The organism is Variovorax raffinosi, assembly GCF_051216615.1.
Classification (GTDB): Bacteria; Pseudomonadota; Gammaproteobacteria; order Burkholderiales; family Burkholderiaceae_C; genus Variovorax.
The window spans coordinates 395,832-445,473 of the sequence record NZ_JBPJZR010000006.1 but is presented as its reverse complement, the minus strand read 5'-3'; the positions used below and the strand labels follow the sequence as shown (position 1 = coordinate 445,473).

The 49,642-nt window shown below is 66.6% G+C and carries 44 protein-coding genes and 1 tRNA gene (1 of these 45 running past the window's edge); 27 read left to right on the top strand and 18 right to left on the bottom strand.

Going from position 1 to position 49,642, the window contains the following annotated elements; all coding sequences use genetic code 11:
• Positions 1 to 284: 284 nt before the first annotated feature.
• Positions 285 to 761 carry a glutaredoxin domain-containing protein gene (locus ACSFB7_RS20560; RefSeq protein ID WP_435473393.1) on the bottom strand — a complete coding sequence of 159 codons (477 nt, stop codon included), beginning with the start codon at positions 759 to 761 and terminating at the stop codon, positions 285 to 287.
• Positions 762 to 996: 235 nt separating this feature from the next.
• Complete coding sequence (locus tag ACSFB7_RS20555) at positions 997 to 1,518, bottom strand: hypothetical protein (RefSeq protein WP_435473391.1); 522 nt, start codon at positions 1,516 to 1,518, stop codon at positions 997 to 999.
• A gap of 190 nt (positions 1,519 to 1,708) precedes the next feature.
• On the opposite strand from ACSFB7_RS20555, the gene ACSFB7_RS20550 reads away from it, so the two are divergent.
• Positions 1,709 to 2,650: an AlbA family DNA-binding domain-containing protein gene (locus ACSFB7_RS20550; RefSeq protein WP_435473389.1), complete on the top strand. Its 942-nt coding sequence runs from the start codon at positions 1,709 to 1,711 to the stop codon at positions 2,648 to 2,650.
• A 664-nt stretch (positions 2,651 to 3,314) separates the two neighbouring features.
• On the opposite strand, the gene ACSFB7_RS20545 is transcribed toward ACSFB7_RS20550, so the two are convergent.
• Both ACSFB7_RS20545 and ACSFB7_RS20540 read right to left on the bottom strand, forming a co-directional pair.
• A complete protein-coding gene (locus ACSFB7_RS20545; RefSeq protein ID WP_435473387.1) occupies positions 3,315 to 4,535 on the bottom strand; it encodes a tyrosine-type recombinase/integrase in 1,221 nt (406 codons plus the stop codon).
• Between the two features lie 181 nt (positions 4,536 to 4,716).
• Positions 4,717 to 4,801 (bottom strand) — tRNA-Leu (locus ACSFB7_RS20540).
• Between the two features lie 41 nt (positions 4,802 to 4,842).
• Between ACSFB7_RS20540 and cysM the strand changes: the two genes are divergently transcribed.
• From cysM to ACSFB7_RS20525, 3 genes are all read left to right on the top strand, one after another.
• Positions 4,843 to 5,745: a cysteine synthase CysM gene (gene cysM / locus ACSFB7_RS20535; RefSeq protein WP_435473385.1), complete on the top strand. Its 903-nt coding sequence runs from the start codon at positions 4,843 to 4,845 to the stop codon at positions 5,743 to 5,745.
• 68 nt (positions 5,746 to 5,813) lie between these two features.
• Positions 5,814 to 6,392, top strand: a complete 579-nt coding sequence (locus ACSFB7_RS20530; protein ID WP_435473383.1) for an NUDIX domain-containing protein — start codon at positions 5,814 to 5,816, stop codon at positions 6,390 to 6,392.
• A complete protein-coding gene (locus ACSFB7_RS20525) occupies positions 6,382 to 6,609 on the top strand; it encodes a sulfurtransferase TusA family protein (RefSeq protein ID WP_119555274.1) in 228 nt (75 codons plus the stop codon). Before ACSFB7_RS20530 ends, ACSFB7_RS20525 begins: the two co-directional genes overlap by 11 nt.
• An 84-nt stretch (positions 6,610 to 6,693) precedes the next feature.
• Here the strand turns inward: ACSFB7_RS20525 and galU are convergent, their stop codons facing one another.
• A complete protein-coding gene (gene galU, locus ACSFB7_RS20520) occupies positions 6,694 to 7,587 on the bottom strand; it encodes a UTP--glucose-1-phosphate uridylyltransferase GalU (protein ID WP_435473381.1) in 894 nt (297 codons plus the stop codon).
• 112 nt (positions 7,588 to 7,699) lie between these two features.
• The gene (locus ACSFB7_RS20515; protein ID WP_435473379.1) at positions 7,700 to 10,579 is read right to left on the bottom strand and encodes a valine--tRNA ligase; all 2,880 of its coding nucleotides are present in this window, start codon (positions 10,577 to 10,579) and stop codon (positions 7,700 to 7,702) included.
• A gap of 106 nt (positions 10,580 to 10,685) precedes the next feature.
• Between ACSFB7_RS20515 and yaaA the strand changes: the two genes are divergently transcribed.
• Genes yaaA through queF form a run of 4 tightly spaced genes read left to right on the top strand, consistent with a single transcriptional unit; the run spans position 10,686 to position 14,107 of the window.
• On the top strand, positions 10,686 to 11,468 hold the full coding sequence (gene yaaA / locus ACSFB7_RS20510) for a peroxide stress protein YaaA (protein WP_435473377.1): 783 nt from the start codon (positions 10,686 to 10,688) through the stop codon (positions 11,466 to 11,468).
• Positions 11,468 to 12,310 carry a 2OG-Fe(II) oxygenase gene (locus ACSFB7_RS20505; protein WP_435473375.1) on the top strand — a complete coding sequence of 281 codons (843 nt, stop codon included), beginning with the start codon at positions 11,468 to 11,470 and terminating at the stop codon, positions 12,308 to 12,310. Before yaaA ends, ACSFB7_RS20505 begins: the two co-directional genes overlap by 1 nt.
• 16 nt (positions 12,311 to 12,326) lie before the next feature.
• Complete coding sequence (locus ACSFB7_RS20500; protein ID WP_435473373.1) at positions 12,327 to 13,235, top strand: alpha/beta fold hydrolase; 909 nt, start codon at positions 12,327 to 12,329, stop codon at positions 13,233 to 13,235.
• Positions 13,232 to 14,107, top strand: coding sequence for an NADPH-dependent 7-cyano-7-deazaguanine reductase QueF (gene queF, locus ACSFB7_RS20495; protein WP_435473371.1), 876 nt, complete (start codon positions 13,232 to 13,234; stop codon positions 14,105 to 14,107). The genes ACSFB7_RS20500 and queF overlap by 4 nt, the downstream gene beginning before the upstream one ends.
• Before the next feature lie 21 nt (positions 14,108 to 14,128).
• Here queF and ACSFB7_RS20490 read toward each other — a convergent pair whose 3' ends face one another.
• Positions 14,129 to 14,872 carry a hypothetical protein gene (locus ACSFB7_RS20490; protein ID WP_435473369.1) on the bottom strand — a complete coding sequence of 248 codons (744 nt, stop codon included), beginning with the start codon at positions 14,870 to 14,872 and terminating at the stop codon, positions 14,129 to 14,131.
• Positions 14,873 to 15,014: 142 nt separating this feature from the next.
• Between ACSFB7_RS20490 and ACSFB7_RS20485 the strand changes: the two genes are divergently transcribed.
• From ACSFB7_RS20485 to ACSFB7_RS20460, 6 genes are all read left to right on the top strand, one after another.
• Entirely contained in the window at positions 15,015 to 15,920 is a 906-nt protein-coding gene (locus tag ACSFB7_RS20485; protein WP_435473368.1) for an SDR family NAD(P)-dependent oxidoreductase, read from the top strand.
• A 91-nt stretch (positions 15,921 to 16,011) separates the two neighbouring features.
• Entirely contained in the window at positions 16,012 to 16,902 is an 891-nt protein-coding gene (locus ACSFB7_RS20480; RefSeq protein ID WP_435473366.1) for a LysR family transcriptional regulator, read from the top strand.
• Positions 16,903 to 16,915: 13 nt separating this feature from the next.
• A complete protein-coding gene (locus ACSFB7_RS20475; protein WP_435473364.1) occupies positions 16,916 to 17,803 on the top strand; it encodes a LysR family transcriptional regulator in 888 nt (295 codons plus the stop codon).
• 130 nt (positions 17,804 to 17,933) lie between these two features.
• Positions 17,934 to 19,088 carry a mandelate racemase/muconate lactonizing enzyme family protein gene (locus tag ACSFB7_RS20470; protein ID WP_093245799.1) on the top strand — a complete coding sequence of 385 codons (1,155 nt, stop codon included), beginning with the start codon at positions 17,934 to 17,936 and terminating at the stop codon, positions 19,086 to 19,088.
• Positions 19,089 to 19,168: 80 nt separating this feature from the next.
• Entirely contained in the window at positions 19,169 to 20,182 is a 1,014-nt protein-coding gene (locus tag ACSFB7_RS20465) for a Bug family tripartite tricarboxylate transporter substrate binding protein (protein WP_435473361.1), read from the top strand.
• Between the two features lie 333 nt (positions 20,183 to 20,515).
• Positions 20,516 to 21,223 (top strand): arylmalonate decarboxylase, encoded by a 708-nt coding sequence (locus ACSFB7_RS20460; RefSeq protein WP_435473359.1) that lies wholly within the window; start codon positions 20,516 to 20,518, stop codon positions 21,221 to 21,223.
• A 6-nt stretch (positions 21,224 to 21,229) separates the two neighbouring features.
• Here ACSFB7_RS20460 and ACSFB7_RS20455 read toward each other — a convergent pair whose 3' ends face one another.
• From ACSFB7_RS20455 to ACSFB7_RS20445, 3 genes are read right to left on the bottom strand one after another with little or no spacing between them, the layout of a single operon-like run.
• Positions 21,230 to 22,591: an MmgE/PrpD family protein gene (locus tag ACSFB7_RS20455; RefSeq protein ID WP_435473357.1), complete on the bottom strand. Its 1,362-nt coding sequence runs from the start codon at positions 22,589 to 22,591 to the stop codon at positions 21,230 to 21,232.
• Positions 22,592 to 22,604: 13 nt separating this feature from the next.
• Positions 22,605 to 23,768, bottom strand: coding sequence for an acyl-CoA dehydrogenase family protein (locus tag ACSFB7_RS20450; RefSeq protein ID WP_435473355.1), 1,164 nt, complete (start codon positions 23,766 to 23,768; stop codon positions 22,605 to 22,607).
• 29 nt (positions 23,769 to 23,797) lie between these two features.
• Positions 23,798 to 24,580 carry a citryl-CoA lyase gene (locus ACSFB7_RS20445; RefSeq protein ID WP_435473353.1) on the bottom strand — a complete coding sequence of 261 codons (783 nt, stop codon included), beginning with the start codon at positions 24,578 to 24,580 and terminating at the stop codon, positions 23,798 to 23,800.
• Positions 24,581 to 24,718: 138 nt separating this feature from the next.
• On the opposite strand from ACSFB7_RS20445, the gene ACSFB7_RS20440 reads away from it, so the two are divergent.
• From ACSFB7_RS20440 to ACSFB7_RS20410, 7 genes are all read left to right on the top strand, one after another.
• A complete protein-coding gene (locus ACSFB7_RS20440) occupies positions 24,719 to 27,049 on the top strand; it encodes an acyl-CoA dehydrogenase family protein (RefSeq protein WP_435473351.1) in 2,331 nt (776 codons plus the stop codon).
• Positions 27,050 to 27,093: 44 nt separating this feature from the next.
• Positions 27,094 to 28,080, top strand: a complete 987-nt coding sequence (locus tag ACSFB7_RS20435; RefSeq protein WP_435473349.1) for a Bug family tripartite tricarboxylate transporter substrate binding protein — start codon at positions 27,094 to 27,096, stop codon at positions 28,078 to 28,080.
• 3 nt (positions 28,081 to 28,083) lie between these two features.
• Positions 28,084 to 29,580 (top strand): class I adenylate-forming enzyme family protein, encoded by a 1,497-nt coding sequence (locus tag ACSFB7_RS20430; RefSeq protein WP_435473348.1) that lies wholly within the window; start codon positions 28,084 to 28,086, stop codon positions 29,578 to 29,580.
• A 111-nt stretch (positions 29,581 to 29,691) separates the two neighbouring features.
• Complete coding sequence (locus ACSFB7_RS20425) at positions 29,692 to 29,871, top strand: DUF3606 domain-containing protein (protein ID WP_435473346.1); 180 nt, start codon at positions 29,692 to 29,694, stop codon at positions 29,869 to 29,871.
• A gap of 201 nt (positions 29,872 to 30,072) precedes the next feature.
• A complete protein-coding gene (locus ACSFB7_RS20420; protein WP_435473344.1) occupies positions 30,073 to 30,753 on the top strand; it encodes a hypothetical protein in 681 nt (226 codons plus the stop codon).
• A gap of 104 nt (positions 30,754 to 30,857) precedes the next feature.
• Entirely contained in the window at positions 30,858 to 31,916 is a 1,059-nt protein-coding gene (locus ACSFB7_RS20415) for a purine-nucleoside phosphorylase (protein ID WP_435473342.1), read from the top strand.
• Positions 31,917 to 32,376: 460 nt separating this feature from the next.
• Positions 32,377 to 33,657 carry an aspartate carbamoyltransferase gene (locus ACSFB7_RS20410; protein ID WP_435473340.1) on the top strand — a complete coding sequence of 427 codons (1,281 nt, stop codon included), beginning with the start codon at positions 32,377 to 32,379 and terminating at the stop codon, positions 33,655 to 33,657.
• A gap of 19 nt (positions 33,658 to 33,676) precedes the next feature.
• On the opposite strand, the gene ACSFB7_RS20405 is transcribed toward ACSFB7_RS20410, so the two are convergent.
• The 5 genes from ACSFB7_RS20405 to ACSFB7_RS20385 all read right to left on the bottom strand — a co-directional run bounded on the left by ACSFB7_RS20405 (position 33,677) and on the right by ACSFB7_RS20385 (position 38,670).
• On the bottom strand, positions 33,677 to 34,378 hold the full coding sequence (locus ACSFB7_RS20405; RefSeq protein ID WP_435473338.1) for a TIGR02117 family protein: 702 nt from the start codon (positions 34,376 to 34,378) through the stop codon (positions 33,677 to 33,679).
• A gap of 11 nt (positions 34,379 to 34,389) precedes the next feature.
• A complete protein-coding gene (locus tag ACSFB7_RS20400; RefSeq protein WP_435473336.1) occupies positions 34,390 to 35,637 on the bottom strand; it encodes a Y-family DNA polymerase in 1,248 nt (415 codons plus the stop codon).
• A 361-nt stretch (positions 35,638 to 35,998) separates the two neighbouring features.
• Positions 35,999 to 36,613 carry a YiiX family permuted papain-like enzyme gene (locus tag ACSFB7_RS20395; RefSeq protein WP_435473334.1) on the bottom strand — a complete coding sequence of 205 codons (615 nt, stop codon included), beginning with the start codon at positions 36,611 to 36,613 and terminating at the stop codon, positions 35,999 to 36,001.
• Between the two features lie 32 nt (positions 36,614 to 36,645).
• Positions 36,646 to 38,139 (bottom strand): TRAP transporter large permease subunit, encoded by a 1,494-nt coding sequence (locus ACSFB7_RS20390; protein WP_435473332.1) that lies wholly within the window; start codon positions 38,137 to 38,139, stop codon positions 36,646 to 36,648.
• A 6-nt stretch (positions 38,140 to 38,145) separates the two neighbouring features.
• Entirely contained in the window at positions 38,146 to 38,670 is a 525-nt protein-coding gene (locus ACSFB7_RS20385) for a C4-dicarboxylate ABC transporter substrate-binding protein (RefSeq protein WP_435473330.1), read from the bottom strand.
• 95 nt (positions 38,671 to 38,765) lie between these two features.
• Between ACSFB7_RS20385 and ACSFB7_RS20380 the strand changes: the two genes are divergently transcribed.
• A complete protein-coding gene (locus ACSFB7_RS20380; RefSeq protein WP_435473328.1) occupies positions 38,766 to 39,329 on the top strand; it encodes a putative glycolipid-binding domain-containing protein in 564 nt (187 codons plus the stop codon).
• 12 nt (positions 39,330 to 39,341) lie between these two features.
• On the opposite strand, the gene ACSFB7_RS20375 is transcribed toward ACSFB7_RS20380, so the two are convergent.
• The gene (locus ACSFB7_RS20375) at positions 39,342 to 40,343 is read right to left on the bottom strand and encodes a Bug family tripartite tricarboxylate transporter substrate binding protein (RefSeq protein ID WP_435473326.1); all 1,002 of its coding nucleotides are present in this window, start codon (positions 40,341 to 40,343) and stop codon (positions 39,342 to 39,344) included.
• Entirely contained in the window at positions 40,340 to 41,263 is a 924-nt protein-coding gene (locus tag ACSFB7_RS20370; protein ID WP_435473324.1) for a LysR family transcriptional regulator, read from the bottom strand. The genes ACSFB7_RS20375 and ACSFB7_RS20370 overlap by 4 nt, the downstream gene beginning before the upstream one ends.
• 119 nt (positions 41,264 to 41,382) lie before the next feature.
• Between ACSFB7_RS20370 and ACSFB7_RS20365 the strand changes: the two genes are divergently transcribed.
• The 3 genes from ACSFB7_RS20365 to ACSFB7_RS20355 are packed head-to-tail and all read left to right on the top strand — an operon-like array spanning position 41,383 to position 46,472.
• Complete coding sequence (locus ACSFB7_RS20365; RefSeq protein ID WP_435473322.1) at positions 41,383 to 44,109, top strand: tannase/feruloyl esterase family alpha/beta hydrolase; 2,727 nt, start codon at positions 41,383 to 41,385, stop codon at positions 44,107 to 44,109.
• The gene (locus tag ACSFB7_RS20360; RefSeq protein ID WP_435473320.1) at positions 44,106 to 45,467 is read left to right on the top strand and encodes an alpha/beta hydrolase family protein; all 1,362 of its coding nucleotides are present in this window, start codon (positions 44,106 to 44,108) and stop codon (positions 45,465 to 45,467) included. The genes ACSFB7_RS20365 and ACSFB7_RS20360 overlap by 4 nt, the downstream gene beginning before the upstream one ends.
• A 30-nt stretch (positions 45,468 to 45,497) precedes the next feature.
• Positions 45,498 to 46,472, top strand: a complete 975-nt coding sequence (locus ACSFB7_RS20355; RefSeq protein ID WP_435473318.1) for a tripartite tricarboxylate transporter substrate-binding protein — start codon at positions 45,498 to 45,500, stop codon at positions 46,470 to 46,472.
• 306 nt (positions 46,473 to 46,778) lie between these two features.
• Here the strand turns inward: ACSFB7_RS20355 and ACSFB7_RS20350 are convergent, their stop codons facing one another.
• Entirely contained in the window at positions 46,779 to 47,588 is an 810-nt protein-coding gene (locus tag ACSFB7_RS20350) for an IclR family transcriptional regulator (protein ID WP_435473316.1), read from the bottom strand.
• A 161-nt stretch (positions 47,589 to 47,749) separates the two neighbouring features.
• Here ACSFB7_RS20350 and ACSFB7_RS20345 point away from each other — a divergent pair, with 161 nt between their 5' ends.
• Positions 47,750 to 48,625 carry an amidohydrolase family protein gene (locus ACSFB7_RS20345; protein ID WP_435473314.1) on the top strand — a complete coding sequence of 292 codons (876 nt, stop codon included), beginning with the start codon at positions 47,750 to 47,752 and terminating at the stop codon, positions 48,623 to 48,625.
• A 7-nt stretch (positions 48,626 to 48,632) separates the two neighbouring features.
• Positions 48,633 to 49,642: the 5' portion of a sugar ABC transporter ATP-binding protein gene (locus ACSFB7_RS20340; protein WP_435473312.1), read on the top strand. Its footprint extends 508 nt past the window's final position; only the first 1,010 of its 1,518 coding nucleotides appear in the window; its start codon is at positions 48,633 to 48,635; its stop codon lies beyond the right edge, outside the window.

The following is a 49,642-nucleotide window of genomic DNA, read 5'->3' as shown; positions in this document are numbered from 1 at the left end:
GCACCTGAACAGCCGAATTGACGATCTCCTGCCACATCGCTGGCAACCGCTCACCTGACTCTGCAGCAGGGGCAACCGCTGATCGGGACCGTCAAGATGGAGCGCCCATCCGCTTACCACTGGAATCCTCGACGGTCTGTGCAACGTTGTCGATGCTGTCGATCAACTGCCGGTGACGGTGGTTTCGCGCTCCATCTGCAGCGTCTGGAGCTTGGCGGTCGCATCGATGCTCTGCCTGATCGACCACTCGATTTCCATCTCGACTTTAATCACTTCACCAGTTCCTACTTGCGTGCCTGGAAGAAGGCGTCGTATGCGGCGGCAGTGAAGCCGGTGACGCCTTGGCCGTTGAAAAATAGCTGCGGCACGCCGCTGTTGCCTCCCAACTGTGCGTAGGCCATCTTTCCTTCTGCGGTGTCGATGTCTATCTCCCGATAGCCGATCTGTTTGGCCGCAAGGTAGGACTTCGCCTGGCGACAGTAGCCGCACCACTTGGCAGAGAAAAGCACCGTATCGCGAGGAGGTGGAGCGGACGCTCTGCTGTCCGCCGACTTGCGCAGCTGCTCGACATACGCGATGGTCTCTGCCGCCAAGGCGCTGGCCGGCAGGTTCTTGAATGTCAGGGTCTTGGAGTCGCGCGCCTGAGGTGGCGGGATGTCACTGTAGATCGTTCTTCCGTCAGGGCCGATGGACTTGTAGAGCGTCGTTGTCGTCGCGGTTTGCCCTTCAGCGGCGGACACGGCACCTGCGAGAATCAGCATGAGTAGAGGGTGAAGCCGCATCTCGATTGCCTTAGGTTTGGTGGGGCAAAGATTACCACCGGCGCATTGACCGATCGCCTCTGGGAGACAGCGGCCCGCAGTATGCCCCGCAGGCGTGCCGCTGTCGCCCTGCCGTTGTTGAAACATGTTGAGGTTTCGGCGACTTGGTAACCTTCCCATTTCTGATTCAGATCGAAGGATAGCGGCCTTCGACATGCCGGCATGTGTGGCTTCTTCACCCGAGGCGCCGGTACATTTCGGCGACGGTCACCTCCTCAAGCATTCCGGGATCAACCACGTACTCCTCTTCTCCCAGCCACCGGCTGTGCGCATTGGGGGCAGCGATGATGGCGGCGCCCGGCACCTCGCAGCTTAGAAGGCAGCCGCCACCAGGATAGAAGGCATTCAAGCCACGCCCGAACTTCTCCGCCTGCTCGCGGATAGGCGTCCAGCACAGGCCCAGTCGGCCGCGCTGGTGCCGCTCGACGCTCTCGCCCCGGAAAAGCTTCATGCCAGGGTCGGCGTACTTCGGCAGCCAGGCCCGCAGCGCACGGGCGAGGAGGGCATCATCGGCAGTGTGGGTACGGATTCGGCCGCCGTACTCGATCCACCGGCTATGTAGCAGCTCTGATAGTTTGCCTGCGGGCGCCTCGGCGCACATCTGAGCGCAGATCGTCGGCCAGTGGGCTTCGCGCAAGGTATCGAACAGGGTGCGATCATTCCCGAGCAGCGCGCGCTTGAGAGTCTGGAGTGGCATGCACGGACGATACCGGAAGCCCCGGGTGCACGATTCGTTCACCCCCTTGCAATCGGAACAGTTCCGGTCGCAAATCCCGGCGTAGGGTGCCCCAGGTTTTTCCATTTCGAGTGGAACAGCCTCTGAGGTGCGCGAGCCTTGTTCGCGCGGCTGTGCCGCGGGTATCCTGCGGACAACTGGTGGAGGCTCCATGGAATACGCGGACATCTTGAGGTTGATCGAGTCGGTGCAGAGCGAGACGGACCTCTTGGACTACAAGCGGGGCGAGGCTTTGGGTCGACAAAACGACCAGCGAGATGGGTTGATGAAGGAGGTACTGGGCTTTGCTAATTCAGGCGGTGGGACGTTGATTTACGGGGTGGCGACCTTCGCGGACCGGGCAAGGAAGCATTTGCCGGAGAGGCTTGCTCCTGTGACGGATCCGGCGGTGACCGTCGAGTGGATTCAGCAGATGATCAACAGTAATTCAGCACCGCGGTTCAGCGATGTCCAGATTCAACAACTCGACTGTCCCGATCAAGACGGGCGTATCTTCGTGCTCGAGATCGGGCAGGCGCAAACCGCTCATCAAGCGCCAGATGGCCTGTACTACCAGCGCGCGGGCCTCGAGACCCTCAAGATGTCCGATTCGCAAATTCGCGACGTGATGAATCGCCGCACTGGCCTGCGCATCGAAACAACGCTCCGACGGTCGAACCTGAATCGGAGCGCGGGCATTCATCGGTACGATCTGATCGCGACCCTCAACAACATTGGCCACCTTACTGCTGAGCGGTGGCGATTCAGGATCGATGTGCCGAATGCGGCAGTTGCCCAGGAGTCAATGGCGACGCGAGCAGGTCTCTATGCGCAAGCTGCGATTCAACGGGTGTCGGTCAGAGTCGACGGGGTGGACTATCTACGCATGATCTACCCCGCGAAGGCATTCGCCCGTATAGCGATGGAGGACCTGCACCCGGGCGATGAACTGGTGCTATCTGAAAACACCGGTATGGTGTTTCCGGTCTCGGTCCTAATCGATGAAGCGGTTTTCAATCGGGTCGGCCGACTGCCGCTTTATTGGAGGTTTTCCGCGGCTGATTCCTCGCCAATAGATGGAACCGTAGCGGCCGAAGACTGGTGCGACTTCTAGTTTTACGTGCGCGCACAGGCCCTCATTTGGGGAAAGGGGGTATGGCTCCATCGCGCGATAGCAAACAACGGCCGCTCCACTAACAAGGAACCCAGTGCTTTCCGACCTCACCCCCGACCAGTGCGCCTGATACGACCTCATGGCGGTGCACCACTACCAACCCAGCGCCTTCGCTGTTGCAGGGCAGCTCGGTAGCACCTTCTGGGAGACGAGCACGCCGCCGCATCCTGGCCTCGTGTTCCACGAGTATCCGATGCCGGACGGCTGGAAGCCCGACGTTCGGGGGTAGCCGGCTGGCTTGAAATGCGAGCCTGGGAAGACCAACGGGCCGGCCGGCCGGCTCCGCCGTGAGGTACGCTGCGCCGATGCGACTCCCCCTCATCGGCCTATCCCTACTGTGTGCGTCCGCCGCGGTACCGGGCGCGTCACGTGAGGACATCATGCGGTCCAGGTACTTGCGGACCCAGTTCTGTATTGAGCGCGCCGTGGGCCAGCGCTGGCACGAGCGCTATGGTGTTCGGCTGGTAATCAATCGCTGGGGAGCGAGCGAGCCGACGCTTCGGGGACTGGTGGCGGCGCCTGAAGAGTTGAGACGGGCCGATAGGCGCTGTCGCGCCGAGAACGAACTGGCGGACGAGCCGCGGCCGGCAGGCTGAGTGGTGCGTTATGCGGCCTTGAATTGCAGGATCTCGGCACCCGCTGCGAGCTTGTCCAGGTAGTCGGCCCAGCGCTGCATCATCTCGCGGCGCGCTGGCAGGTGTGCGGTCCGGTTGTAGGCCCGGCCGTTCGGATCCTTCACGGTGTGCGCCAGTTGGTGCTCGATCAGGTCGGGTCGCTCGCCCAGCACCTCATCCATGATCGTGCGCGCCGTCGCCCGGAAGCCGTGGCCAGTCATCACGTCCGAGCCATAGCCCATGCCGCGCAACGCTGCGTTGATCGTGTTTTCGCTCATCGGCCGTTCGCCCGTGCGGATGCTGGGGAACACGTAGCGGCCGTGCCCAGTTAGTGGCCGCATCTCCTTTAGGATCTCGACCGCCTGGTGAGAGAGCGGCACCAGGTGCTCCACCTTCATCTTCATCTTGGGGCCCGGGATGCGCCATTCCGCGGCCTCCAGGTCAATCTCTGACCACTCGGCCGAGCGCAGCTCTCCAGGGCGCAGGAACACCAGCGGAGCCATCTTCAGTGCCGCGATGGTCGCCGGATGGCCGGCGTAGCTGCGGATCGCCCGCATGAGCTGGCCCACGTCCTTGGGCTCGGTGATCGCTGCGTAGTGCGCCTTCTCGACCGAAGCGAGCGCGCCTCGCAGATCAGCCGTCACATCGCGGTCGACGAGTCCCGTCGCCACGGCGAAGCGCAGAACCTGAGAGCAGACCTGGACGACACGGTGGGCGCTCTCGTGGATGCCACGAGCCTCCATACGCCGGGCCACCTTGTCCAGCACGTCCTTCGCCTTGAGATCTGCCACCGGGTCACGGCCGATAAAGGGAAAAACGTCCTTGGTGAGCCAGGTTTCGATCTTCTCGTGGGTGCTGGGGCCGCGTTTGCTTGCGGTCTTCGCCAGCCAGTCTCGGGCGACCACTTCGAACGTGTTTCCACTTGCGGCAACCTTGGCCGCTTTTTCCTCGCGCTTCGCCACACTCGGGTTGATGCCGTCGGCGAGTTGTTCGCGCGCCTTCTCGCGCCGCTGACGGGCCTTGGCCAAGGAAACTTCGGGGTAGACGCCGAGCGCCAAGGTTTGGGGCCTGCCGTCGATCCGGAAATCCAAGCGCCAGTACTTGCCCGACGCTTTCACTCGGAGATACATCCCCCCGCCGTCGGCATACCGCTCGCCGACCGCCGAACCCTTGTGCTTCACCTGCTTCACGAACGTGTCTGTCAGCGCCATTTCGGCCCCCTTGCTGTGTCGGTACCTCGATCCCGGCATTTTTGTCGGTACCTACAGAAGTACCGACAAAGTGCCGACATGGGATGCTATGGGCTGAGACGGCTTGAAGCAAAGAAAAACCCGCTGCGCCTATGAAGCGAGCGGGTTTTGATGTTGGGTGAGACGGTGTGATGTTGTCTCATGGTGCCCGGGGCCGGAATCGAACCGGCACACCTTTCGGTGGGGGATTTTGAGTCCCCTGCGTCTACCAATTTCACCACCCGGGCACATCCGGAAGGAAGCCCAAAATTATGGCACAGTGGCTGGCATGAATTATCCGACGATCGAAGATGCCATCGGCAAAACTCCCCTGGTGGCCCTTCAGCGCATCGATGCGGCAGAGAACACCAAGCGTGGAAACGTGATTCTCGGCAAGCTGGAGGGCAACAATCCCGCAGGCTCGGTGAAAGACCGGCCGGCGCTTTCGATGATCAAGCGGGCCGAAGAACGCGGCGAGATCAAGCCCGGCGACACGCTGATCGAAGCCACGTCCGGCAATACCGGCATTGCGCTGGCGATGGCCGCGGCCATCAAGGGCTACCGCATGGTCCTGATCATGCCGGAGGACCTTTCCGTCGAACGCGCCCAGACCATGAAGGCCTTCGGCGCCGAGCTGGTGCTCACGCCCAAGAGCGGCGGCATGGAATACGCACGCGACCTTGCCGAGCAGATGGTCAAGCAGGGCAAGGGCCGGGTGCTCGACCAGTTCGCCAACCCCGACAACCCGCGCATCCACTACGAGACGACCGGCCCCGAGATCTGGGCCGACACCAAGGGCAAGGTCACGCATTTCGTGAGCGCCATGGGCACCACGGGCACCATCACCGGCGTTTCGCGCTTCCTGAAAGAGAAAAATCCGGCGGTGCGCATCGTCGGCGCGCAGCCGGCCGAGGGCTCGCGCATTCCCGGCATCCGCAAATGGCCGGCTGAATACCTGCCCAAGATCTACGACCCGAGCCGGGTCGATGAAGAAATCAGCGTGAGCCAGGACGACGCCGAGGAAATGTGCCGTCGCCTGGCGCGCGAAGAAGGCATCTTCGGCGGCATCTCGGCAGCCGGCGCCCTCTGGGCCGCGCTCGAGGTGGCGAAAAAGGTCGAGAACGCGACCATCGTCTTCGTGGTCTGCGATCGGGGCGACCGCTACCTGTCCACCGGCGTCTTCCCCGCATAAGCAACGAACCGCTGCAGCGCCCGTCCACAGGGCGCTGCAAGCCCCAGAAAAAGAACAGAGACCCCACCATGCCCCATCCCAAGTTTTGCCAGGTCTGTGCCACGCCGCTGGAGTGGATCGCGTTGATGGAAGACGGCGGCCCCAAGGAGCGCCTGCGCTGCCCGAACTGCGGCCACACCCACTGGAACAACCCCACGCCGGTGCTGGCCGGCATCGTCGAGTACCGCGGCCAGGTGCTGCTGGCCCGCAATGCGGCTTGGCCCGGCAAGATGTACGCGCTGATCACCGGTTTCATGGAGGCCGGCGAGACACCCGAAGAGGGCATTGCACGCGAGGTGAAGGAAGAAACGAACCTCGACGTCAGCGCCACGAAGCTCGTGGGCGCTTACGACTTCCAGCGCATGAACCAGATCATCATCGCGTACCACGTGGTGGCCGATGGCGATGTGAAGCTCTCGCCCGAGCTGGTCGACTACCGCCTCTACGACCTGCCGGACCTGCGCTGCTGGCCCGCGGGCACCGGCTACGCGCTGGCCGACTGGCTGCGCACGCGCGGCCACGAACCCGTGTTCTTCACCGCTGCCGAAAACGAAGAGCGCCGCCGCGGGCTCAACCTGCCGCCCGAGGAGCCGAAGCGTGGAAGTTGACCGCGAAATCGACACGCGAGGGCTGAACTGCCCGTTGCCCATCCTCAAGGCGAAGAAGTCGCTCAACGACATGGCGAGCGGGCAACTGCTGAAGGTGGTGTCGACCGATCCGGGGTCTGTGCGGGACTTTCAGGCTTTTGCGCGGCAGACGGGCAATGAGCTGATGGCGCAGGAGACGGTGGGGAGCGACTTCATTCATGTGTTGAAGAGGCGCTGAATTCCCGGGGTGGATGGTGAGGCCGCTTGCCCCCATCCCTGCCTTCCCCCGGAGGGGGAAGGAGAAAGACCAAGGCCGAAGGCGTTACAGCTTCAGGCTCTTGAGATATTCGCGGAATTCGCTGCCCACTTCGGGGTGTGCCAGCGCCAGTTCCACGGTGGCCTGCAGAAAGCCTTCCTTGCTGCCGCAGTCGTAGCGGATGCCTTTGTAGGCATAGGCGTAGACCGATTCCTTCTTCATCAGCGCCGCGATGCCGTCGGTCAGCTGGATCTCGCCGCCCGCGCCCTTGGGCTGGTTGCGGATCTCGTCGAACACGCCCGGCGTGAGGATGTAGCGGCCGGCCACGCCCAGGCGCGATGGCGCGTCTTCGGGCTTGGGCTTCTCGACCATGCGGTTGACCTTCACGAGGCCCTCCTCGATCGTGTCGCCGGCCACGATGCCGTAACGCTTGACGTGCGCGAGCGGCACTTCCTGCACGGCCAGCAGCGAGCCGCCCAGGCGCGCGAAAGCGGCCGTCATCTGTGCAAGCACCGGCTCGCCGCCATCGGGGCCGACCATCAGGTCGTCCGCCAGCAGAACGGCAAAGGGCTCGTTGCCCACCAGGTGCTCGGCGCACAGCACCGCATGGCCCAGGCCCAGCATGCGCGGCTGGCGCACGTACGAGCAGGTCATGTCATCGGGCATCACCGAGCGCGCGATGTTCAGCAGCGCGGTCTTGCCGCTGGCCTCGAGCTGGCTTTCCAGCTCGTAGGCGGTGTCGTAGTGGTCTTCGATGGCACGCTTGTTGCGGCCGGTCACGAAGATCATGTCGCGAATGCCCGCGGCATACGCCTCTTCCACCGCGTACTGGATCAGCGGCTTGTCGACCACGGGCAGCATTTCCTTGGGCTGCGCTTTGGTGGCGGGCAGAAAGCGGGTGCCAAAGCCTGCAACGGGAAATACAGCCTTGCGGATACGTGTCGATGGTGTGGTGGGCATGGGCAGTTCGGCGTCGGTTCGTTGGAAGGAAGATGGGAAGTCGAATCAGGAAACCGGGGCGGCAAGCAAGTGCCGATCCAGCATCCTAAACGTCCGGTACTTCCCGCGTCTGTCAGCCGAGGCGCACAAGCTGGTCGCGCAGGCGCTCCAGCGTGGCGGTGAAATCGGCCAGGCGCTTGCGCTCCAGGTCGATCACGGCGGGCGGCGCCTTGGCCACGAAGGCTTCGTTGCCGAGCTTGCCGTGCACCTTGGCGATCTCGCCCTCGATGCGGGCGATTTCCTTGCCGATGCGGGCGCGCTCGGCCACCTTGTCGATCTCCATGTGCAGGCACAGGCGCGCCGCGCCGACCACCGCCACCGGCGCCGCTTCGGCCGCAGCCTGCCAGGAAGCCTCGTCGTCGAAGACCTTCACTTCCTTCAGCTTGGCCAGCGCCTGCAGCACAGGCGCGGATTCGCGCAGGAAGGCCGCGCCTTCGGCATCGTCGGCCACGGCATAGAGTGGCAGGCGCACGGCGGGCGACACGTTCATCTCGCCGCGCAGCGTGCGGCATGCATCGACCAGCGCCTTGAGCCGCGCCACATGCGCTTCGGCCGCTTCGTCGATCTTCTCGGGCTGGCTCTTCGGATAGGCCGCGACCATGATCGACTCGCCTTCACGCCCTGCAACCTTCGACACCTTCTGCCACAGCTCTTCCGTGATGAACGGAATCACCGGGTGCGCCAGGCGCAGCAGCGTTTCGAGCACGCGGATCAGCGTGCGGCGCGTGGCGCGTTTTTGCGCATCGTCGCCGGTCTGGATCTGCACCTTGGCAATTTCCAGGTACCAGTCGCAGAACTCGTCCCAGGCGAACTGATAGATCGTGTTCGCGACGTTGTCGAGGCGGTATTCCTCGAAGCCCTTGGCCACTTCGGCTTCCACGCGCTGCAGTTGCGACACGATCCAGTAGTCGGCGCGGCTGAATTTCAGGTAGCCATGCGCCGGGCCGCCGACCTTGCATTCTTCCTTCGTGTGCTCCAGCAGGCCGCAGTCCTGGCCTTCGCAGTTCATCAGCACGAAGCGCGTGGCGTTCCACAGCTTGTTGCAGAAGTTGCGATAGCCCTCGCAGCGCTTGGAGTCGAAGTTGATGCTGCGGCCGAGCGAAGCCAGCGAGGCGAAGGTGAAGCGCAGCGCATCGGCGCCGAAGGCCGGAATGCCCTCCGGAAACTCCTTCTGCGTGTTCTTGCGAACGGCGGGCGCCGTCTCGGGCTTGCGCAGGCCCTGGCTGCGCTTGTCCAGCAGCTCGGGCAGCGCGATGCCGTCGATCAGGTCGACGGGGTCGAGCACGTTGCCTTCGGACTTGCTCATCTTCTTGCCCTGCGCGTCGCGCACCAGGCCGTGGATGTAGACGTCCTTGAACGGCACCTTGCCGGTGAAGTGCTTGGTCATCATGATCATCCGGGCGACCCAGAAGAAGATGATGTCGTAGCCCGTCACCAGCACGGTCGATGGCAGGTACAGCTCGAGGTCCTGTGTCTTCGCGGGCCAGCCCAGCGAAGAGAAGGGCACCAGCGCCGCCGAGTACCAGGTGTCGAGCACGTCCTCGTCGCGACGCAGCGTCTTGCCCGGCGCCTTGGCTTGTGCGTCGGCCTCGCTCTCGGCCACGTACACGTTGCCTTCCTCGTCGTACCAGGCCGGAATCTGATGGCCCCACCAGAGCTGGCGCGAAATCGTCCAGTCCTGGATGTTCTCCATCCAGTGGTTGTAGGTGTTGACCCAGTTCTCGGGCACGAATCGCACTTCGCCCGACTTCACCACGTCGATGGCCTTCTGTGCGATCGACTGGCCGTCGGCACCGGGGCGCGTCATGGCCACGTACCACTGGTCGGTGAGCATCGGCTCGACGATGGCGCCCGAGCGCGCGCAGCGCGGCACCATCAGCTTGTGCTTCTTCACCTCGATCAACAGGCCCAGTGCGTCGAGGTCGGCCACGATGGCCTTGCGCGCCACGAAGCGGTCCAGGCCGCGGTACTTCTCGGGCGCGTTGTCGTTGATGGTCGCGTCCAGCGTCAGGATGCCGATCACGTCGAGCTTGTGGCGCTGGCCGACCGCATAGTCGTTGTAGTCGTGCGCCGGCGTCACCTTGACGACGCCCGTGCCGAATTCCTTGTCGACGTAGTCGTCCGCAATGATCGGAATCAGCTTGTCCACCAGCGGCAGCTTCACGTGCTTGCCGATCAGGTGCTTGTAGCGTTCGTCTTCGGGGTGAACCATCACGGCCGTGTCGCCGAGCATGGTTTCGGGCCGCGTGGTGGCCACGGTCAGCGTGCCGCTGCCGTCTTCCAGCGGGTAGGCGATGTGCCAGAGCGAGCCGTCTTCTTCCTCGCTCTCGACTTCGAGGTCGCTCACTGAGGTCTTGAGCACCGGGTCCCAGTTGCCCAGGCGCTTGCCGCGGTAGATCAGGCCTTCTTCATACAGCGCCACGAAGGTCTGCGTGACAACGGCCGACAGGTCGTCGTCCATCGTGAAGTACTCGCGGCTCCAGTCCACCGTGTCGCCCATGCGGCGCATCTGCTGGGTGATGGTGTTGCCCGACTTTTCTTTCCATTCCCACACGCGCGCCACGAAGTTCTTGCGGCCCAGGTCGTGGCGGCTGACCTTCTGCTCCTGCAGTTGGCGCTCCACCACGATCTGCGTGGCGATGCCCGCGTGGTCGGTGCCCGGCACCCACAGCGTGTTGTCGCCCTTCATGCGGTGGTAGCGCGCCAGGCTGTCCATGATCGTCTGGTTGAACGCATGGCCCATGTGCAGCGTGCCCGTCACGTTCGGGGGCGGAAGCTGGATCGCGAACGAATCGGCGCCTTCCTTGGGTTGCTGCGTGCCGCGGAAACCGGCCTTGGCATAGCCGCGCTTTTCCCATTCCGGGCCCCAGTGCGCCTCGATGGCGGCGGGTTCGAACGATTTCGACAGGCTGTCGAGACCAGGTTGTGCGGAAGGGGTAGTGGGTTCGCTCATGGGGAATGCAAAACGGCACCCTCGGGTGCCGTTGGTGACAGAGGTGGGATTGCCGGGGATTTTACCGGCGCGGCTTTGGGTCATGGCAGCCACTCATAATTCCGGGATGCTCTTCCTGCTTTCCCCTGCAAAGTCGCTCGACTACGACACCCCGGTCCCCTCCGAAACCCCAGCCACCCAACCCCATTTCGAAGCCCCGCGCGGCCCCTCGACCGAGCTGATCAAGCTGCTGCGCGAGAAGTCGCCCCAGCAGATTTCCGAACTGATGCACCTGTCGGACAAGCTGTCCGCCCTCAATGTGGCGCGCTACGAAGCCTGGTCCAGCAAGAGCACCGAGAAAAACGCCCGCCAGGCCGCCTTCGCCTTCGACGGCGATGTCTACGGCGGCCTCGATGCCCGCACGCTCACCAAGGCGCAGCTCGACTGGGCGCAAGACCACGTCTGCATCCTCAGCGGCCTGTACGGCATCCTGCGTCCGCTCGACCGCCTGCAGCCCTACCGGCTCGAAATGGGCACCGCGCTGACCAACCGCCACGGCAAGGACCTGTACGCCTTCTGGGGCTCGCGCATCGCCGAGCACCTGAACGAGCGCCTGGCGGCCGACCGCACGCCGGTTGTCATCAACGTCGCCTCTCAGGAATACTTCAAGTCGGTCGACCAGAAGGTGCTCAAGGCCCGCGTGGTCGAATGCGTGTTCCAGGAGTGGAAGGGCGACAAGTACAAGATCGTGAGCTTCTTCGCCAAGCGCGCCCGCGGCCTGCTGGCCCGCTGGGCCGTGCAGCACAAGGCGGCCACGCCCAAGGCGCTGGAAAAGTTCGATCTCGAGGGTTATGGTTTCGACGCAAGCGTGTCGACAGCCGAAAGGCTGGTGTTCAGGAGAAAAATCTGATGTCTCAACCGATCAGTCCGGAGTTGCGCGAATGGCTGGTGGCCCAGTTGGCCGCCGGTCATTCGGTGCCCGCACTGCGCGTGTCGATGCGCGCGGCCGGCTGGCACGACTCGGCCACCGACATCGCGCTGGCCCAGCTCGAAGCCGGCTTTCCCGATGTCGAGGCGGCCCTGGCTCCCGCGCGCACCGAGATGCCCGGCCCCGACCTCGACGGCGCGCCGCTCTACCTCGATGCCGGCGACCGCCGCGTGCAGGTGCTGCACACGATGCGGCATCCGCGCGTCATCGTCTTCGGCAACCTGCTGTCGACCGAGGAATGCGAAGGACTGATCGCCGCGGCGCGGGTGCGCCTGGCGCGCTCGCTCACCGTGGAAACGCGCACCGGCGGCGAGGTGCTCAACGTCGACCGCACCAGCGACGGCATGTTCTTCGAGCGCGGCGAGAACGAGATCGTCGCCCGCCTCGAACAGCGCTTGGCCATGCTGCTGCGCTGGCCGCTCGAATACGGCGAAGGCCTGCAGATCCTGCGCTACGCCCCCGGCGCGCAGTACCGCCCGCACTACGACTACTTCGACCCGCACGAGCCCGGCACGCCTACCATCCTCAAGCGCGGCGGCCAGCGCGTGGCCACGCTCGTGATGTACCTGCAGGAGCCCGAGCAGGGCGGTGCCACCACCTTCCCCGACGTCGGCCTCGAAGTGGCGCCCGTGCGCGGCACTGGCGTGTTCTTCAGCTACGACCGGCCCGACCCCGCCACCCGCACCCTGCACGGCGGCGCGCCGGTGCTGGCCGGCGAGAAGTGGGTCGCCACCAAGTGGCTGCGCGAGCGCGAATTCAAGTAGTAATCACAAGGACGAGATGAAAGTCAACGCCAACGGGCTGCAGATCGAAGTCGACGATACCGGTGGCGACAGCGGAGACGGGCGCCCCGTCATCCTGCTCATCATGGGCCTGGGCATGCAACTGGTCGCATGGCCCACCGCCTTCGTGCGGCAACTGGTCGATGCGGGCTTTCGCGTGGTGCGCCACGACAACCGCGACATCGGCCTGAGCCAGGGCTTCGACCATGCCGGCACCGGCAACATCGTGTGGGAAACCATCCGCCACCGCCTCGGCCTGAAGGTGCGCTCGGCCTACAGCCTGCAGGACATGGCGCGCGATTCGCTCGGCGTGCTCGACGCGCTGGGCATTGCCCGCGCGCACATCGTCGGCGCCTCGATGGGCGGCATGATCGCGCAGCGCATCGCGGCCACCGCGCCGCAGCGCACGGCCAGCCTCGTGAGCATCATGAGTTCGAGCGGTGCGCGCGGCCTGCCCGGCCCGCGCCGCGAAGTCGCGTCCATGCTCATGCGCCGCCCGCTGGGCAAGGGCGAGGCCGAGCTCGTGGCGCACAGCATCAGGCTGCTGCGGCTCATCCAGAGCCCGGCCTATCCGCAGACCGACGAAGAACTGGCCGAGCGCCTCACCTTCAGCATGCGCCGCGCGTACCACCCGGCCGGCATGCTGCGGCAGATGCTCGCCATCGGCGCGGACGACGAACGCCCGAAGTTGCTGCCGCAGATCCAGCGTCCGACGCTGGTGCTGCACGGCGACGCCGATGCCCTCGTGCCCATCGCTTGCGGCAAGGATTCGGCCGAGCGCATTCCGGGGTCGACCTTCATTTCAGTTCCCGGCATGGGCCACGACCTGCCGCCGCAGGTCTGCACCATCCTCGCCAACCACATCGCCCCGTTCGCCCATGCGGCGCACGCCAAGGACAAGCCATGAGCCTCGACAACCACCCCGACAACGCCAACACCCCCGAACAATCGCAACTGGGCCGCGCCTCGGCCTATGCCGACAAGTACGACCCCTCGCTGCTGTTCCCCATCGCCCGCGCCACGCAGCGCGAAGCCATGGGCATTCGCACCGGCGCATTGCCCTTCTTCGGCGCCGACCTCTGGACCGCCTTCGAAGTGAGCTGGCTCAACCCGCGCGGCAAGCCGCAGCTGGCCATTGCGCACTTCACCATTCCGTGCGAAACGCCGAACATCATCGAGAGCAAGTCCTTCAAGCTCTACCTGAACAGCTTTAACAACAGCACCTTCGCGAGCATCGACGCCGTGCGCGAGCACCTGCGCACCGACCTCGCCGAGGCCGCATGGCGCGGCAGCGACCAGACCGGCGGCATCGGCGTGAAGCTGCTCACGCCCGAGCTGTTCGACCGCGAACCGGTGCATGAAATCGACGGCCTCGACCTCGACCGGCTCGACATCGAGTGCACCCACTACCAGCCCGCGCCCGAACTGCTGAGCAGCGACGCGGCGGAGGTGCACGTGAACGAAACCCTCACCAGCCGGCTGCTCAAGAGCAATTGCCTCGTCACCGGCCAGCCCGACTGGGGCAGCGTGCAGATCCGCTACAGCGGCCCGCCCATCGACCAGGCCGGGCTGCTCGCGTACATCGTGAGCTTTCGCAACCACAACGAATTCCACGAGCCGTGCGCCGAGCGCATGTTCACGGACATCTGGAGCCGCTGCAAGCCGACCAAGCTCGCGGTGTATGCGCGCTACACGCGGCGCGGCGGGCTGGACATCAACCCGTTCCGCACGAGCTGGCCGCAGGCGCTGCCGGCGAACATTCGCACGGCGCGGCAGTAAAGCAACCGCCGCAGACGGCGGTCACGTCCAGTCGAAGGTGAGCAGCGCCAGTCCTTCGACGGGCTCGTAGAAAAGCAGGATCGTGTCGGCGCCGACGGTCCTGTAGTTCCAGCCGGCCACCGAAGCCACGTGATGAAAACGGTGGCCCGCCGGACTCATCGGCCAGACTTCGCAAACGTCGCGTGACGCGTCCTCGCGCTCCTCGACGGGAAACTCAACGGTACTGACCCAGTTGCCATATTCGGCCGCGCCACCGAGCGCGTCGACCAAGGGGCTGGGGTCTTCGTTGCCATACTGCGGCTGGCCTTCGTCGTCGAGACGCACGAGCTTCCCGGTGCGCAGAAAATAGTCGCGCGAGGCGTTGTACGAACGCTCTTGCTCGGCATAGTGCTGCTCCAGCTCCTTGCGCGCACCTTTGTAGGGTTCCGGCATGTCGCCATCGGCGTTTTCCAGCAGGAAGTAGCGCGGATCGCCCATGAGCCGATAGCGGCCATCGACAACCTTGAATCCGATCCAGTTGGCAAGCAGCAGTTCGGAGTGAAAGGCCTCGGTCGCCTGGCCGACAAGACCGTCTGCCGGTTCCAGCGGGCTCAGCAGGTGCAGCCAGCCCGACCACGCCGGATTGACCGCAGCCAGGTCGACGGAAACAAGCGGATGCAGGTGGCGTGCCAGAAAAGCCTGATCGGGCACGAACACATCGCCTGCCGCAGGAAAAGGCCTGAGGCTGTTCCCGGCCTCGGTGAATTCAGTGGATTCTTCCGTCATGAAAGGTCTCTGTGTGGGGGCCGTCGCAGTGTAGGGGCGCCGAAGCCCCTCTTCGTAAATCCGAAACCCGCAGCCCGCCCCCTGTGGCATTCTGGAATCGACCCCGCGAACCCGCGGTCGAATATCCGGAGCAGAGACAAAAATGGTTGAAGGAAAAGTGGTCGTCGTCACCGGCGCGGGCGGCGGCATCGGGCGCGACATTGCACTGGCCATGGCCAGCAACGGCGCCAAGGTCATCGTCAACGACATCGGCGCCGCGCTCGACGGCGCAGGCGGCAGTGCCGGTCCGGCGCAGCAGGTGGTCGATGAAATCCGCGCCGCCGGCGGCCAGGCCGTGCCCAACACCGACAGCGTGGCCGACGCCGCCAGCGCTGCGCGCATCGTCGAATGCGCCGTCGAGAGCTTCGGCCGCATCGACGCGGTGATCAACAACGCCGGCATCCTGCGCGACCGCTTCTTCCACAAGATGTCGGTCGACGAATGGGATGCTGTGCTCAAGGTGCACCTGTACGGCGCCTACTACGTGAGCCGCGCGGCGGCCACGCATTTCAAGGAACAGAACTCCGGCGCGATGGTGCACATGACCTCGACCTCGGGCCTCATCGGCAACTTCGGCCAGGCCAACTACGCAGCCGCCAAGCTCGGCATCGTGGCGCTGTCGAAGTCGATCGCGCTCGACATGCTCAAGTTCAACGTGCGCTCCAACTGCATCGCGCCCTTTGCCTGGAGCCGCATGATCGGCGCCATTCCCACCGACACCGACGAGCAGCGCGCCCGCGTCGACAAGATCAAGCAGATGACGCCCGCCAAGGTGGCGCCGCTCGCCGTGTACCTTGCGAGCGATGCGGCAAGCGCGGTCAACGGGCAGATTTTTTCGGTGCGCAACAACGAGATCTCGCTCATCAGCCAGCCGCGCCCGGTGCGCTCCGTGCACCGCTCCGAAGGCTGGACGCCGCAGAGCATTGCCGAGCACGCCATGCCCGCGATGCGCGCCAGCTTCTACCCGCTGGACCGCTCGGCCGACGTGTTCAGCTGGGACCCGGTCTGAGGTCAAACCCGCACAAGGGCGCACACCGGGGCGCGCAGCGCGCCATTCGCCGGACAATGCGCGTTCCTTTTCTCCTTGCTGCGGCCGCCCGGTGAACCTGCATTTCGACCTGTTCGACCTGAAACTGTTCGTCTACGTGGCGGACGCGCGCAGCCTCACGCGCGGCGCTGAAAAAGCCTGCATCTCGCTGGCCGCCGCCTCCACCCGCATCAAGCAGATGGAAGAGGCCGTGGGCGGCAAGCTGCTGCATCGCAGCGCGCAGGGCGTGACGCTCACCGCCGCCGGGCAGGCCGTGCTGTACCACGCCAAGCGCGTGATGCAGCAGATGGAGCACCTGCGCTGCGACATGCAGGACTTCGGCAAGGGCATCAAGGGCCATGTGCGGGTGTTCGCCAACACCACCTCCATCACCGAATACCTGCCGCAGAAGCTCGCGGGTTTTCTCACGCAGCATCCGGCCGTGCAGGTGGACCTGCGCGAATACCTGAGCGAAGAAATCGTGCGCGCGGTAGCCGATGGCGAGGCCGACATCGGCATCCTCGCGGGCGACGTGCACACCGGCGATTTCGATGCGCGCGCCTTCGGCAGCAACCAGCTCGTGCTGGTGGTGCCGCTCACGCACCATCTGGCGGGCGCGCCCTCGGTGGCGTTCGCCGACACGCTCGACGAGCAGCACGTGGGCCTGCATCACGGCAGCGCCATCCATCGCTTCCTGCAGCGCCGCGCGGAGCTGGCGGGCCGGGGCTTCAACCCGCGCATCCAGGTCAGCAGCTTCGAGGCCATCTGCCTGATGATCGAAGCAGGCGTGGGCGTCGGCGTGCTGCCGGTGTCTTCGGCGCAGCGCTTGTCGATGGCCATGCGGATTGCGATGGTTCCACTGAGCGACGCATGGGCCGAGCGCGAACTCAAGCTCATCGCGCGCGACCGCGAGCAACTGCCGGCCTCGGCACGCGAACTGTTCGACCATCTCGTCGCGCCCTGAAGGCGCGCGCCGCATGTCCGCCGACCTGAAATCGCTGCGCCTCTTCGTGGCCGTGGCCGACCACGGCAGCATCAGCGAGGGCGCCAAGCGCTGCCACATCGCGCTGGCTGCCGCGAGCAAGCGCATCTCCGACCTCGAAGCCCGCGCGCGGCTGCCGCTGCTGGTGCGCCATGCGCGCGGCGTCACGCTCACGTCGGCGGGCCACGGCCTGCTGCTGCATGCGCGCTCCGTGCTGTCGGCCATGGACCGGTTGGGCGCCGAACTCGACGATTTCCAGAACGGCGTGGCGGGCGTGGTCAGCATCACGGCCAATGCGTCGACCATCGCGCAGTTTCTGCCGGCGCAGATCGGCTCCTTCCTGCGGCTGCATCCGGTGCTCAAGATCGACCTGCAGGAGCGCGCCAGCACCGAGGTGGTGAAGGCGGTGCAGGCCGGCCTGGCCGACATCGGCGTGATCGAGGGCAACACGCCCGCCGAGAACCTCGAATGCCTGCCGTACCGCACCGACGAGCTGGCCGTGATCGTCGCGCGCGACCATCCGCTGGCCCGCCGCAAGCGTATCGGCGTGGACGAGGTGCTGCGGCACGACCATATCGTGGTGCGCGAAGGCACTGCGCTGCACCGCGTGCTGTTGAGCGCGGCGCTGGAGGCGCAGGTGCCGCTGAAGGTGCGCATGCAGGTCGGCAGCTTCGACATGGTGTGCCGCATGGTGGAGCAGAACGTCGGCATCGGCGTGCTGCCCTATGCGGCGGTGCTGTCGCAGCTGCAGATATTGCGGCTGCGCTGCCTGAAGCTCGATGCGCCCTGGGCGATGCGCCGGCATCTGCTGTGCGTGCGCCGGCAGCAAGACCTGACCGTGGCCGCGCGCTCGGTGCTCGAACACCTCGGCCGGCCCGATTAGGGCGCGAGCCTTCGCGGAGCACGAAGCCTCGCGCCCGCCAAAAACGAATTGTTCTCCCGCGGCCGGCGCGCAAAGATGGCCCTGCCAGATCGCAAGATCAACAGGCGGCCACCAAGCAAAGGAGACATTCTTGAAGATCATCCGCGTCAGCGCCACGCCGCTGAACATCCCGGTCACCATCGACGTGGTGGGCCTGAACAAGCAGACATCGCTGTCCCTGTGCCTGACCGAGATCGAGACCGACACCGGCCTCGTCGGCCACGGCATGACCGCCATCACCGAGGAAGAAATCATCGCCGCCGCCGTGCGCGAAGTGGCCGGCCCCGCGCTGATCGGCGAAGACCCGATGGCCACCGAGCGCCTGTGGGACAAGCTCTACTGGCTGCTGTCGCCGCGCGGCCAGACCGGCTACGCCAGCCACACCATCGCCGCGCTCGACATCGCGCTGTGGGACATCAAGGCCAAGGCGCTCGGCCAGCCGCTGTGGCGCCTGCTCGGCGGCGCGCGCGCCAAGGTGCCGGTGTACGCCACCTTCGGCTTCGGCTTTTTCGAGCGCGACCAGCTCGCGGCCGCCGCAAAGCTCTGGGTGTCGCAGGGCTTCCAGCGCCTGAAGATGACCGTCGGCAACCACGCGCTGGCGCGCCGCGACGAGCCGCGACCGCTCGACGAAGTGATCGCCGAAGACGTGCGCCGCGTCGCCGCCGTGCGCGAAGCCGTCGGCCCCGACGTCAAGCTGTATGTCGATGCCAACTGCGGCCTCGACCTGTTCCATGCGACCGAGCTGGCGCAACGCATCGAGCCCTACGGCATCAGCTTCTTCGAAGAGCCGCTCACGCAGAACGACGTGCGCCAGATGGCCCAGTTGCGCGCACGCACCCGCATCCCGCTGGCCTGCGGCCAGAACGAAGGCCTGGCCTTCCGTTTCCGTGATCTGCTGGTGAACCAGGCGGCCGACGTGCTGCAGCCCAACGTGACCATCTCGGGCGGCTATTCGCAGTGCCTGAAGATCGCCGGCATGGCGCAGGCCTTCAACGTGCCCATCGACAACGGCGGCGCCTGGCCGTTCCACAACATGCACCTGCATGCGGGCGTGTCGAACGGCGGGCTGGTGGAGTACCACTACGTCGCGGTGCAGATGCTCAAGCAGATCTTCGACGGCCTGCCGGTGCCCGACCAGGGTTGGCTCACGCTGCCCGAGACGCCGGGCCTCGGCTTCGCGCCCAACGCCGAGCGCGTGCGCGAGCTGGCGAAACTGCCGACCTCGCACGGCAAGGGCAAGGCTTGAGCCGAACCGCGAGCGACGATTTCCGAACACGACCAGGCCGCAGAGACGGCCGGCGACGACCCCAGAACAACGGAGACACGATGAACGCCAGCAGACAAGCGAATCGACGACCGGCACGCCGGCATGCATTGCGGGCCGCGGTGGCCCTGGGCCTGATGGGTGCGCTCGCCGTGCCCGCAGCGTGGGCCCAGCAGAAGTACCCCGACAAGCCCATCCGCCTCGTGGTGGGCTACTCGGCTGGTGGTGGGGTCGATGCGGTGGCGCGCCTGCTCGGTGTGCGGTTGTCGACCGTGCTGGGCCAGCAGGTGCTGGTGGAAAACCGCACCGGCGCCACTGGACTCATTGCAGCCGACCTCGTGGCGAAGGCGCCGCCCGATGGCTACACGTTGATGATGGGCGACAGCGCTCTGCTCATTGCCAAGCTGTTGCAGCCGAAGATGAGCATCGACCCGTTGACCAGCTTCAAGCCGGTGGCGGGCGCGTTCATCTCGCCGCTGATGATCGTCACCGGCAACGACTTTCCCGCGAAGACACCGGCCGAACTGGTGGCGCTGCTCAAGGCGCATCCGGCGCGCTATTCGTTTGCAACTTCAGGTGTCGGCACCGTGCAGCATCTGGGCTTCGAGATGCTCAAGCAGTCCACCGGCACTTTCGTCGTGCACGTACCGTATCGGGGCGCCGCGCAGATCGTGCCCGACGTCATCGGTGGGCAGGTGCCCATCGGCGTGGTCAGCGCCACGGCCGCGATGGCGCAGGCCAAGGCGGGCAAGCTGCGCGCGTTGGCGCTGATGAACACCGCGAAGCTCGAGGGCGCGGAGAGCGTTGCGCCGCTGGCCGATGCGTTGCCGGGCTTCGATGTGGCACCGCGCATCTTCGTGCTTGCACCGGCTGGTACTCCCAATGACATCGTCGAGAGGCTTTCTGCAGCGGTGAAGACTGTCCTCGATACGCCTGAAGCGGGGGCTGCGGCCGCTGCGCAGGGGACGCTGCGGGCCTATGCCACACCGGCTCAGCTCGGCAAGGACATGGCGGAGGAGAGTGCTCGCTGGAAACGCATCATCACGGAGCAGCGCATCGTGGCGGAAGGGGGCTAGGGTGACGTCTTGCTGTTCGTTCAGTTCAGCTCAATTCAGTTCAGGGCGACGCTCACGCCGACACGGTGCTCTTTTTCGCGAATGTCCCCCGCTTCGCTCCTCCTTTATTTCGCGAAAAAGAGCCCCGTATCGACGTGAGCGTTGGACAGAGCAGTTGTTGATCGGCTGTACACCAGCAGCGCGTCCATGTGCGAATGGCACCAGGTGCTCCCCGCAGCGAAATAAAGGAGGAGCGAAGCGGGGGACATTCGCGGAGGGGAGCTCCTGGTGTCATTCGCACTCGCCCTGAATGAACAACGCCAACCCGTAAACAACACACAGTGGAGCCACTGAATGACACAACCCCATCTAGGCCTGATCGTTCCGCCCGCCGCCGGCGCGGTGCCGGTAGACGGCCCCTTGCTCTACGGCGACCGAATCCGCTTCAGCGCGCGCGGACTCGGCCTCAGTGAGATCTCCACGCGTGGCTACACGGAAGTGATCGACTCGGTCATCGGCAAGGCGCTCGAACTCAAGGCCGATGGCGTGAGCGCCGTGTCGCTCATGGGCACCTCGCTGAGCTTTTTTCGCGGTGCCGCATTCAACCGGCAATTGGAAGTGGAGATGGCCCGCGCTACAGGCCTGCCGTGCTCCACCATGAGCAACGCCATCGTCAACGGGTTGCGGAGCCTGGGCATCCGGCGCGTGGCGGTGGCCACGGCCTATATCGACGAAGTGAATACGCAGTTGCGGCTCTATCTGGAACAGAGCGACTTCGAGCCATTGGCACTTGAAGGCCTCTCGATCTCCGACGTGCAGAAGGTCGGCGAAGTGCCGACGCAGGTGCTGGTCGATCTCTGTGTGAAAGTCTTCGAGGCCCAGCCGGGTGCGGACGGCATCCTCATCTCGTGCGGTGGACTGGTCACACTCGATGCGGTGCGCGAGGTCGAAGCACGGCTCCAGGTGCCGGTTGTCTCCAGTTCGCCGGCAGGCTTCTGGGACTTGGTGCGCATGGCCGGGCTCGATGCGCGCTCGCCCGGCCATGGGCACCTCTTTGCCTGAGTCGTTCTAGGCGAGCAGGCGCTCGACTTTCGGTGCATCGGCCAATTGCCAGATGCGCTGGCACAAGGCCTTCGCCTCCTGCGCCGTCGCGCCTTCGCCGTAGTGCGTCAGGCGCTGCATCTTGTCCTCGATCTCTGCGCGGCTCAGGCTGTTGCCCGGATCGCCCTTGGGTTCGTCTACACGGCCCTGCAGCGTGCGGCCATCGGCGGTGTGCACGCTGACCTTGCCGATCCAGCGCGCGGGGTAGGCGGTGTCGACCTCGGTGTCGAGTTGCATCGTCACCTTGTCGCGAAAGGCCGCTACCTCCGGGGCAAGAAAGTCGCGGTCGAACTCGCCCAGGCCCGCGCGGCCGTGCACCGCGATCAGGCCCAGCACCGTGCCCATCGAGAACTTGCCCTGGTGCACGGTCGCCGGCACGGTCACGCGGCCCAGCACATCGATGGCGCCCTGGTGCACGTGCGTGGTCACGTGCGAAACGTCTGTCGGCTTGAGCTTGTTCTGCGTCATCACCTGCAGCAGCGCATCGGCTGCCGGATGCGTGTGGCGGCAGGAGGCGTGGTACTTGAACGAGGTTTCGGCCAGAGCCCAGCGCGTGCCGAGCCGGTCGGTGAGCTTGGCCGGGTCGGCGTCGCTCGACATGCCCACGCCAAGGCCCTGCGCGCCTTCGAGGATTCTTGCGGCACCCGTGAAGCCGTCTTGCGCAAGGTAGGCCGACATCAATCCACTGGCTGCAGCATGCGCGCAATGCAGTTGCTTGGAATCGGCGGCATCGCGCAGAAACTCCCACACACCAGCCGATTGCGTACCGGCCGAGCCGAAGGCGTGCAGCATCTGCTGCGGCGTGAGGTCGAGCAAGCGACCCACAGCGGCGGCTGCCGCGAGCGTGCCCGCCGTCGCAGTGGTGTGGAAGGTCTTGTAGTGCGAGCGGCCGAGGAACTCGCCGACGCGGATGCCAACTTCATAACCCGCGACAACTGCCGTCAACAATTGCGCGCCGCTCGCGCCGACGCTCTGTGCCACCGCGAGTGCGGGCGCAATGACAACCGCCGCCGGGTGAAAGACCGAGCCGTTGTGCACATCGTCCTGCTCCACGAAGTGCGAGGCCGCGGCGTTGACCAGCGCCGCGAATACCGGCGAACTGGTGCGACGCGAAGTCAGTATTTCGCTCGGCCCATCGGCGGGGCCCATCATCTGCGCGAAGCGCTCGATGCTGCGCACGGGGCGCGACGTGCGGGCCGCGAGCACTGAGCCCAACCAGTCGAGCATCAGGTCTTCGGTGCGGCGCAAGACAGGGGCAGGGATGTCCGCGAACTTCAGTTCGGCGGCGAAGGTGGCGAGCACCTTGCTCGGATGATTCGAATCGGTCATGGGTGCGGTCCCTTCAGAACGAGCGAGGAAGGCCGAGCATGTGCTCGGCCACGTAGCTCAGGATGAGGTTGGTCGAGATCGGCGCGACCTGGTACAGCCGCGTTTCCCTGAACTTGCGCTCGATGTCGTATTCGCACGCAAAGCCGAAGCCGCCGTGGAACTGCAGGCAGGCATTGGCGGCCTCCCAGCTTGCCTTGGCCGCGAGGTATTTCGCCATGTTGGCCTGCGCGCCGCAGGGCTGGTGCGCATCGAACAGGCGGCAGGCTTCGTAGCGCATCAGGTTGGCCGCCTCGATCTCGATGAAGGCTTCGGCAATCGGAAACTGCACGCCCTGGTTCTGGCCAATGGGGCGGCCGAACACCACACGCTCCTTGGTGTAGGCCGTCACCTTGTCGATGAACCAGTAGCCGTCGCCGATGCATTCGGCCGCGATCAGCGTGCGCTCGGCGTTCAGACCGTCGAGGATGTACTTGAAGCCCTGGCCTTCCTCGCCGATCAGGTTCTCCGCCGGAATCTCCAGGTTCTCGAAGAACAGCTCGTTGGTCTCGTGGTTCACCATGTTCAGGATCGGCCGCACCGTCATGCCCTTGCCGATGGCCTCGCGCAGGTCGACGATGAAGATCGACATGCCTTCGGACTTCTTCTTCACGTCCGCCAGCGGCGTGGTGCGCGCCAGCAAAATCATCAGGTCCGAATGCTGGATGCGCGAGATCCATACCTTCTGCCCGTTGATGACGTAGCGGTCGCCCTTCTTCACGGCGGTGGTCTTGATCTTGGTGGTGTCGGTGCCGGTGCTGGGCTCGGTCACGCCCATCGACTGCAGGCGCAGCTCGCCGGTGGCGATGCGTGGCAGGTACTTGCGCTTCTGTGCTTCGCTGCCGTGGCGCAGCAGCGTGCCCATGTTGTACATCTGGCCGTGGCAGGCGCCGGAGTTGCCGCCGCAGCGGTTGATCTCTTCCATGATCACCGAGGCCTCGGTCAGGCCCAGGCCCGAGCCACCGTATTCCTGCGGGATCAGCGCGGCCATCCAGCCGGCCTTGGTGAGCGCATCGACAAACTCGGCGGGGTAGCCGCGCGCCTCGTCGATCTTGCGGAAGTACTCGTTGGGAAACTGCGCGCACAGGTCGCGCACGGCGTCGCGAATATCGGGGAAGGTCTTGTCGTTGGCGTTGTTCATCATCGTTTGCTGTTCGCTCGTTCGCTCGCTCAGTCCTGGCGCGGGCCGCCGGCTTCTTTTTCCACACGTTGCCAGATCTCGATGGCCATCGGGTCGTCGATTTCTTCGAGGATGTGGCCCACCAGGCCGATGGCGCGAGCCATCACGCCGAAGCCGCGAATGATCTTCCACGGAAAGCCGAACTCGGCGGCAATCGCGCCGATGGCGCCGGTGGCGTTGATCGGCAGCGACTTGCCCGACACGCGCTCGGCTTCTTCCTGCACCGCCTGCATCAGCGCGACGTAGTGGCTCGACAGGCCGTTCTCCGCCGCGATCTGGAACAGGCGTGGCGTGCGCGGATCGATCGGCTTGTGCAGCGGATGGCCCAGGCCCGGCACGATCTGCTTGCGTGCGCGGTGGTCGGCCACGATGTCCTTGGCCATGTCGGCGAGCGGGCGCGTCGGCTTCTCGCCGAACGGAATCGCCTCGTACAGCATCTTGGCCGCGCCTTCGGTGCTGCCCACGAACACCGTGCCCAGCCCGCACAGGCCGGCGGCCACAGCCGCCTGCAATGCCTCGGGGGCGCCCGCGTAGGTGAGGCGGGCGGCCAGCGCGCTGGGCGTGACGCCGTGCTCCACCAGCGTGACGACGATGGCGTTGAAGGTTACTGACTCCTGCGGCGTCGGGATGCGCCCGGTCAGCTCCAGGAAGGCCATGTCGCCCAGGTTCAGGTGGCCGAGGATCTCGGACGGCAGGTCGCGCCCGCGAACGGTGATCTTGTCGGGCGTGCTGTGGCCGAGTTCGGTGTGCAGGGATTTCTTGATCTTGGTCATGGGGCGAATTTATGCCTCCCCGCGCAAGGCGGCTCTTTGATTGCGAAACCCTCCCTTCGGCAAATGCAAATGCCCTGCAACGGGGTCTTCAGGCACGCTGCGATCCGTCTTTGCAACGGAACGAGGCAGGCAAACTGGATGGACACCGAATCACTTGCGGCAGTGCGCGAAGCGGCGCTGGACTACTTCGTGCGAAGCCGCGCCATCGGCAGGCGGCGCACCCGCACCGAACAACCGGACGGCGACGAGGCGCAAGGCTGGCCCGACATCGTGGCCCTCGGCTGGCCCGGCATGCTGGCGCCTGAGTCCGCGGGCGGCCTTGCATTGGGGCTCGACGGTGCGGCAGAAATCCTGCGCGCGGCTGGCGAGCACGTGGCGCCCGAACCGCTGCTCGCGGTGGCCGGGCTCAGTGCGCTGTTGCTGGCACGGCTGGACACGCCGGGGGCGCACGGCTTGCTGCGCGAACTGGTCGAAGGCCGCAGCCTGCCCGCACTGGCCTGGCAGGAAAGCGCGGGCGACCTGAGCGCGGTGCCGCTGGCCTGCGGCTGTGAAGTGCACGGCGCACAGGTAGGCGGTGTGCTGCTCCAAGGCGAAAAGCTCATGGTGCTGCCCGGCGCCGCCGCCAGCGGATGGCTGGTGTCGGCGCGCGGTGACGACGATGCGGTGCTGCTGTGGGTGCCGCGCGGCACTGAAGGCGTGAGCGAAACGCTGGTGCCGCTGGTCGATGGCAGCCAGGCAGCGAACCTGCGTTTCGAGCAGGTCGCGCTGCCGCCCGGCGCTGTGCTCGCTCAAGGGCCTGCTGCACAAGACGCACTGCGCCATGCGCTCGCCGCCGGCCAGATCCTGCAGGCCGCCGAGCTGCTGGGCGCGGGGCAGGCGATGCTGGCCCAGACCCTGGCCTACCTGCGCACGCGCTCGCAGTTCGGCAAACCCATCGGCAGCTTCCAGGCGCTGCAGCACCGCTGCGTCGACATGTTCATTCACCTCGAAGTGGCGCAGGCCACGCTGAACGAAGTGCTCGCGCTGGCGGCGCAGGGCTTGTCGTGCAACCGGCTCGAAGCCGAGGCCAGCCGCGCGAATGCACGCTGCACTGCGGCTGCGCTGCAAGCCTCGCGCGCGGCCGTGCAACTGCATGGCGCCATCGGCTACACGCAGGAGTGCGACCTGAGCCTGTTCTACAAGCGCGTGCTGTGCCTTTCCGCATGGCTGGGCAACGTCACGGCGCACCAGCGCCGCCATGCCGCGCTGACGGAAGAGGCCGAGACGACTTCGGGCACTTCGGCAGCCTGGACCGGCGACTTCCCGCGCCAGGCCGACTGGGCCGCGATGCCCGAGCCCGACTTCCGCCGCATGGTGCGTGGCTTCCTGCAACAACGCTATCCGCAAGAACTGCGCTACCTGTCGCACCGCGCGCGCTGGAGCGAGATGCGCGAGTGGTACCTCACGCTGTCCGCGCAAGGCTGGATCGCACCGGCGTGGCCGCAGGCGCATGGCGGCATGGGCCTGCCGGCCGACAAGCTCATCGCCTGGATCGAGGAGCTGGAGCAGTACGGCGTGGCGCGCGCGCCCGACCAGGGCATCGTGATGATCGGACCGCTGCTGATTCAGCACGGCACGCCCGCGCAGCAGCAACGATTTCTGCCGCGCATCCTGAGCGGCGAGAACGTGTGGTGCCAGGGCTATTCCGAACCCAACGCCGGCTCCGACCTCGCGGGCCTGCGCACCGAGGCCTTGCCTGCGCGCGATGCGCAAGGCGATCACTTCGTCGTCAACGGCCAGAAGATCTGGACCACGCTCGCGCAGGACGCCAACCACATCTTCATGCTGGTGCGTACCGACAAGGACGCGCGCAAGCAGGAGGGCATCAGCTTCCTGCTGTGCGACCTGCGCACGCCGGGCATCACCGTTCGGCCGATCCACACGCTGGCGGGCGAGCCGGAGTTCTGCGAAGTCTTCTTCGACAACGTGCGCGTGCCGGCCGAAAACCTCGTGGGCAAGCTGCACGGCGGCTGGACGATTGCGAAGGCGCTGCTGGGTTTCGAGCGCATCTTCCTCGGCAGCCCCAAGCAGTCGCAGTACGCGCTGGGCCAGCTCGCGCGGCTGGCACAGGCGCGGCGCCTGTTCGCCGACCCGGTGTTCGCGCAGCGCTTTGCCGCATTGCGGCTCGACGTGGCCGACCTGACCGCCGCCTACACGAGCTTTGCCGACATCGTGCGGGCCGGCAAGCCGCTGCCTGCGTCGGTGTCGCTGCTGAAGATCTGGGCCAGCGAGACTTTTCATCGCATCGGCGCGCTGCTGGTCGAGGCCGGGGAAGAGCAGGGCGCCGTCGCCGGCGACCAGGTGCTCGACGGGCAGACCTTCAACGTGCTGTCGCCGCTCATCGGCTCCACCGCCGCAATGATCTACGGCGGCACCAACGAGATACAGCGCAACATCCTCGCGCGGCAAGTCCTCGACCTGCCAGCCTGAGCGATGTGAGCCGCCGAAGAAATACACAACAGGAGACAACGCTCATGACACCCATCGACTTCTCGCGCCGCCAGCTCATGGCCGCGCTGGCGGGCAGCGCAGCGCTTGCGGCGTTGCCTTCCCGTGCCTTTGCACAGCAGCCATTGCCGTCGCTCATCAAGCTCGTGGTCGGCTATTCCGCCGGTGGCCCGGTCGATGGCGCGGCACGGTTGCTCGCGCCCGCGTTGAGCCAGGAGCTGGGCACGCAGGTCATCGTCGACAACCGGCCCGGCGCCAGCGGTTCGCTCGGTGGCGATGCGGTCGCCAAGGCCGCGCCCGACGGCACCGTGCTGTTCTTTGGCGCGAGCCCGACCATCACCATCAACCCGAACGTGCAGCGCCACATGGCCTTCGACCCGATGAAGGACCTGACGCCGATCGCGCCGCTGGTGGACTACACCAACGTGCTGGTGGTCAACAACGAGCTGCCCGTGCGCAACGTGAGCGAGCTGCTGGCCTATGCGAAGGCGCGGCCCGGCAAGGTGTTCTATGGCTCGGCGGGCGTGGGCGCCTCCAACCACCTGAGCGGCGCGCTGCTGGAGAAGATGACCGGCGTGCAGATGACGCATGTGCCCTACAAGGGCAGCGCGCCCGCACTGGCCGACGTGATGGGCGGCACGGTGACGATGATGTTCGACATCATCGCCACGTCGAAGCCCTTCATCCAGTCGGGCAAGGTGCGCGCGCTGGCCGTGACCTCGCGCCAGCGCAACCGCATGCTGCCCGAGGTGCCGACGATGATCGAGTCGGGCGTGCCCGGCTACGACGTGGGCGGCTGGTTCGGTCTCTATGGCCCGGCGCGCATGGACCCGGCGCTGGTCGCGCGCGTGAATGCGGCCGCGCAGAAGATGCTGGCGCGCGAAGACATCGCGCGCCGGTTGCGCGAGCAGGGCTACGACGTGTGGTCGGGTGCGGCCGATCTGCTGGCGACCAAGGGCGTGTCCGACCGCAAGCTCTGGGCGAGCGCGTCCAAGGGCATCGAGGCGGAATAGGCGATGCGGCGCATTCATGAGTTGCTGGAGGCGCGTGCGGTGCGCACGCCCGATGCCGTCTTTCTTTTCGAGCCTGGGAGCACCGCGACCTATGCGGCGCTGCAGGCGATGGTCGACGTGGCCGCGCAAGATCTGCTGGATGCCGGTGTACGAGCGACCGACCGCGTGGTGCTGGTGGCAGAGAACTGCGCCGCGCACATCGCGCTGCTGATGGCCTGCAGCCGTGTTGGTGCGTGGTCGTGCGGTGTCAACGCGCGCATGTCGCCGGGCGAGGTCGCGGCGATCGTCGAGCGGGCCGATGCGCGCCTGTGCTGCTTCACGACCGGGGCTTCCGAATCGGCGGGGCGGCATGCGCAGCGGGCCGGTGCGGTGCCGGCTGCATTGCAGGGCGTGATGCGCTCGGCGGTGCGCGCCGATGCACGTGCGGAGCCCGATGCGGCGCTGGCCGACACGGCCGCGATCATCTTCACGTCGGGCACCTCGGGCACGCCCAAGGGCGTGATGGTGTCGCATCGCGGTCTGCTGCACTTCGGGCGCGTGTCGGCCAGCGTGCGCGCGCTGAACGAACGCGACCGTGCCTACGCCTTCCTGCCGATGACGCACATCTTCGGCATCGGCACGGTGCTGATGGCCGCGCTGACCGGTGGCGCGTCGCTGGTGCTGCGCAGTGCCTTCTCGCCGGCCGACATGCTGCAGGCACTGGCCGGCGAGCAGGTGTCGAACCTGCTCGGCCCGCCGACCATGTATGCGCGTCTGCTGGCTCATATCGATGCGGAACAGGTGGTGCCCCGCTTTCCGCACCTGCGCTACGTGTACACCGGCTCGGCACCGCTCGACCCGGCACTCAAGCAGCGCGTGGAGCGCCTGTTCGGGCAACCGCTGCATTACGGCTACGGCCTGTCGGAGTACGCGGGCTCGGTGTTTCTCACGCGCACTGAGTCACCGCGCACCGACACGGCCGCCGGCCATCCGGTCGAAGGCGGCGAGGCGCGCATCGTCAACCTCGACGGAGAAGACGCCGCGCAAGGCGACACCGGCGAAATCTGGTTGCGCGGCCCGGGCCTGATGCTGGGCTACTTCCGCGATGCGGCGGCCACTGCACAAGTGATGCGCCCCGGTGGCTGGTATGCGTCGGGCGACCTCGGGCGCTTCGGCGAAGACGGCGCGCTGTTCGTGGTCGGGCGGCTGAAGGAAATGATCATCCGCTCGGGTTTCAACGTCTACCCGGCCGAGATCGAAGCGGTGATCGGCCGCTTCGACGGCGTGCACCTGTGCGCGGTCGTCGGTGTGCCGGAGGCCGATGGCAACGAGCAGATCGTCGCCTTCGTCGAGATGAAGCCCGGCGCGGCGCTCGATGAAGCCGCCTTGCGCGTGCAGTTGGTGGAGCACCTGTCGCCGTACAAGCGGCCGGCCCGCATCGAGGTGATCGACGCCCTGCCGACCACGGCCAACGGCAAGCTGCTCAAGCGGGAACTGCAGGCGCGGGCCCGGCAGCCCTAGGCGCGGCGGCCTGCCGCCTCGGATATTTCCTGCAAGCAGGCGCGCTGCCGTCCTCCAGCCCGACCCCGGAGCGCGCCGCATCGTCGCCGCTTCAACAAAGGAAACCACACCATGGCCGATGACCTGAGCAAGCGCGAGCCGCAGGATGCCGCCCGCATCAACGTCAATGAAGCGCACGAGGTCCGCTACTGGACGCAGACGCTGGAGGTGAGCGAGCAGCAATTGCGCTCGGCCATCGCCGCCGCGGGCGTCGAGGTGACGGACGTGCGCACCTATCTCGGCAAGCCCTGAACGGCCGGGCCGCCGTAGGCAGGTTCCTACGTCCGATGCGGGAGGCGGGCCCGATACTCGTGGCCTTCTCTCTTGTTTCAGGAAGTACCCCGTGACCGTGCCTTTCGTCGCCCTCAGCCTTGCAGGCCGCGCCCGTGCTCGCGCGCAGGCGTTCCCCGCGTCCGGGCCGATGATGACCCTGCCGCCTTCGGCCACCGCGCGATGAAGTCTTCTCCCGGAGCGCGAAGCTGGATCGCCGCCGGCGTGCGCCATGAACTGCTCACGCGCGCCTTGCCCGCCTTGCGCCACGACATGGCCGCGCCGGTCTCGGTCGTTCGCATGGCGCTGCTGATGCTCAAGCGCCAGGTCAGCGCCAGCACCATCGATGCCGCCGCCTGTGAAGAGCGCGTGGCGCTGATCGACAACCAGGTGACCGAACTGGTCCACGCCATTCGCTCGCTGCGCGACTGGGAGCTGGCCACCGCGGACGACGGCATCTCGCGCAGCGCGCTGGTGGCGCAATGCGTGAGCCTGATGCGCTCGGCCTTCGATCTGCATGGCGTGTCGCTGGCGGTCGACGACGCCCTGGCCCCGCAGGAGGACGAACAGCGATGGCCCGCCGGCGCCGCGCTGCGCTATCTTTTCCTGGGCGCACTGGGCTACCTGCACGACGGCGTGGCCGAGGCCGGCACGATCCGCATCGACGCGGACGGAGCCGATGCGCTGCGCCTGCACGCCTTGCCGCGCGAGCCCGGCGCCACGCAGGCCGTGCTCGACGCGCACCGCGCGCCGCGCGCGCTGGCCATCGATGCCGTCGCGCTGCAGAACCTGGCCGAAGACCTCGGCTACGCCATCACGCTGGAACCCGACAGCGTGCGCCTCAGGCTCGCCACCGGCGGCTGAGCCGACAATTGCAGCTTGCGCGCAGGGCGCCGCGCGCGTTGCCGGCGCACCGGGCGCGTTTGTTGCTGCTGTCCGGTGTCCTTTTCTTTTTACCGAGTTTCAGAATGTTCCCTCGTTGGTCTTCCCTTGGCACGCGTCTGCTGGCGCTGTGCGGCGTCGCGCTGCTTGCCACCGCCTGCGCTTCCATTTCGACCCCGCCCGCAACGACCGCGACCGCCGCCACGGCAGCCGCTGCGCCCATCAAGGTCAAGGTGTTCGTCGCCGCCATGTTCGAGATCGGCAAGAACACCGGCGACCGCGCCGGCGAGTTCCAGCACTGGTACGAGCGCTACTGGATGAACGCCAAGCCGATGGCCGTGCCCGGCGCCTTGCAGCCGGTGTACTGCAACGTCGACGGCGTGTGCGGCGCGGTGCTCGGCATGGGCAAGGTCAACTCGTCGTCGTCGATGCAGGCGATCCTGCTGAACCCGCAGTTCGACTTTTCGCAGGCCTATTACGTGATCTCCGGCGTGGCCGGCACGCCGCCGTCGCGCGGCACCATCGGCGAAGTGAGCTGGGCCACCTGGCTCGTGGACTACGACCTGGGCCACCGCTGGGCGCCCGAAGAGAACAAGGCCGGCGAGCCGACCTTCATGCCGCGCAAGGGCTACGAGGAATACCGCCGCTTCAGGATCAACCCCGACCTCGTGGGCTGGGCGATGAAGCTCTCGGCCGACACGCCGCTCAAGGACTCGGAGTCGGCGCGCAAGTACCGCCTGCGCTACCCCGATGCGGCAGCCCGCCGCGCGCCTTTCGTGGGCACCGGCACGCACATGACCGGCGACACCTTCTTCCACGGCCCCGGCATGTCGAAGCAGGCGCAGTACATCGCGAAGCTCTACGGCGCCGACGACTACGTCATCACCGAAATGGAGGCCGCCGCCATCACCCTCGTGATCAAGCGCACGCACGGCACCGACCGCGTGATGAGCCTGCGCGGCGCGGTCAACTTCGACCAGGGCAGCCCGAAGGAAACCACACTGCAGCATCTGGACCCGGCACCGGGCGAGACGGCGGGTGGCTTTGCCGAGACGGTGGAGAACATCGAACTCGTCGGCAGCCGCGTGGTGGATCACATCGTGGCGAACTGGCCGCAGTGGCAGGGCGGTGTGCCTAAGCCCTGAGCGGGGGCTGTTCACTTCACTGGGCCATGCTGATGGGCTCTTGATGCGGGTTCATTCGGGGCGAGTGCGAATGACACCAGGTGCTCCCCTCCGCGAATGTCCCCCGGGGCGCTACGCGCCCCTCCTCCTTTATTTCGCTGCGGGGAGCACCTGGTGCCATTCGCACATGGACACGCTGCTGGTGTGCAGCCGATCAACGACTGCTCTGTCCAACGCTCGCGCCGATACGGGGCTCTTTTTCGCGAAATAAAGGAGAAGCGAAGCGGGGGACATTCGCGAAAAAGAGCACCGTGTCGGCGTGAGTGCCGCCCTGAACAGCGGCCCCAGCTCAGCCCCGAACAGATCGCGCCAGACAGGCTCTGACGGGATTCCAGCGATAGCCTGCAGAGGTAATCCAAAAATATACGCATTGCGTAAATTTCATCAAAGAAATTGCGCTCATGGCGTATATTCTCGGCCCATGAGCCAGCAACAAGACATCCTGCGCGACGCCATGCGCCGCCTCAATCTGACCCGCGACGCGTTCTCCGAACGCCTGGGTGTTCGCCGCCGGGCACTCGACACCTGGCTTCTGCCAGCCGACTCCGGCGAGTCGCGGGCCATGCCCGAAATGGTCGGCAAGTTCGTCGCCGAAATCCTTCAGCGGGAAGCACAAGCAACCGCCGGCGCCGACGACCGCCCGCTCGGCCAGCGCATCGCCGCCGAAGGCCGCCCGCACCTGCTGTCGGTGGCGCAGTTCGAGCGCGACAGCCTCGAAGACCTGTTCCAGGTCGCCGACGTCATGCAGCCCATCGCGCGGCGCCAGAAGGTCACGCGCATCCTTGAAGGCGCCGTTCTCGGCAGCCTCTTCTTCGAGGCCAGCACCCGCACCCGTGTGAGCTTCGGCGCGGCGTTCTGCCGGCTCGGCGGCACGGTGTGCGACACCACCGGCTTTACCTTCTCGTCGATGGCCAAGGGCGAATCGATCTACGACACCAGCCGCGTGATGAGCGGGTATGTCGATGCGCTGGTGGTTCGCCACCCCGAGCAAGGCTCGGTGGCCGAGTTCGCACGCGCCACCAACATCCCGGTCATCAATGCGGGCGACGGACCGGGCGAGCACCCGAGCCAGGCCATCCTCGACCTGTACACCATCCAGCGCGAGTTCTCGCGCATGGGCAAGCTGGTCGACGGCACGCACGTGGCGATGGTGGGCGACCTGAAGTACGGCCGCACGGTGCATTCGCTGATCCGGCTGCTGGCGCTGTACCGCGGGCTGAAGTTCACGCTGATCGCGCCGCCGTCGCTGGAAATGCCGGCCTACCTGCTCGACCTGGTGTCGCGCAACGGCCATGTGATCGAGCAGACGCAATCGCTCGAAGAAGGCCTGCGCGGTGCCGACGTGGTCTATGCCACGCGCATCCAGAAGGAGCGCTTCGCAGGCGAGGAAATCGAGGGCTACACGCCGGAGTTCCAGGTGCGCAAGGCGCTGGTCGACACGGTCTGCAAGCCCGACACCATCCTCATGCACCCGCTGCCGCGCGATGGCCGCCCCGGTGCGAACGACCTGAGCATCGACCTCAACCACGACCCGCGGCTGGCGATCTTCCGCCAGACCGACAACGGCATTCCCGTGCGCATGGCGCTGTTCGCGGTGCTGATGGGCGTGGAACACCAGGTGGCGCGTTCGATGCGCGATGCCGGCTGGCGCTCGCCCCCGCACATCGGGCCGGACGACGCGGACTTCGACGGGCTGGACTGATTCGCGGCGACGGCAACGCTCAGTGCGTTGCCGGTTGCAGGTGCCACGTCACGGTGAAATCGAAGGGCGTCCAGCGGCTGACCGTGACGCCGGCTTGCCGCAGCCCGCGACCGATCCAGGTGTTGCAGGTCTCGAAGAGGTTGTAGCCGCCTTCGGCTTCGTAGAAGGCATCCTGGCTGTCGTAGTGCGCGCCCGCGATGGGCGTCGCGTGGCCCGATGGCAACGTGCGTTGCACGTACCCGACCAGTTGCGCGTACTGGGCCTGCGAGAGCGGCAGGTTGAACGCACCGCGCCCCAGTTGCCCGCGCTGCAGGTAGCTCACATGCATGAGCGAGCGGTTGCCGCCCGACAGCGCACCGAAGGCGCGCGAGGCCGTCAGGTCGGCCCAGGTGGGCGTGTTCAGGTAGAACTCGCGGTCGCCCCAACCGATCGCGATGAACTCGGCATCCGGCGGCACCGCGCGGAAGTCCGCCAGCGGAAAGAGCTGCTGCCAATCGATGGTGGCCGAGCGGATCGGGAACACGTAGTCGGTGTGCACGCCGTTGCTCAGCACCCAGGCCTGCACCTCGGGTGCATTCGTCGTCGCAACGGCATCCGAAGGCTTGTCGGCATTGGCGGGCCACAGCACCAGCGCACTGGCCGTGGCCACATAAAGCCCGACCAGCGCCACCAACCCCAGCAGCGTGAATGCAATGCGCTTGAGCCAGCGTTTGATAGCCATGGTGTCGACGCTCAGAACAGCGATGCGGTGGTCGACACCGGCTCAGCAGCCGTGCGTTGCCCACCAGCACCTGCCGGTGCCAGCGCCTCAGGGCTGCCGGCCTTGGCGAGCGCGCCCACGCGCACGCCAAGCAGGCGCAAGGGCCGCTCCAGCGGCACGCGCTTGAGACATTGCCCGCCGACCTGGCGGATGGTCTTGCCGTCGTCGGTGAAGCGGTCGATGGTCTGGTCGCGCGTGGCGATCTTGAAGTCGTCGTAGCGCAGCTTGATGCCGATGGTCTTGCCCACGTAGCCCTTGCGCTGCAGGTCGTCGGCGAGCCGCTCGCACAGGTCGGTGAAGATCGCGCCCAGCGTGGCGCGGTCGCGCACCGCGTGCAGGTCGCGGTCGAAGGTGGTCTCGCGGCTCATGGAGACCGGTTCGCTCTCGGTCACCACCGGCCGGTTGTCGCGGCCCCAGGCCACCTCGTGCATCCACGCGCCGGTGGCCTTGCCGAAGGTGGCGACGAGCCAGTCGCGGTCGCGTGCCGCAAGCTGCCCCACGGTCTCGATGCCGAAGCGCTTGAGCTTTTCGTCGGCCTTGGGGCCGATGCCGTTCACCTTGCGGCAGGGCAGCGGCCAGATGCGTGTTTCGAGGTCGTCCTCGTAGACCACCGAGATGCCGTTGGGCTTGTTGAACTCGCTCGCCATCTTGGCGATGAGCTTGTTGGGCGCCACGCCGATGGAGCAGGTCAGGCCCGTGGCATCGAAGATGGCTTTTTGCAGCAGCCGCGCCAGCGAACGCCCGCCGTTGCGCTGGCCGCCGCGCACGTCGGTGAAGTCGATGTACACCTCGTCCACGCCACGGTCTTCCATCAGCGGCGCCACCTCCAGGATGACTTGCTTGAAGGCGCGCGAAAAGCGCCGGTATTCGTCGAAGTCCACCGGCAGGATGATGGCCAGCGGGCACAGCTTGGCGGCTTTCATGAGCCCCATGGCCGAGCCCACGCCGAACTGGCGCGCGGCGTAGGTGGCGGTGGTGATCACGCCGCGGCCGGTGTAGTCCTTGAGCAGCGGAAACGAATCGACCGGAATGTCGGCCAGCGTGCCGCCTTCGGGCAGGTTGCGGATGGCCTCGTCCACGCGCCGGCGTCCGCCGCCGATCACCACGGGCAGGCCCTTGAGTTGCGGATAGCGCAGCAACTCGACCGACGCGTAGAAGGCGTCCATGTCGAGGTGGGCGATGCGGCGGATCGGTGGGGCTGGCGGGGGCTGGGAACTCACGGAAACGATTGTCTCGCGGCTGGGATGGTCATGCCTATCCAGGGGCACAGTTGGGGCGGGATCGGGATCGGGTTTATTCGGGGCGGGTGCGAATGACACCAGGAGCTCCCCTCCGCGAATGTCCCCCGCTTCGCTCCTCCTTTATTTCGCTGCGGGGAGCACCTGGTGTCATTCGCACAGGGGCACGCTGCTGGTGATCCTGCAATCAACCACCGCTCTGTCCAGCGCTCACGTCGATACGGGGCTCTTTTTCGCGAAATAAAGGAGGAGCGAAGCGGGGGACATTCGCGAAAAAGAGCACCGTGTCGGCGTGAGTGCCGCCCTGAACAGCAGCGCCCCAAACGCAGATAGCAGAAACCCCTCAGCGCGTCTCGACAGTCACAAGCAGCGGCGACTCGAACATCGCCACGGGCGAAATCACCGGCTCATCCATCGGCACCTTGTCCCCGTAACGCTCGCGCATCTTGGCGCGCACCGCCGGGTCCGTCAGGTTGAATTCGCGGATCTTCTGCAACTCGCCGATGCGGATGCCCAACGCGCGCTGGTAGAGCTTCCACACGAGTTCGGAACAGTAGATGCGCTGGTCCGACCACTCGAAAGTCAGGTCGTACGAGCGGCCCGCGAAGTCCGAGGTCTTCGCATGCAGACGCGCCACTGCGCCGGGTGTCAGCAGCTTGTCGGCATCGCGCAGGCGCTTGACCACATAGTGGCCGCCATTGCCGCGCGCTGTCCATTGCGCGAGCGGCGTGTAGCGCACCGTCGACACGGCCTCGAACACATACGGCTTGCCGTCACGCAAAAGCACGATGCCCATGTGGCTGTAGCGCGAGCCGGTGGCGCGCTGCACCGCCACGCTCTGCGCCGAACGCGAGGTGTGGAAGATGATGTCGCCGTCTTTCAGCGTGGCTGCGGCGTGGCCGGCGCCGCAGAAAAGAACGGACAGGAATAGGGCGAGCGCAGCGGGGAGCTTGGTCATGGTGCCGCGCATTGTCCGGCACGTGCGGGCGCTTATTTCTCGTCGGGCGGAGTGGTGCTGTCGCCCGTATCGGGCGGTGGCGCCATCTCGCGCATGAGCCGGTCGACCGCCTCCTCGTTCATCGGCTCGGCCGGCGCCAACGCGGTCGATGAGGTGCGCAGCCAGCGCGTGGTTTGCGGCAGCGCCATCACACCAGCCGTCACTGCGGCGAGCACGGCCAGGTAGGGAATCAACGAACGTGCGATGGCAGCCACCGGCGGGCGCGGCGCGACCTGGCCGCGCGCGAGTACCAGCGCATAGCCGAAGGGCGGCAGCAGAAAGCCCGCCTGCAGCACCAGCAAGGTGAGCGTGGCGATCCATGCCGCGTCGTCGAGCTGCGCCAGCACCGGCGGCATCACGATGGGCACGATCAGGAAGATCAGCTCGAAGGCATCGAGCACGAAGGCGCAGGCCAGCAGCACGGCCAGCACCGCCATGAGCCCGAGCATCGGATGGCCCTGCAGCGACAGCATCAGCCGCGCGATCAGCCCGTCGGTGCCGAAGCCGCGCAACAACAGCGAGAAGGTGGTGGCCGCCGCGAGCAGCGCATAGAGCGCGCCGGTGAGCGCCATCGCATCGTCGAGCACCTGCCACAGTACCGGGCGCGTGAGCTGGCGCGACACGAGGCCCCAACCCAGCAGCATCACGCAGGCAGCGGCCGCGCCCTCGACCGCGCGCACCTTGCCCATGGTGACCAGCACCAGCAGCGCGCCGATCAACAGGGGCACGAGCAGCAGCGTCCAGCCTTCGCGGCGGTCGATCGGTTCGCGTGGCGCGCTCGGCACCGGCTTGCGTCGCGCGCCAAGCCACGCAACAGCGAGCCAGCCCAGCAGCAGCGCCGCCGCGGGCACCAGCGCGGCCTGCAGGATGTCCTGCGTGTTGACGATGCGGTTGGCGGCTCCGGCGGCGGCCGTGGGCAGCGACAGTTCGCGCGCCATGTTCACGCCCTCGGTGTGCGCGCGCAGCATCGCGTCGCCGAGCAACAGCAGCACCAGCGAGGGCGGCACGATCACACCCAGCGTGCTGGTCACGGCAACGAGGGCAGTGCGCTGGTCGGCGGGCAAGCCTTCGCGCGCCCAGCCCTTGCCGGCGGTGCGCGCCAGCGTGAGCAGGCTGGCGCCGACCGAGCCGTTCATCGGCGCGAGCATCAGGCCCAGCACCATGCCGGCCAGCTCCGCTGCGGCGCGCGGTACGACAAAAGCCAGCAGCTTGCGCAGGCCGTTGTACAGGTGCTCGGCCAGCGCCAGCCGGTTGAGCAGCGCACCGACCAGCGCATAGAGCGCCAGGGCCTGCAGCAAGTCGTGCTCCAGCAGGCCGACGATGCGCCACGGCAGGTTCTGCAGCAGCGCGACGTCGAAGGCGCCGAGCGCCAGCCCCGCCACCGCGCCCAGCGTGCACACGCCCAGCAGCACGGCGTAGGTCGGCCAGCCGGTGGTCATCATCAGCGCCAGGGCCAGCGCGAGCAGGGCGAGTCCGAACCAGGCCATCTGTGCTTACGCGGGCCTGCGTTCGTGCCAGAGGTCGAGCGCGCTCTGCACGGCCAGCAGCATGGCAAGCAACAGCAGCGCGACCTTGATCATGAAATAGCCCGGGTTGAAGGTGTCGGGGAACAGCTCCATCGCCATCACCGCGCGCACCACCGGCACGGCGGCCGTCACGATCAGGAACAGCGCCCACGGCAGCACGCACAACGCCGCGCCGATGCGGCGCAGCCGAGCGAAGCGGCTGGTGGTGTCGGCGGCCAGGTCGGGCCGGGCCACGAGGTGCGCGCCGCGCCGCCCCGCATGCCGCAACGCCACCGCCACATAGAGCGCGAACAGCCACTGCGCAAGATCGTTCGCTTGCGTCGGGCCGTTGCCCGAACCAGCGAGGTCGCGCAGCGGCCATTGCAGGAAGAGCAGCAGCGCGATGGCAATGGCCAGCGGCATCGCGGCGCGGTCGATCAGGTCGAGCACGCGCAGCGTCGGCGGCGTGCGGGGCCTGTTGGAGGGATCGGAGGGGTCTGGGGGCGGCGTCATGCGCCGCCGACGCTAGCCCCCGAACCTGACTGCCACCTGCAACGACGAAGGGGCAGGGCTTGCGCACCGCAGCATGCCGGTCCATCATCCGCGCCATGCAAACCGTCGCCTCCATTCTCTGGCGCAGGCTCGATGCACCGGGCCACGACGCCTGCCGTCTCGAACGCAATGCCTCGGCCTGGCAACTCGACGGCGCCGCCGTGTTCCGCATGGAAGACGGCCGCATCGGCCAGTTGCACTACCGCGTGCGCTGCGACCTGCACTGGCACACGCAATGGGGCACCGTGCGCGGCTGGCTCGGCGACTCGGCCATCGACCTGTCGATCACCCGCGATGCGCGCGGCCACTGGAAGCTCAACGACGAAGCCGTGTCCGACATGTCGCACTGCGTCGATCTCGACCTGGGCTTCACGCCCGCGACCAACCTGCTGCAACTGCGGCGACTCAGCCTCGCGAAGGGCGAGAGCGCCGATGCGCCGGCGGCGTGGGTCGACCTGGACGGCGGCGGCGTGCTGAGCGAACTCATGCAGCGCTACGAGCGGCGCAGCGAGAGCGAGTACGCCTACGAGGCGAAGCGCTTCGACTATGCGCAGGTGCTGGTCGTCACGCCGGACGGCTTCGTGAAGGACTACCCCCGTCTCTGGACCGCAGAGAGCTGATCGATCGGTCAGTCAGTCGAACTGCGACCGATCGCCCGCCACCAGCTCGCGGTTGCGCCGCCGGTCGATGGCGATTTCATGCGCGAAGTCTTCGATGCTGCCGCCGGCCGGCAGGTTGTAGGCGCCGCGCAAACGCGCAAGCACAGCCTCGCCGCGCAGCACGCGATTGACTTCCGCATTGAGCCGTTGCACCACCGAAGCCGGCGTGCGGGCCGGCGCGAAGATGCCGAACAGCGAATCGCGATTCGCCTTTTCAAAACCGAGTTCCGCCAGCGTCGGCACCGCCGGCAGCGCCTCGATGCGCGCGGGCGCGCCGACCGCCAGCGCCTGGAAGCGCCTGCCTTCGATGTACTGCAGCTGCTGCGCCGCGACGTTGGTCGACAGCACCTCGAACTGCCCGCTGAGCGCGTCGTTGAGCTGCGGACCACCGCCCTGGTAGGGGATGTGCGTGATGTCGGTGCGGCTTTGCATGCGCACCTGCGCGAGCACCATGTGGCCGATGGTCGCCACGCCCGAGGTGGCCCAGCGCACCGCGCCCGGCTGGCTGCGCGCCTGCGCGATCAGCTCGCCGAAGCCGCGGCCGGTGAAGGCCGGCGTGCCGACCACCAGCACCGGCGTGCGCATCACGCTGGCCACCGGTGCGAAGGCGTGCAACGGGTCGTAGGGCACGCGGGCGATCAGCGGATGCAGCGTGAGCGGGCTGATGGCGGAAAAGGCCAGCGTGCAGCCATCGGGCGTCGAGCGCGCGAGCGCATCCATGCCGAGGCTGCCGCCCGCGCCGGGACGGTTCTCGATCAGCACCGGCACGCCGAGCGATTGCGACAGCGGATCGGCCAGCACGCGCGCCATGCCATCGCTCACGCCGCCGGGCGGATACACCACGATCAGCCGCACCGGGCGATTGGGCCAGGGCGGCGACGCGGCGTATGACAGGCGCGGCAATGCGCACACAGCCGCGACCCCGGCGCCCATCCGGCGCATGAAGTGGCGGCGCTGCAGCGGTGGCACGGTCATGACCTCGGATTCTCGGCTGCGAGCTTGCGCAGCAGCGCGGCGAAGTGCTGCGCGGGCAGGTTGTCTTCTTCGGCGCGCGACACCAGCGTGAGCGGCGCGTCGAGCTGGCCGCCATCGGCCAGCCGCGTGTAGGCGATGGCATGCGCATGCACACCGGTCATCGAGGCCGGCACCACCGACAGGCCGACACCCGCGGCCACGAGGTTCAGGTTGGTCATCATGCGATCGACTTCGGCCACCACGCGCGGGCGCAGGCCCTTGGCGTGGCACAGCGCGAGCAGCTCGGCATAGAGGCCGGGCGCGCCCGGCCGGCGCACGAGGATGATGCCTTCCTCGCACAGCTTCGACAGCGGCAACGGCCGTGAAGTCTTCTTGCCGGCCGCAGACGCAAAGCGATGGTCGCTCGGCATCGCGACCCACACTGGCTCGCGCAGCAGTGTCTCGAACACCAGCCCTTCGGGCCGCGCCACCGGCACGCGCAGCAGGCCGCAGTGCAGCCGGCCCGCGGCCAGTGCCTCGGTCAGCTCGGCGGCGTTGTCTTCGCGCAGTTGCAGTTCCACGCCCGGGTGCGCGCGGCGGAAGGCGCGCAGCGCCTCGGGCATGAAGCGGTGCGCCGCGGCCGAACTCGTGAAGCCGAACGCGAGCGTGCCGGCCTGGCCGCTGGCCACGCGCGCCATGCGCTGCTTCATGGCGTCCATGTCCTGCAGCATGCGCAGCGCCTCGACCTGGAACAGCCGGCCCGCATCGGTGAGCGCCACGCCGCGCGGATGGCGCTTGAACAGCAGCACGCCCAGCTCGCGTTCCAGCGCCTTGATCTGCAGGCTCAGCGGCGGTTGCTGGATGCCCAGTTGCTCGGCGGCGCGCGTCATGTGGCCGGTGCCCGCGACGGCCACGAAGTACTTCAGTGCCCGGATATCCATATGTTTTTCATATTGAAAGTGCCTCTTTATTTTATTTGACCCGAAGTCACTCGTGAATCTATCGTCCGGCCGCCCATTCAAAAAGCAGCCCGATGAGGCTGCATGCCGGAGACAAGACCATGCGCTCACTGCGCCCTGCATCGATGATTCATCGCGCCCTTCGTGCGTGCCGTTCGTTCGGCCCGGCGATCGGCATGTCGCTCGTTCTCGCCGCCTGCGGTGGCGGCGGTGGAGGAGGGGGCTCGGGCTTCTTCCCGAGCCTGCCCGCGAACCCGCCCGTGAGCGGCAACAACAGCAACCCGCCCGACAGCCCGCCTGACAATCCGCCGCCTGTGCCCGTGCAGCCGGTTTTGTCCTGCGCGGACCTTGCGGGCAAGAGCCTGCCTGCCTCGCTGATCAGCCTGCCCACGCGGGGCGCCACTGTCATCAGCGCCACGGCCGTGGCGGCGGGCGCTGCCGGCAACCAGTTGGGCGACTACTGCCGTGTGCGCGGCACCATCCAGCCGGTGGACCCGGCGTCGCAACTCATCAACTTCGCGGTCAACCTGCCCGAGAAGTGGAACCAGAAGACCATCCATTTCGGCGGCGGCGGCTTCGACGGCGTGCTCATCGACGGCACCGAGGTCATCCGCTTCGGCCCGGCTGGCAAGCCCGCGCCGTTGGCGCTTGGCTACGCCACTTACGGCGACGACTCGGGCCACCAGTCGAGCAGCATCACCGACGGCAGGTTCGCGGCCAACGACGAGCAACTCGCCAACTACGGCGGCCAGTCGCTCAAGAAGACGCGTGACGTGGCGCAGGCATTGGTGCTCGCGCGCTACGGCGTCGCACCGAAGCACGCCTATTTCCTGGGCACCTCGACCGGCGGGCGCGATGCGCTCAGCTACATCCAGCGCTGGCCGCTGGACTACGACGGCGTCATCGCCAACGAGCCCGCGCTCAACTACACCGGCACGCGGCTGTCGAACGTGGCCGTGGGGCGCGCGCTCTACAACAAGAATGCCGCAGGCTGGATGACCGTGGCCCAGACGATGCTGGTGCAGAACGCCGTGAAGGCCGCCTGCGACAAGCTCGACGGCGCGGTCGACAACATCGTGAGCAATGTCGAGAGCTGCCGCAAGCTCAACGACCAGATCCTCGCTGCGCTGCCGCGCTGTCCCGGCGACATCTCCACGGGCGACACCTGCCTGACGGAAGCGCAGATCAAGACCGTGCGCGCCATCGAGGACCCGCTGGAGTTCAGCACCTATTCGCTGGCCAACGGCGTCAAGCGCGCGGGCGGCTACAACATCCTCGAAGGCACGCAGATCGCGGGGCCGTACACCACGCGCGACCTCGGCACGACCGCCGCCGCGCTCGACGCCAACGTGTACATCACCGGCGACCAGTGGACCAAGTTCTTCGTGACGCGCGACGCCAACTTCAACACGCTGACCCTCGATCCGGTGAATCCGGGCGCGTACGCGGCGCGTGTGACCGAGGTGTCAAACCTCACCGATGCGACCAACCCCAACCTGGCGCCGTTCTTCGACCACGGCGGGCGGCTCATCATGCTGCACGGGCTGGCCGATGAGGTGATCAGCAACAACTCGACCATCGACTACTACAAGCAGGTGGTCGCCACGCTGGGCCAGCCGGCGGTGGACAAGGGCATGCGCTTCTACACCGTGCCCGGCATGGGCCACGGCACGGGCGTGTTCATTCCCAACTGGGATTCGCTCGCGGCACTCGAAGGATGGGTCGAGGGCGGCCTGGCACCCGCCACCGGCGTGGCGGTCGATGCGGTGACCGCCACCTATGGCCGCACGCGCCCGCTGTGCCTGTTCCCGTCGTGGCCCAAGTACCGCGGCAGCGGCAGCCTGGATGCGGCGGTCAACTACAGCTGCGTGACCGAAGTGGGCGATCCGCTGGGTTGTCCCAATTTCCCGGCGGCCGTGACGAGCTACAAAGGTGGCAACAGCTTCGGCGAAGAACTGCACGTGAAGATCGATCCGTCCACCATGGCCTACACCGTGACCATCGATGCCGGCGCAGCGGGACGGGTCGGCGTGGCGAGCAGCGGCTCGCTGGTGGAGCAAGGCACTTGCAGCTATTCGAGCGGCGAGGGTGCGATCTTCAGCTTTGCACCGGGCGGCGTGCTGCTGGGCGGCGTGAAGCCGCCGAGCGGCACCGATTTTTCTCCGCTGATGGCGTTCCAGAATACCTTCGAGAACTCGAAAGACCCTCTGAAGTTCGATCCGGTGGCCTTCAAGTTCAATGCGGTGGGCGTGCAGCAGACGGGCACCGGCACCGCGACGGCGCACGCTTCGTCGGGACGGCTGCGCAACGGCGGGACCTTTCAGTACTGCAATCCGGTGTCGGGCGGCTTCATGACCTACGACCAGGGCTGCGGACAAACGCAGAAGGGCTACATCGTCTACAACGCGAGCCGCAATGCCTTCGACATCTTCAATACCACGACCACCACCAACTCGGGCGGCACCGCCGCCGGTTCGATGGTGATCGGCCTGGTCAACGGCAGTCCCGTGCCGCTGCACTTGATGCGCGAGTCCAGCACCACGGGCCTGCGCCTGCTCGCGACGCAGGAGCAGAAGCTGGGGCTCGGCCCGGCCGACGGCACCTACGTCATGGCCAGCGTGAAGGGCAAGAACGGCGCAGCCACGGTGGCGGGCAGCAGCTTCAACCTGGACGGCACGGCCGCGAACCTGAGCTACGACGCAACAGTGAGCGGCGTGGTGCAGTCCGATGCCGGCCGCCCGGGCAGTTTCATCTTCAACAGCGGCATCCTCGGTTTTGTCTCCACGGACGCAGGGCAAGCAGCGCTCGAACTCGGAGTACGTCATTGAAAAAACAACTGTCCACACTGGCCGCATTCGCCCTGCTCGGCACGGCGCCGCTGATGTCCGCGCATGCGGCATCCGCTGCGGCGCCGAAGCCCGCGACCTGCCCGGCGCCCGTGCCCGAGGCCGCGCGCTGCTACACCGGTGAGGACGGCACGGGCGCGCTCTACTGGATCGCGATTCCGAAGGACTGGAACCGCGGCGTGCTCGTGATGCATGCGCACGGCGGCCCCGAGACCGGCCCGCCCCAACTGGCGCGCAGCGCGGAAGACCTCAAGCGCTGGGCCGTCACCGTGAAGGCCGGCTACGCCTGGGCCGGCTCCACCTACCGGCGCGGCGGCTATGGCGTGACCATGTCGGCCGAAGACACCGAGCGCCTGCGCCAGATCTTCGTGCGCCATTTCGGCCAGCCGCGCCGCACGCTGCTGCACGGACAGAGCTACGGCGGCGGCGTGGCCGCCAAGGCGGCCGAGCTGTACGCGCCCGCAGGCGGAGCAGTGACGCTGAAGAGCCCTTACGACGGCCTGTTGCTCACCAGCGGCGTGATCGGCGGCGGCAACAACAACTACGACTTTCGGCTCGACCTGCGCGTGGTCTACCAGTACGTCTGCCGCAACCATCCGCGCCCCGACGAGCCGCAGTACCCGCTGTGGATGGGGCTGCCGCTGGACTCGAAGCTCACGCGCGCCGACCTTGCCGAGCGTGTGAAGGCCTGCACCGGCGTCGGCATGCCCGCCGCGCAACGCACGCCCGAGCAGGCGGCGCGGCTCAAGACGATTCTGTCGGTCGTGAAGATCCAGGAGCGTTCGCTGCTCGGCCACCTGACGTGGGCGACCTGGCTGTTCCAGGACCTGGTGCAAAAGCGCCTGGGTGGCCGCAACCCCTTCGGCAACATCGGCGTGGTCTACAAGGGCTCGGCCGACGATGCGGCGCTCAATGCCGGCGTGCTGCGCTATGCGGCCGACCCGCAAGCCAAGGGCGCATTGGCGGCCGACAGCCAGCCCACCGGCCGCACGTCGCTGCCCACGGTCGGGCTGCATGCCATCGACGACCCGACCGCATTCGTCGAACTCGAAAACGCCTACCGCCGCATCCGCGACGCAGCCGGCACCGGCGACCGTCTGGTGCAGAGCTTCAGCGCCGAGCATGAGCACAGCTATCTGAGCGATTCGGAATACCCCGCGCTTTTTGCCGCGCTGCTCGACTGGATCGACAAGGGCGAGAAGCCCACGCCCGAGGGCCTCGCACAGCGATGCAAGGCGCTGATGCCGCGCTATGACACCGACGGCAAGAACGGCTGCCACATCCAGCCCGCGTGGCAACCGCCTGTGCTAGAAACCCGCGTGCCTTCGCGCGCACCTTGAATTTCTTTTTCCCAACTCGACGGAGACTTCATGAAAAAACTGTTCGCCCTCGCGGCGATTGCCCTTGCCGCCGGCGCCCACGCGCAAGACTTTCCATCCGGCAAGTCGGTGACCATCGTCGTGCCCTTCGCGGCCGGCGGCCCCACCGACCGCGTGGCGCGTGACCTGGCCGAAGCGCTGCGCAAGCCGCTGGGCGGCGGCACCGTCATCATCGACAACGTGCCCGGCGCGGGCAGTTCCATCGGTGCAGCCAAGGTGGCCCGCGCCACGCCCGATGGCTACACGCTGCTGCTCAACCACATCGCGATGGCGACCGTGCCGAGCCTGGTGCGCAACCTGCCGTTCAAGGTCGAGACCGATTTCGAGTACCTGGGCATCGTCAACGACGTGCCGATGACGCTGATCTCCAAGCCCAGCATTCCCGCGACCAACTACAAGGAACTGACGAGCTGGATCGCGGCCAACAAGGGCAAGATCAACATCGGCAATGCGGGCGTGGGTTCGGCCTCGCACCTGTGCGGCCTGCTGTACCAGAGCGCGACCAAGACCGAGATGACCGCCGTTCCCTACAAGGGCACCGCGCCGGCCATCACCGACCTGATCGGCGGCCAGATCGACCTGCTGTGCGACCAGACGACCAACACGACGCCGCAGATCCAGGCGGGCAAGGTGAAGGCCTTCGCGGTGACCACGCCCAAGCGGCTTGCGCTGCCGATGCTGAAAGACCTGCCTACGCTCGATGAGGCCGGGTTGAAGAATTTCCAGGTGACGATCTGGCACGGGCTGTACGCCCCCAAGGGCACGCCCGCGCCTGTGCTGAAGAAGCTCAATGATGCGTTGAAGGTGGCACTGAAGGACCCGGACTTCATTCATCGCGAAGAGCTGCTGGGTGCTGTTGTGGCTACCGATGGTCGCATCGAACCTGCGGGCCACAAGAAGTTCGTGATCGACGAAATCGCCAAGTGGACGCCGATCATCAAAGCGGCTGGCGTCTACGCTGAGTGAGTCTTTTCGGGGCGGCACTCACGCCGACACGGTGCTCTTTTTCGCGAATGTCCCCCGCTTCGCTCCTCCTTTATTTCGCGAAAAAGAGCCCCGTATCGGCGCGAGCGCTGGACAGAGCGGTGGTTGATCGCACGATCACCAGCAGCGTGCCCATGTGCGAATGGCACCGGGTGCTCCCCGCAGCGAAATAAAGGAGGAGGGGCGCGCAGCGCCCCGGGGGACATTCGCGGAGGGGAGCACCCGGTGTCATTCGCACTCGCCCCGAATGCACCCGAACCCCACGGCAACAAGCGACGAAACAACCCTCTATGTGGCATTAGCGACAAGAGACAGATCACGCGCAGCCTGCAACATCAACTCGCGCGCACGGTCCAGTGACGGAATCGCGTGCCGGTCGATGCGCCGGATGTACGGCGTGGTGAGCACCGCCAGCGCATGGCCGTGCGGCCCGAGGATCGGGCACGAGATGTCGATCACACCAAAGTACTGAAGACTCTCCCTCTGCCGGTAACCCGTGGCGCGCACCGCTTCGAGCATGTGCTCCAGTTCGTCGGGCGGTATCTGCACCTCACCGTCGAGCGCTACGTGCTCCGCCAACATCTGCTTGCGCCGCGCATCCGATTCGCAGGCCAACAGCACCTGACCCGAACCGGTGTCCAGCAGATTCACACGCGTGCCCGGGCGCACCGTCATGCTGCTGGCGGCCGGGCTGTTGACCTGCGCAACGATCTGCACATTGCCCCGGTCGTACACGCCCAGATGGCACGCCTGCTCGGCCTCTTTCGCATAACGGTCCATCACCGGCAACGCCTGCGTGACCAGCCGATGGTTCGGCGGATAGCGGTGCGCCAGGTCGAACATCTTCAGGCTCAGGCTGTAGCGATCGCCCGCGAGCGAACGCAGCACGTACTGGCGCGCCACCAGCCGTTCGAGCATGCGATAGATCTCGCTCGGGCCGCGGTCCAGCGCCTTCACGATCTCGCCGCGCGTCAGGCCCTCGGGCTGGTCGGCGAGCAGTTCGAGGATGTCCAGGCCCTTGTCCAGCGCAGGCGCGCGGTAGCGGTCGGGGTCTTCGGCGGCCTTGGCCGTGGCTTCGGATTGAAGAGATTTGTTCACTGGTGAATTTCACCAGCGACCTCGGCTTTTTGCAAATTTCGTTCTACGGGTAAGCCCCGACGAATCGCGCTTGACGCTGAAAATTCGCATGTAAATACTCTGTTCGTATATGGACTAGAGAGGCAAGGCGTCCGGCGGCATCCTGCTGCCCGCGTCCCGACATGATCCAGCGCATCGACTCCCATCAGCATTTCTGGCGGCCCGCGCGCGGCGACTATGGGTGGCTGCGCGCCGAGGTGCCCGCCGTGGCGCCGCTGGTGCGCGACTTCCTGCCCGAGCACCTTGCACTGTTGCTGCAAGCCCATGGCGTGAGCCGGACGGTGCTGGTGCAGGCGGCCGACTCGGAAGCCGAGACCGACTTCATGCTCGAACTCGCGACGGCGCACGAAGTCATCGGCGGCGTGGTCGGCTGGGTCGACCTGAGCCGGCCCGATGCTGCAGCCTCGCTGGAACGCATGGCACGGCACCCGAAGTTCAAGGGCGTGCGGCCGATGCTGCAAGACCTGCCCGATGACGACTGGATCGCACACAGGCCGCATCCCGATGCAGTGCAGGCGCTGATGCAACTCGGCCTGCGCTTCGATGCACTGGTGAAGCCACGGCATCTGTCGCCGCTGCTGCGCTTCCTGCAAGACTGGCCGCAGTTGCCCGTGGTGATCGACCATGGCGCCAAGCCACCCGTGGGTGCGCACGACAGCGAGGCCTTTGCGCAATGGCGCAAGGACATCGCCGCGCTCGCCGCGTTGCCACACGTGCGCTGCAAGTTCTCAGGCCTCTGGGGCGAAGCGCCTTCGTCCACGCACCACCGCATCGATGCTGCAGTGAGCGCGGTCCGCCCCGTGTGGGAGCACCTGCTCGAATGCTTCGGCCCCGCGCGCCTCATGTGGGGAAGCGACTGGCCGGTGCTCACGCTGGTCGGCGACTACGCCGATTGGATCTCGGTGAGCGATGCCTTCATCGGACAGTTGTCGGCCAGCGAACAGGCGCAAGTCTGGTGCGGCACCGCGCAACGCTTCTACGACATCGCCACGGACTGACCGCGCCATGCCACCCATCGTCACCATCCGCGACCTCTGCAAATCTTTTGCCGGCGTGCGCGCGCTCGACAAGGCGCAGTTCGATCTGCTGCCCGGCGAGGTGCACGCCCTCATGGGCGAGAACGGCGCCGGCAAGTCCACGCTGATGAAAGTGCTCGCGGGCGTCTACAGCAAGGACTCCGGCGATGTGACGTTCGACGGCCAGCCCGTGGACATCGCGAGCCCGCGCGCCGCGCAGGCGCTGGGCATCGGGATCATCCATCAGGAGCTGAACCTGATGAACCATCTGAGCGCGGCGCAGAACATCTTCATCGGCCGCGAGCCGCGCGGGCGCTTGGGCCTGTTCATCGACGAAGAGGCCATGCGCGCCGAGACCCAACGCATCTTCGAGCGCATGAACCTGCGGCTCGATCCGCAAACGCCCGTGGGCGAACTCACGGTGGCCAAGCAGCAGATGGTGGAGATCGCCAAGGCGCTGTCTTTCGATTCGCGCGTGCTCATCATGGACGAGCCCACTGCCGCACTCAACAACGAAGAAGTGGCCGACCTGTTCCGCATCATCGGCCAGCTCAAGTCGCAGGGCGTGGCCGTGGTCTACATATCGCACAAGATGGACGAGTTGAAACGCATTGCCGACCGCGTGACCGTGATGCGCGACGGCCAGTACATCGCCACCGTGCCGATGGCCGACACGCCGATGGATTCGCTCATCGCCATGATGGTCGGGCGCCAGCTCACCGAGGTGGAGAACGATTTTCCCGATACCTCGGGCAACGAGATCGTGCTCGAGGCCCGCGGCATCACGCGCGGATCGATGGTGCGCAACGCCAGCTTCGTGCTGCGCAAGGGCGAGATCCTGGGCTTTGCCGGGCTCATGGGCGCGGGCCGCACCGAGCTGGCGCGGGCCGTGTTCGGCGCCGATGCCATCGACGCGGGCGAGGTCCGCGTGCGCGGCAAGAAGGTGTCGATCAAGTCGCCGCAAGACGCGGTGTCGCACGGCATCGGCTACCTCTCGGA

Coding starts and splice junctions, on each gene's coding strand:
- ACSFB7_RS20355 (WP_435473318.1), top strand. CDS start 45,498: ATGAAAAAACTGTTCGCCCTCGCGGCGATTGCCCTTGCCGCCGGCGCC.
- ACSFB7_RS20515 (WP_435473379.1), bottom strand. CDS start 10,579: ATGAGCGAACCCACTACCCCTTCCGCACAACCTGGTCTCGACAGCCTG.
- ACSFB7_RS20505 (WP_435473375.1), top strand. CDS start 11,468: ATGTCTCAACCGATCAGTCCGGAGTTGCGCGAATGGCTGGTGGCCCAG.
- ACSFB7_RS20380 (WP_435473328.1), top strand. CDS start 38,766: ATGCAAACCGTCGCCTCCATTCTCTGGCGCAGGCTCGATGCACCGGGC.
- ACSFB7_RS20345 (WP_435473314.1), top strand. CDS start 47,750: ATGATCCAGCGCATCGACTCCCATCAGCATTTCTGGCGGCCCGCGCGC.
- ACSFB7_RS20500 (WP_435473373.1), top strand. CDS start 12,327: ATGAAAGTCAACGCCAACGGGCTGCAGATCGAAGTCGACGATACCGGT.
- ACSFB7_RS20410 (WP_435473340.1), top strand. CDS start 32,377: ATGAGCCAGCAACAAGACATCCTGCGCGACGCCATGCGCCGCCTCAAT.
- ACSFB7_RS20370 (WP_435473324.1), bottom strand. CDS start 41,263: ATGGATATCCGGGCACTGAAGTACTTCGTGGCCGTCGCGGGCACCGGC.
- ACSFB7_RS20420 (WP_435473344.1), top strand. CDS start 30,073: ATGAAGTCTTCTCCCGGAGCGCGAAGCTGGATCGCCGCCGGCGTGCGC.
- ACSFB7_RS20545 (WP_435473387.1), bottom strand. CDS start 4,535: ATGGCGCTGACAGACACGTTCGTGAAGCAGGTGAAGCACAAGGGTTCG.
- ACSFB7_RS20550 (WP_435473389.1), top strand. CDS start 1,709: ATGGAATACGCGGACATCTTGAGGTTGATCGAGTCGGTGCAGAGCGAG.
- yaaA (WP_435473377.1), top strand. CDS start 10,686: ATGCTCTTCCTGCTTTCCCCTGCAAAGTCGCTCGACTACGACACCCCG.
- ACSFB7_RS20455 (WP_435473357.1), bottom strand. CDS start 22,591: ATGACCGATTCGAATCATCCGAGCAAGGTGCTCGCCACCTTCGCCGCC.
- ACSFB7_RS20390 (WP_435473332.1), bottom strand. CDS start 38,139: ATGGCCTGGTTCGGACTCGCCCTGCTCGCGCTGGCCCTGGCGCTGATG.
- ACSFB7_RS20485 (WP_435473368.1), top strand. CDS start 15,015: ATGGTTGAAGGAAAAGTGGTCGTCGTCACCGGCGCGGGCGGCGGCATC.
- ACSFB7_RS20430 (WP_435473348.1), top strand. CDS start 28,084: ATGCGGCGCATTCATGAGTTGCTGGAGGCGCGTGCGGTGCGCACGCCC.
- queF (WP_435473371.1), top strand. CDS start 13,232: ATGAGCCTCGACAACCACCCCGACAACGCCAACACCCCCGAACAATCG.
- ACSFB7_RS20375 (WP_435473326.1), bottom strand. CDS start 40,343: ATGACCGTGCCACCGCTGCAGCGCCGCCACTTCATGCGCCGGATGGGC.
- ACSFB7_RS20445 (WP_435473353.1), bottom strand. CDS start 24,580: ATGACCAAGATCAAGAAATCCCTGCACACCGAACTCGGCCACAGCACG.
- ACSFB7_RS20460 (WP_435473359.1), top strand. CDS start 20,516: ATGACACAACCCCATCTAGGCCTGATCGTTCCGCCCGCCGCCGGCGCG.
- ACSFB7_RS20395 (WP_435473334.1), bottom strand. CDS start 36,613: ATGACCAAGCTCCCCGCTGCGCTCGCCCTATTCCTGTCCGTTCTTTTC.
- galU (WP_435473381.1), bottom strand. CDS start 7,587: ATGCCCACCACACCATCGACACGTATCCGCAAGGCTGTATTTCCCGTT.
- ACSFB7_RS20490 (WP_435473369.1), bottom strand. CDS start 14,872: ATGACGGAAGAATCCACTGAATTCACCGAGGCCGGGAACAGCCTCAGG.
- ACSFB7_RS20475 (WP_435473364.1), top strand. CDS start 16,916: ATGTCCGCCGACCTGAAATCGCTGCGCCTCTTCGTGGCCGTGGCCGAC.
- ACSFB7_RS20435 (WP_435473349.1), top strand. CDS start 27,094: ATGACACCCATCGACTTCTCGCGCCGCCAGCTCATGGCCGCGCTGGCG.
- ACSFB7_RS20425 (WP_435473346.1), top strand. CDS start 29,692: ATGGCCGATGACCTGAGCAAGCGCGAGCCGCAGGATGCCGCCCGCATC.
- ACSFB7_RS20365 (WP_435473322.1), top strand. CDS start 41,383: ATGCGCTCACTGCGCCCTGCATCGATGATTCATCGCGCCCTTCGTGCG.
- ACSFB7_RS20530 (WP_435473383.1), top strand. CDS start 5,814: ATGCCCCATCCCAAGTTTTGCCAGGTCTGTGCCACGCCGCTGGAGTGG.
- ACSFB7_RS20385 (WP_435473330.1), bottom strand. CDS start 38,670: ATGACGCCGCCCCCAGACCCCTCCGATCCCTCCAACAGGCCCCGCACG.
- ACSFB7_RS20415 (WP_435473342.1), top strand. CDS start 30,858: ATGTTCCCTCGTTGGTCTTCCCTTGGCACGCGTCTGCTGGCGCTGTGC.
- ACSFB7_RS20440 (WP_435473351.1), top strand. CDS start 24,719: ATGGACACCGAATCACTTGCGGCAGTGCGCGAAGCGGCGCTGGACTAC.
- ACSFB7_RS20405 (WP_435473338.1), bottom strand. CDS start 34,378: ATGGCTATCAAACGCTGGCTCAAGCGCATTGCATTCACGCTGCTGGGG.
- ACSFB7_RS20465 (WP_435473361.1), top strand. CDS start 19,169: ATGAACGCCAGCAGACAAGCGAATCGACGACCGGCACGCCGGCATGCA.
- ACSFB7_RS20555 (WP_435473391.1), bottom strand. CDS start 1,518: ATGCCACTCCAGACTCTCAAGCGCGCGCTGCTCGGGAATGATCGCACC.
- ACSFB7_RS20450 (WP_435473355.1), bottom strand. CDS start 23,768: ATGAACAACGCCAACGACAAGACCTTCCCCGATATTCGCGACGCCGTG.
- cysM (WP_435473385.1), top strand. CDS start 4,843: ATGAATTATCCGACGATCGAAGATGCCATCGGCAAAACTCCCCTGGTG.
- ACSFB7_RS20560 (WP_435473393.1), bottom strand. CDS start 761: ATGCTGATTCTCGCAGGTGCCGTGTCCGCCGCTGAAGGGCAAACCGCG.